Raw genomic sequence first — 57,671 nt, 5'->3', positions numbered from 1 at the left:
GCTCATGATGAGGACCAGCCGGTGCATCTGAAGGTGCGCGACACCTCGATCTGCGCCACGACCTGCGCCGAGGAATACGCCAACCCATGCACCCGCTTCTGCCCGGCCGGTGTCTACGAAATGGTCGACGATGGCAGCGGCGGCAAGCAGCTGCAGATCAATGCGGCCAACTGCCTGCATTGCAAAGTTTGCGACATCAAGGACCCCTACGAGATCATAGACTGGGTGCCGCCGGAGGGCGGCTCGGGGCCCAACTACCAGAACCTGTAGCAACAGAAAGAATTATTAATGAAGATACTTGTTTGCGTGAAACGCGTAATTGATTACAACGTGCGCGTACAGATCGACCGTGATGGCAATGGCGTAGTAACCGACGGCGTCAAGATGTCGGTCAATCCCTTTGACGAAATCGCCATCGAGCAGGCGCTGCAGCTGCGCGAGAGTGGCGCTGCCGAAGAGGTAATTGCGGTAAGCATAGGCAGTCAGGCATCGCAGCAGCAGTTGCGCACCGCCCTGGCAATGGGTGCAGACCGCGCCGTGCTGGTCGAAACCGACGATGAAATTCAGCCTTTGACGGCTGCCCGCGTATTCCACCAGCTGGCAGAAAAGGAGCAACCCGGTTTAATCCTGCTTGGCAAGCAGGCAATCGATGACGATTCAAACCAGACCGGGCAGATGCTGGCGGCGCTGTGGCAACGACCCCAGGCAACCTTTGTCTCGCAGCTGGAAATCAGCGACGGGACGGCAACCGCAACCCGCGAGGTCGATGCCGGGCTCGAGACTATAGCCGTGGAGTTGCCTGCTGTAGTCACCACCGACCTGCGCCTGAACGAACCACGCTTCGTCAAGATGCCTGACATTATGAAGGCAAAGCGCAAACCGCTGGAGACGATTCCACTGGCGGACACGGGTGTAGAACTGCCGCCGCAGCTGACAATGTCAAACTTCACGCCACCGCCACAGCGCCAAGCCGGTGTCCGGGTCGAAAGCGTCGATGAACTTATCGCCGCGCTGCGCGACCAGGGAGTACTGTGATGACAAAGGTCCTGCTGATTGCCGAACATGACGGCAAAACACTCAATCCCTCAACTGCCAAGGCGCTGACCTGTGCCGCTGCGATCGGCCCGACCGAAATCGCGGTGTTGGGCGATGGCGCCGATGCGGTTGCCAGCCAGGCTGCTGCACTGGCCGGCGTGCAAAAGGTCCTGCAGGTCTCGCGCGCCGAGAACGCCAGCCCGCTGGCTGCAGTGCTGGCACCACAGATCGCCGCGCTGGCCGGTGACTTCAGTCACCTGCTGGCACCGTCGACCACTTTCGGCAAGGACGTATTGCCGCGCGCCGCGGCCCTGCTCGGTGTGCCGCAGGTCAGCGATATCATGGAAGTACTGGGCGAGCGAAAATTCAGGCGGCCGATTTACGCCGGCAACGTTATTGTTGAGACCGAGGTTCCGGCAGGTTGCCTGGTGGTCGGCACGGTACGCACGGCTTCTTTCAAGGCGGCAGATGCAGGTGGTAACGCCAGCGTCGAAGCCGCAACAACCGACGCCGACCTGCCCACGCATACCCGCTATATAAAGCTGGAAGCGCAGGCCAGCGAACGGCCCGACCTGCAGTCCGCGGCACGGGTGGTTTCCGGCGGGCGTGGGGTCGGCAGCGCCGAAAATTTCGAGGTCATTTACAAACTGGCGGACAAACTCGGCGCCGCGGTCGGCGCCTCGCGTGCCGCCGTTGACGCCGGCTATGTGCCAAACGATATGCAGGTTGGCCAGACCGGCAAGATCATTGCGCCGGACCTGTACTTTGCCATCGGTATCTCCGGCGCAATCCAGCACCTGACTGGCATCAAGGATGCCGGCACCATAGTGGCAATCAACAAGGATGCTGAGGCGGCAATATTCGAGGTTGCCGACATAGGCCTGGTCGGCGACCTGTTCTCTATCGTGCCGGAGCTGGAACAGAAGCTCGGCTGACCCATGGCGGCGCCCGTTTACACGCCAACTGCGCAACGGGCTGCGGCCTCGCGCATGGCAGATTTTGCTACGCAGCTGTCGCGTGCCTGCGGCGAGGACCTGTCGCAATACGGCGATCTGTGGCAGTGGTCTGTCGGTAACCCGACGGAATTCTGGCCGGCGCTGTGGCGCTACTGCGACGTCAGGTCTTCCCGTAAATGGCAGCAGGTTTTACAGCACCCGCAGCGCATGCCGGGTGCGCGCTGGTTTACCGGTGCGCGACTGAACTTTGCCGAGAACCTGTTACAGCATCGCGGTCCACAGCCGGCGATTATTTTCCGCGATGAAAGCGGCAACCGCCGCGAACTGTCACGCGATGAACTGTGGCAACAGGCAGCCAGCGTAGCCGCAGGCCTGCGCGCGGCCGGCGTCCGCGAAGGCGATCGCGTCGCTGCCTACATGCCAAATATCCCGGAGACGGTCGTCGTCATGCTGGCTGCCAGCAGCATTGGCGCAACGTTTTCCTCCTGCTCGCCTGACTTTGGCGTCAATGGCGTCCTTGACCGGTTTGGCCAGATCGCGCCAAAAGTGCTGTTTAGCGTCGACGGCTATCGCTACAACGGCAAGCGCATCAGCCTGTTGCCGCGGCTGGCCGAACTGCTGTCGGCACTTCCGGCAGTCGAACAGGTCGTACTGGTGCCGTTCCTCGATCCTGACCCGGATGTGTCCGCGCTGCCGGTGACTTCCCTGCTGGCCGATTTTGTCACTCCTGCCAGCGACATCGATTTTGCACAGCTGCCGTTCGATCATCCGCTGTACATCATGTATTCGTCCGGCACTACCGGTACGCCGAAGTGCATCGTGCACGGAGCGGGCGGTACTTTGCTGCAGCACCTCAAGGAACTGGTGCTGCATACCGACGTCACACCCGCCGACCGGGTGTTTTACTTCACCACCTGCGGCTGGATGATGTGGAACTGGCTGGCAAGCACCCTGGCAGCCGGAGCAACCGTGGTGCTTTACGACGGTTCACCATTTGCGCCCGACCCCGAGGTCCTCTGGCGCATGGCGGACGAAGAACGTATCAGCGTCTTTGGTACCAGCGCAAAATACCTTGCGGCGCTGGAAAAAGCTGGCGTAAAGCCGGGTACCAGATTCGATCTGGCGTCATTGCGCTGCATTCTATCGACAGGATCGCCGCTGACCGAAGAAAGCTACGATTACGTCTACGCGGACATCAAACCCGACCTGCAGCTGTCATCGATTTCCGGCGGCACCGACATTATTTCGTGTTTCGCACTGGGCAACCCGCTGCTGCCGGTGTATCGCGGCGAACTGCAGTGCCGCGGACTCGGTATGGCGGTCGACATTTACGACGAAACGGGTGCACCGTTGCGCGGGGAAAAAGGCGAACTGGTCTGCACAAAACCTTTCCCATCGATGCCGCTGGGCTTCTGGAACGACATCGATGATGATCGTTACCGCGAAGCGTACTTTAACCGTTTCGACAATACGTGGTGCCATGGCGACTATGCATTGCTGACCGAACACGACGGACTGATCATCTACGGTCGCTCTGATGCAGTTTTAAACCCCGGTGGCGTACGTATCGGCACGGCGGAAATCTATCGCCAGGTGGAACAGCTTGACGAGGTCATTGAATCCATTGCTGCAGGCCAGGACTGGCACGGTGACCAGCGCATTATCCTGTTTGTACGCCTGCGCGACGGCGTCGAGCTGGACGACGAACTCCGTCAGCGCATTCGCAGCCAGATTCGCAATAACACGACGCCACGGCATGTTCCGGCCAAAATTATTGCCGTGGCGGATATTCCACGCACGATCAGCGGCAAGATCGTCGAACTGGCAGTGCGCAACGTGATCCACGGACGAGCCGTGCAAAACACCGACGCAATGGCAAACCCGGAAGCTCTGCAGTACTTTCGTGACCTGCCCGCGCTGGACGAGGACTGAACCATGCGTGGTATCGGGCTGGTCGCGCGCTACCAGCGTGATCTCGATGAACGGCACTTCACCGAAGATAGCGGGCAGCTGGGCGCGATCGCCACACTGGATGAGCTCGGTGCGCGGCTGGCGCAGCATCAGCCGACCAGCTTGCTGGAAAATATCCGGCGCCGCCTGTCCGGCCCGGCAGCCCCGGAAAGGGGCCTTTACCTGTGGGGCGGTGTCGGGCGCGGCAAGACCTACCTGATGGACCTCTTCTACGAGTTATTGCCGTTCGCGGCGAAACGCCGCAGCCACTTTCACCGTTTCATGCAGGACATACATGCGCAACTCGGCGCACTGGGCGAGACCCGCGATCCGCTGCCGCAAATTGCCGCGGGCATCGCAGCGAAAACCCGTATTCTTTGTTTTGACGAGTTCTATGTTGCCGACATAGGCGATGCGATGATCCTGGGCAATCTGCTGGCAGCCCTGTTTGACAACGGCGTCACGCTGGTTGCCACTTCAAACGTCGCCCCGCATGACCTCTACCATGACGGGCTGCAGCGGCAGCGCTTTATGCCCGCAATCGAGCTACTGCAAAAACATACCCAGGTGATGGAAATCGGCGATGGCGCCGACTACCGGCTGCGTGTGCTGCAGTCTGCCGAGATTTACCATTCTCCTCTGGACCGGCAGGCAGCAGCCAACCTGCAGCATTACATGACAGCCCTCGCGCCGGACCAGCCGCGAACCGAAGCCGTGATCGAAATAAACGGGCGCGACATCGCGACCCGGCAACGTGCTGACGGCGTGGCATGGTTCGACTTCGACGCAATTTGCACGGCGCCACGCAGCGCAGCCGATTACCTCGAAATAGCTCGCCTGTTCCATACCGTGCTGCTGTCGGACATCCCGATACTCGACGAGAGCCGCGACGACGACATGCGCCGTTTTATCGGGCTGGTAGATGTCTTTTACGACCACCGGGTCAAGCTGATACTCTCTGCTGCAGCGCCGCCGGATCAGTTGTATGTCGGCGAGCGGCTGGCATTTGAATGCCGCCGTACACGCAGCAGGCTGACCGAGATGCAGACTACGGACTATCTGGCACTGCCGCATCTGCCGTAATCCTGTCGGTTTAAACCTTTCTGCCCGCTGACAGCTCCAGGCTACATCGGAGACAAACCATACCAATGACATTGGCTCGCTTACCTGGCCTGCTGCTGATCGCCCTCCTCGTAGCGGTCAGCGCTCATGCGGAGCCGTCCTGCAACGTGCCGGATCATATGCCGGAGGACGCGGACGGTTTGCGCAGTATTCCCCGGCTGCCTGACGGCATCAGGGTGGATGGCGTCATCGACGAGAGCGCCTGGAACGGTGCCCTGCTGATGGAACTCGACGTGGAAACCCGTCCCGGCGAAAATATCAGGCCGCCGGTACGCACCGAAGTCCTGTTGGGCGAGACCGGTTCCGACCTGCTGTTGGCCTTTCGCGCCTACGACCCCGAGCCGGAAAAGATACGCGCCTATTTGCGCGACCGCGACAGCGCCTGGAAAGATGACATGGTCGGCGTGGTTGTCGACACCTTCAATGATGAGCGCTTTGCATTCGAATTCTTCGCCAACCCTTATGGCGTTCAGATGGACCTGACGAATGATGACGTCAATCGCGACGAGGATGACTCGTGGGATGCTATCTGGGATTCTGCCGGTCGCATAACCGACGAAGGATTTGAAGTGGAAATGTCGATTCCGCTGCAACAGCTGCGGTTTCCGAAGACGGCACAACTCCAGACCTGGGGGATTGATGTCCTGCGCTTTTATCCGCGCTCGCAGCGTCATCGCATATCCAACAACCCGCAGGATCGTGGGCGCCACTGTTACCTGTGTCAGCTGGAAAAGGTTCGTGGTTTCGCGTGCGCCCAACCCGGCCGAAACCTGGTTCTCGCCCCGACGCTTACCGTCAACCGGTCTGACACACGCGCCGAACCTTCCGAGCAACTGATTGCGGGGGATGCGGATTTCGAACCCGGCCTGGATATTCGCTGGGGCATTACGCCCGATCTGACGCTTGCCGCCACGCTTAACCCGGATTTTTCCCAGGTCGAAGCCGATGTCGCCCAGCTATCCGTGAATGAGCAGTTTGAGCTTTTCTTTCCGGAAAAACGCCCATTTTTTCTTGATGGTGCGGATTTTTTCAACACCCGTATCGATGCCGTGTTCACGCGTACCATCGCCGATCCCGACGCCGGTGCGAAGCTTGTAGGCAAACTGGGCAAACACAATTTTGGCGTGTTTGGCGCGCGGGACACCAAGACGAACCTCCTGTTTCCCGCGGCCGAAGGCTCAGACACCGCAACCCTGGACCGGGGTAACAACGCATTGGTCGCCCGCTATCGCCGCGACCTGGGTGACAACTCGACCATCGGCGCCTTGCTCACCGCGCGTGATGGCAGCGGCTATTCCAATTATGTCGGCGGCATCGACGGCAGATTTCGTTTCACCGAAAGCGATTCTCTGTCCTTCCAGTACCTGGCTTCAGATACCGAATACCCGGAGCAGGTGGCACGAGACTATGACCAGCGCCGGTCGGCAAGCGACAAGGCAGTGAGCATCGGCTATGACCATGTCTCACGAAACTGGCGCCAGTACACTCGTTACCGCGACTATGGTGAAAATTTCCGCGCCGACCTCGGTTTTGAGCCGAAGGTTGGATTCAGCCAGTGGATTCTTGGCGGACGACGCTATTTCTATCCGGGCGAACGCTGGTCGACGGTAGAGATCGGCGGCGACTGGGATATCGCCTACACCGCAGACGGCCAGGTGCTGGAACGCGAAATCGAAGGCAGCATCGAAGTAGAAGGCCCACTGCAATCGTTCCTGGAAACCGGCCTCGGCCAGCGCGACCGTCTGTTCGATGGCCGCCAGTACGATGAAAATTTCGCCTTCTTCTATGGCGAATTTGTACCCTTCGCAGGCAAGGAACTCGGCCTGCTTGTGCGCACCGGGGAGTCCATCGATTTTTCAAACAGCCGGCTGGCCGACAACCTGTTCGTGCGCCCATACCTCAACCTGAATCTCGGCAAGCACCTGCAGCTCAGGCTGCGTCACGCTTTCCAGGCGCTGGATATGCTCGACAGCGGCGCCAACATATTCACCGCAAACCTGAGCGATGCCCGACTCACCTGGCAGTTCGATGTCCGCAGCTTTGTCCGCCTGGTGGTGCAGCATCAGGATATAGAACGCGACCCTTCCCTTTACCTGGAGGAAACAGAGGGACGCTCACGATCGCTTTCCACGCAGCTGCTGTACTCCTACAAGGTCAACCCGCAAACCGTGCTGTTTTTGGGCTACTCTGATGCAGCCGAAGACGGCGACTTGCTCACCGGTTTCACCGCAATCAACAAGACCTGGTTCGCGAAAATCGGTTATGCCTGGCTGCCCTGAGCAATCGTGTTGACGGTGGCCGCCAGCCCGACTACATTTCTGATGAAACACGGCTACCGGGAGATCGCTGTGAGCGAAATCAGCAAAGACGAGCGCACCTGGGCCATGCTCACACACCTGAGCGCGCTAACTGCCTTTTTTACCGGCGGTTTTGGCGCGATTATCGGCCCGCTGGTGGTCTGGCTGATCAAAAAAGACGAAATGCCGTTTGTCGACGATCAGGGCAAAGAGGCGCTCAATTTCCAGATCACCATGCTGATTGCCACAATCGTTTCGGCGGTCCTGGTGCTGGTGCTGATAGGTTTCCTGATGCTGGTGGTGGTGGGAATTTTCGACCTGGTGATGGTGATTATCGCCGCGGTGAAGGCAAATGACGGGGAGCAGTTCCGCTACCCGCTCACCATCCGGTTCCTGAAATAGTCAGAAGCGGTCGTTTTCCGGCAGCTCGAGATTGTTTATGCGGCTGCGGCGGAGCAGCTTCAGCGCCAGGTTGCGGCCTGCCCGCAGCACCGGGTAAATCACCCTGGACAGCGCCTTTGAGCGAAACACCAGGAAATTGAGGCGGTTGAACAGGCCGGAGCGACTGCTCAGCAGCGACAGGGCGTGAATTGCGTCGCTACCGTAGTAAAGCTCATCGCCGGCGATAAGCACCATGCCTTCATCAACATCCAGCCCCAGCGCGGTAATCCGATCCATTTCCGGCCCGCCCTCACGCGCACTCAGCAGCTTCAGCGTTCCGGCTGCCGCGCGCACCCGCACCATCCGGACGTAGGCATCGCAGAAGGGGCACTGCTCGTCATAAACCAGCACGAGGTCGGGCTTGGCAGCATCGTTCACTGGTCGCAGTCAGGTTGCCGTTCGGGGACCGCGTCATCGAACGCCGGCAGCTGCAGGCATCTTTCCTCAATCCGGCGGATGCCCGGGTAGGGCTCCAGGTCGCAGTTAAAACGACGCGCGTTATAGACCTGTGGCACCAGGCAAATGTCCGCAAGCGTCGGCTTGTCACCATGGCAGAATTCGCCGCTGCGTGGATCGGCCAGCAACGCCTCAAAGGCCGCAAAGCCGCGCGCCACCCAGTGTTCATACCAGCCCTGGCGCTGTTCCTCGCTTATCCCGACTTCACCGGCCAGGTATTTGAGCACGCCAAAATTGTTCAGCGGCTGAGTCTCGGCCACCACTATCTGCGCCAGCGCAATAACGCGTGCACGGTCAGCCGCATCCTCCGGTAACAACGCTGGCTGCGGAAATGCGTGCTCGAGGTAGTCGATTATGGCCAGCGACTGGATCAGCAGCATGCCGTCATGCGCAAGCGCCGGCACCATTCCCTGCGGATTGAGCTGCCGGTAAACACCATGCTGCTCGCCGCGGGCCAGGTGCACTGGCACCTGCTCGTACTCCAGCCCTTTCAGGTTGAGCGCAATGCGCACACGATAGGACGAGCTGCTGCGCCAGTACGTATAGAGTCGCAAAGACATTAACTGCTAGAGCACACCACGCTTTTGCTGGTCGCGTTCGATCGAGTCGAACAACGCCTGGAAGTTGCCCTCACCGAAACCCTCGTTGCCCTTGCGCTGGATGATCTCGAAAAAGATCGGACCGATGCAGGTCTGGGTGAATATCTGCAGCAGCATTTGTTTTTTATCTTTCTGGTCTGCATCTATGAGGATGTAGTTGCGATGCATGCGCTGCAGGTCTTCGCCGTGCTCAGGGATACGCTCGGGGACTATCTCGTAATAGGTGTCAGGCACGTCAAGAAATTCGATTCCGTTCTCCCGCAGGCGCTCCACTGTTTCGTAGATGTTGTTGGTAAACAGCGCGATATGCTGGATGCCCTCACCCTTGTACTCCTCGAGATACTCGGCAATCTGTGATTTGTCATCAGCCGATTCGTTGATCGGGATACGCACCTTGCCATCCGGGGCCGTCATGGCGCGCGATTGCAGCCCGGTCTTGACACCCTTGATGTCGAAGTAGCGAATCTCTTCAAAGTTGAACAGGTTTTCGTAAAAGTCTGCCCACTTGTCCATGTTGCCCTGGTACACGTTGTGAGTCAGATGGTCGATGAATGAGAGCCCGAGCCCGCGCGGCTGCTGGTCAACCTGTGGAAACTCGACAAACTCCCCGGAATAGATCTGCGCGTCGTCATCCGGGACAAAATACAGGGCTGCACCGCCAATCCCCTCAATTACCGGCGCCTGCAGCGCCAGTGTCTCGGGCCGTGTGGTGAATTCCCTGCCGCCACGCTCGAGTGCGATACCCTGGGCTTTGACAGGATCGGCAAAACGCACTGCAAAGCCGCAGGCACATGGGCCGTGCACGGCAGCGAATTCAGCCGCGAAACTGTCCGGGTCCTCGTTGATCAGAAAGTTGACCGCATTCTGTCGCCACAGGGTGATCGGTCGCTGGTGATGACGGGCAACACGGGTAAAGCCCAGCCGGCTGAACAGGTCGATCAGCTGCGCCGGGTCGGGGGCGGCAAATTCGACAAATTCGAACCCGTGAATGCCGGTGGGATTTTCACGAATTTCAGGCATTACGAAGCTCCTGTAAACCGGCGACGCCCGCCAAGCATAGCTCGCGGGCGCCACGGCGTTGATGCGCAATAATACGGCTATTATAGCAGTCAGGCTTCGATTTCGGTGCGCACCTCGAGCAGCTCCGGGAAGAAGCGCATTTCCAGCGCCCGGCGCAGAAATGGCACGCCGGATGAGCCTCCGGTGCCTTTCTTGTAGCCAATAATGCGCTCGACGGTTTTCATGTGCCGAAAGCGCCACAGCTGGAAGTTCTCCTCCAGGTCCACCAGTTTTTCGCTGACATCGTAGGCATCCCAGTAACGCTGCGGGTTCTCGTAAATGCGTTTGAATACCTCCACGACACCGGGATGGGAGACATACGGCTCGCCCCAGTCGCGGTTAACGCGCTCGGCTGGCACATTGTGGCCTTTGCGGTGCAGGTGGCGAAGGAATTCGTCATAAATACTCGGCCGGTTGAGCCACTCGTTGAGAATTTCCCCGGCCGGCGTCCCGACACCGTGAATATCGAGCATCGCCCGGTTCTTGTTGCCAAGCGCGAACTCGAACTGGCGATACTGCAGCGACTGGAACCCCGAAGCGGTTCCAAGCACGTCGCGCATCTGTACGTATTCGATCGGCGTCAGCGTCTCGAGCACCGCCCACTGGCTGAACAGCTGCTGCTGCACTATTTTGATTCGCGCGATGATCTTGGTGCAGGGCTCCAGATGATCGTTTCGGATCATGTCGATTGCGGCACGCAGTTCGTGCAGGCTCAGCTTGAACCACAACTCGGCAATCTGGTGCTGAACGATGAACAACATCTCGTCGTGGTGCGGCGGATCTGCCAACGGGTGCTGCGCACTGAGTATGGCATCCAGGCCCAGATACTCGCTGTAGGTCAGTGACTGGTTTTCGACCTTGGCCAGGCCGCTTTCGATTGGCTTGTCCGGCATCGTCAAATCCGTGTGGTCAGGCGAATCAGCAGTATATACGCCGGTTGTGGCAGCGCACAAAATATCTTGGGTTATAATGCCGCGCGCTGCCGGCGGTGCACTCGCACCCGGCTGATTTTACCGGCGCCAGCCAGACATTAAGCAAGCGGCCACATTGGCCGGCAAGAGGTTACGTCTTGAAGAAAACAGTCGCTGAATACCGTGTCGATCACCTGCAGATCCTCGACCCGGAAGGAAAAGTGGTCAGCGAACTTCCGGCCTTCGCACGCGATACGGATGAACTGCTCACGATGTATCGCAGCATGTCTCTGGTTCGAACGTTCGATACCAAGGCCATCAACCTGCAGCGCACCGGCAAACTTGGCACATACGCCTCATGCCTGGGGCATGAAGCGACGCATGTAGGTGTAGGTGCCGCAATGGCGCCCGAAGACGTATTTGCGCCGATGTATCGGGAATATGGCGCGCAGATGTGGCGCGGCGTAAAAATGTCGGAAATTCTGCTTTACTGGGGCGGCGACGAGCGCGGCAATAATTTTGCCGGACCAAAACATGATTTTCCCTGGTGCGTGCCCATTGCAACGCAGTGCCTGCATGCCGCCGGTGCAGCAATGGCGTTCAAGCTGCGCGGCGAAAAGCGCTGTGCGGTCTCGTCGATCGGCGACGGCGGCACATCCGAAGGCGCATTTTACGAGGCCCTCAACCTGGCCGGCGCGCAGCAATTGCCGGCCGTATTCATGGTGGTTAACAACAAATGGGCGATATCCGTACCGCTGCATTTGCAGACGGCGGCCGAGACGCTGGCGCAGAAAGCCATTGCGGCAGGCATGCCCGGTATCCAGGTGGATGGCAACGATGTCATTGCTGTCCGGGCTGCGGTCAGTGCCGCGCTGGAGCGCGCCCGCAGCGGCGGCGGGCCGGCTCTTATCGAGGCCATGACGTATCGGCTGTCAGACCACACCACCGCAGACGACGCCACCCGCTATCGCCCGAAGGAAGAAGTGGAAGAAGCGTGGGGCTTCGAGCCGCTGATAAGAATTCGGCGGTACCTGATGAACGAGGGTCTGTGGGATGAGCAACGCGAGCAGCAAATGCTTGAAGAATGTGCCCGGGAAGTCGATGCGGCAGTTGATGAGTATCTCGCAACCCCGCGTATGCCGGTGAGCGCGATGTTTGAACATATGTACGCCACGCTGCCCGAAGCAATGCAGGAGCAACTGGAAACTGCTGTCCGTTACGAAGGCACCAACGGGAGTGGCCACTGATGCCCCGCATTGCACTGATTGAGGGCGTTACGATGGCGCTGGCGCATGAACTGGGTAATGACGAGCGCGTCGTGGTGCTGGGAGAAGACGTTGGCGTAAACGGCGGTGTATTTCGTGCCACGGCCGGTCTACAGCAGCAGTTCGGCAAGGAACGGGTGATGGACACGCCACTGGCGGAAAACATGATTGCCGGCATGTCGGTGGGCATGGCCGCGCAGGGCATGCTGCCGATTGCCGAAATCCAGTTCATGGGCTTTATCTATCCGGCTTTTGACCAGATGATCAGCCATGCCGGCCGGCTGCGACACCGCACCCGCGGACGACTGACCTGCCCGATGGTATTGCGCGCACCGTATGGCGGCGGCATTCATGCGCCGGAGCATCACTCGGAAAGCACCGAAGCGCTTTTTGCGCACATACCTGGCGTGCGCGTGGTTATCCCCTCCTCGCCGGCGCGCGCTTACGGCCTGCTGCTGGCGGCAATCCGCGACCCTGACCCGGTTGTGTTCCTCGAACCCAAACGGATCTATCGCCTGGCCAAGCAGGAAGTCGAGGACAACGGCGAGGCGCTGCCGCTGGATGTTTGTTACATCCTGCGCGAGGGTGATGACATCACCGTTGTGACATGGGGCGCCATGACCCATGAGACGACAAAGGCCGCGGCAGAACTGGCCAATGAAGGCGTCAGTTGTGAAGTAATCGACCTGGCGACGATCAGCCCGCTGGACATCGAGACTATTCTTGAATCGGTGGAGAAGACCGGTCGACTCGTTATCGTTCACGAAGCTGTCCAGACCTGCGGCGTGGGCGCTGAAATCGCCGCGCAGGTCGCGGAGAAAGGCATCTATGACCTGCAGGCGCCGATCCGGCGTGTCAGCGGTTACGATACGGTGATGCCGCTGTTCCGGCTGGAGATGGAATATCTGCCCAGCGTCGCCCGCATCAAAGATGCGATCACTGAAACGCTGGAAGCCTGACGGGGACTATTACATGAGCACGTTCAACCTGCCCGACCTTGGTGAAGGTCTGCCCGAAGCTGAAATTGTCACCTGGCACGTCAAGGAAGGCGATGAGGTCAAAGTCGACCAGCCGATGGTATCGGTGGAAACCGCGAAGGCAGTAGTAGAGGTACCCGCGCCACAGTCCGGTGTTATTGCCAGACTGCACGCTGGTGAGGGCGATATCGTCGAAACAGGGAAGCCGCTGGTGGAATTTGCCGGCGACGATGGCGTGGTGGCAGCGGCCGCGCCTGCTGCGGAAAAAGCCGACGCCGGTGACAGCGGCACCGTGGTTGGCAGCATGCCGACCAGCGATGAAGTAATGGTTGAAACCGCTATCATTGGCGGCCGTGGCCGGCGGCGCAAGGGCCGCGTCAAGGCTGCCCCGGCGGTACGTGCGCTGGCCAAAAAGATGCATGTCGATCTGCGCGATGTCACGCCCAGTGGCAAAAACGGCCTGGTCACTGCCAATGACGTTCGTGCCTTTGCACAAACCAGCAGCACCATCGGACCGGCAATGCCGCCGCCCGCACCGCGCACCGATATCAATTACGGCGCAGCAGAACCCCTGCGCGGCCCGCGTCGCGCAATGTCGCACAGCATGAGCCAGTCGCGCGACCAGGTTACCGCGTGCACCTTGTTCGACGACGCCGATATCCACGAATGGGCACGTGGCCAGGACATCACTACGCGAGTACTGCGCAGTATCGTCGCCGGTTGTCGCGCGGAACCGGCGCTGAACGCCTGGTACGACCCGGAATCGAACAGCCGCACGATGCATCAGCATATAGACCTTGCAATGGCGGTCGATACACCGGACGGGCTGATTGTCCCGGTACTGCGTGATATCGGCAGCCGCGACAGCAACCAGCTGCGCGCAGCGATCAATGACGTCAAAGTCGCAACCCGCAACCGCGCGGTTGCACCAGCCGACATGAAAGATCCGACTATTACGTTGTCAAACTTCGGCATGATGGCCGGTCGCTACGCCACACCGGTAATAGTCCCGCCTATGGTCACCATCGTCGGCACCGGCGGCATTCGCCACGACGTCGTCGCGGTGATGGGTGGCATCGAAGTGCATCGCCGCATCCCGCTGTCGCTCACCTTCGATCACCGCTGTATAACGGGCGGCGAAGCCTGCCGCTTCCTCGCTGCAATGATCGCCGACCTTGCCAAAGCTGACTGATCGAGGCCGGACTACAGCACCTGCTCTCTTTAACCGGCCGCATCGACAGCTTCAATCGCGATTTCAAACCCGACAATGCGATTCAAGCCGGCCGCATTAAAAGCAGGGTCACTCCTGGATTGTCTTTTGCTGCCTGATAGTTGGTCCGACCCCGCTTGTGACGACGCACCCGGTCGCACTGGGCCCGGGCGGCTGCAGGAACAGCGTTCTCATCAAAGCCAGATCCACAAGATCAACTCTGTCGTCACCGTTGTAATCGGCGTCCGGGTCGGCAGTCAGGAATACCAGGCGAAACAGGGCCAGATCCACCAGATCAACCTGACAGTCATTGTTGAGGTCAGGATCGCAGGCATTGCCGATGTTGTCAGCATCGGTGTCACGCTGGTCGGCGTTAATGACCTCGATACAGTTATCGGTGCTATCTGGAATACCGTCTGCATCCAGGTCGGGCTCCACCAGGTTGTCGATTGTGGCTCGCATCACAAAGTCGCCGCCAACGCCTAGTTGGCTTGCCGGAAACCAGAACAGAAGTCCGGCCCCGATATCGGCCAGGATGTAGTTGGCACCGGCATTGATCGTACCGTCCAGGTCGGTTGCAATGCTCGGCAGCCCGTTGTGTCCGAATTGCAGCCCGACCCGAAATGGCCCATTGATAATGATCGGTGTCAGAGTGAGATCGATTTGCTGCAGGAAAACGTTTGAACCGGTCAGCGTCACGTCGCCTGTGAACAGTAGCGAGCCAGGCTCAGATCCACCGCCCGCGTCGTCCCAGACAGAAATCCCCATTTCCCTGCTTACTGCGGCCCCGCCAAACAGCAGCGTAATACTGCTCAAAACACAGGGGCAGGCTATCTTAGGTTCGAAGCGGGCGGCTGCAATCTCGCCGGCGATAAACCCTGCCTGAAAATTGACCGGCGCGCCGTCTGCAAAACCATCGTTTTGCAGCGTTTCCTCGTCGGCGGCAGCGGAATGGCTCAGCACCGCACCAAAAATCAATGCGGCCAAAAGACGGGCTGGCATTAGCATGGCTCTCTCCCTTTCGCCCATGTGCGGCGGGCAGGTTTGCTTGTTGGACTTATACCTGCAGCCTAGACCAATAATCAGGGACAGACCACGGGTTCTGTCGCCGATACCTGTAATCAGGCTCAATGCTTCCTGCCGCAGGGCGCTGCAGATAACTATCTCAACGCGTACCTGCTTTGTGCTGGCGGCGGTAGGCGTGCAGTAATGGTTCGGTGTAGCCGCTGGGCTGCTCGCAACCTTTGAAAACCAGGTCACAGGCGGCGCGGAACGCAGTACTGCTGTCAAGATCCGGCGCCATGTTTACGTAGGCCGGGTCGCCGGCATTCTGCCCGTCTACCACTTCGGCCATGCTGCGAAACGCGGCGATTACCTGCTCTTCGCTGCAGATGCCGTGCCGCAACCAGTTGGCCATGTGCTGGCTGGAGATACGCAGCGTTGCACGGTCCTCCATCAGCCCGACGTTGTTGATGTCGGGCACCTTGGAACAACCGACGCCCTGGTCGATCCAGCGCACCACGTAGCCCAGAATCCCCTGGGCATTGTTCTTCAGCTCCATATCTATGGTGGTGGCATCCAGCGAAGCCGGGTCGCAGAACGGTGGGGTCAGGATATCCTCCAGGCTCGCCAGCGAGCGCTTTGCCAGCTCACGCTGCCGTGCAAAAACGTTAACCTGATGATAGTGCATGGCATGCAGGGTTGCCGCAGTCGGTGACGGTACCCAGGCGCAGTTCGCGCCGGCCTCGAGATGACCGATTTTAGTCTCCACCATCTGCTTCATCTCATCCGGTTTCGGCCACATACCCTTACCGATCTGCGCCCGACCGGGCAGCCCGCAGCGGATACCGATATCGACATTCCAGTCCTCGTAGGCATTGATCCACGGCTGCGTCTTGATGATCTCTTTTGGCAGCATCGGGCCGGCTTCCATGCTGGTGTGGATCTCATCACCCGTACGGTCGAGAAACCCCGTGTTGATAAACACCAGCCGTTCACGCACGGCATTGATGCAGGCGGCAAGGTTGACCGTTGTGCGGCGCTCCTCGTCCATCACGCCCACCTTGATTGTGTTGCGCGCTAACCCGTACATGTCTTCTACCGCAGCAAACAGCCGATTGGTAAATGCAGCCTCCTCCGGCCCGTGCATCTTCGGCTTGACGATGTAGACGCTGCCGCTGCGGCTGTTGCGATGTTCGCCGAGCTGGCGCAAGTCGTGCATGGCACAACCAACCGTGACCACGGCATCCAGAATTCCCTCAAAAATTTCATCGCCGTTTGCGTCGATTACCGCATCGGTCTGCATCAGGTGGCCGACATTGCGCACCAGCATCAGGCTGCGGCCATGCAGGGTCAGTTGCCCGCCGTCGCATGCCGTGTACTGCCGGTCAGCTTCCAGCGTGCGCGTCATCTCGCGGCCACCCTTCCTGAAAGTCGCCGCCAGCGTGCCACGCATCAGCCCCAGCCAGTTGCGGTAAACACCGACCTTGTCCCCGGCATCGACTGCGGCAACCGAGTCCTCGCAGTCCTGGATCGTCGTCACCGCCGACTCCATGATCACGTCAGCCAGATCAGACGCAGAATCACGGCCAATCACGTGGCCGGGGTCGAGCAGCAATTCGATGTGCAGCCCATTGTTGCGTAACAACACGCGACGTTGATCTGCTTCTTCGCTGAAACCGGCAAACTGCGACGGCGCAGCCAGGCCTGTTACCGCGCCATCAGCAAGTCGCACCTGCAGCGCTGTGTCGACGATGTCATAACCCGTGGCATCAGCATGGCTGCCGCGCGCCAATGGCACGACACGGTCCAGAAATCCGGCGGCATAAGCGATAACCGCGGCGCCGCGTTTTGGGTTGTACGAACTGCCCGGCTCGCGACCTTCGCTGGCAGGTATGACGTCGGTGCCGTAAAGGGCGTCATACAGGCTACCCCAGCGGGCATTGGCGGCATTGAGGGCAAAACGCGCGTTGCTTACCGGCACTACCAGCTGCGGTCCGGCGACAGTCGCGATCTCCGGATCGACATTTTCTGTCGCTATCGTCACCTCGCCGGGATCCGCGGCCAGATAGCCGATCTCCTCGAGAAAACTGCGGTAACGACCGGCATCCCGGCTGGCGGCGTTGTTTTCAGCGTGCCAGGCGTCAATACGGGCCTGCAGCTCGTCCCGGGTCTGCAGCAACTGCCGGTTCCGGGGCGTCAATTCTGCGACGACAGCGCCCAGCCCACGCCAGAAATCCGTCGCTTCGATCTCCAGCTCCGGCAGCAATTCGGACTCGATAAAGGCGCGAAATACCGGCGCCGCGGTCAGGTCATTTTGTTTCATGGGGCGGCATTGTACTCAAATATGCTGCGGTGCCGGACGGTCGCTTTATTCGGCTCCGCCGCCGCTCCGGCCGGGGGGGTGTCTGCGTCACAATTCCGCGCCTGCGGGCAGTGGCCCACAGCTGCTTTCGCTATACTGCGCCGGTGGAGATCAACAGTATTTAAGGCAGCCGGATGAGCAGCACTCCAGCGGATGCGCGCAAGAAACCCAGGCCGACCGGTTTTATGCGTCGAATTACCGATGCCACTGATCGACAGATCGACAAGGTCATCGCGGCATCAGCAATATTCCCGCAAGAACGATATGGCGTAGACATCGCCGCATTCCTGCGCAGCTACTACTCCGATGTGTCCGGAGAAGACCTGCGCGACCGCAAGCCGGCCGACCTCGCCGGCATGGCACTGTCACACCTGACTTTTGCCCGGCAGCGAAAACCTGGCGCGACGCTGGTGCGCGTTTTTAATCCCAACATCGAAAAAGACGGCTGGCAATCGCGCAACACGATCATACAAATCGTCAACGATGACATGCCTTTCATTGTCGATTCTGTGGCGCTGGTCCTCGCGCGGCAGAAACTGACAATGCACCTGACCATTCACCCGGTATTGCAACTGACACGCGATGCAAAAGGTGAGCTGACCAGCATCGAACAGGGCAAAACCGAATCGTTTGTTCAGATGGAGGTAGATCGCGAAACTGACAGCGGCATACTCGATGCATTGATGAACATGATCCGCGAGTCAATGCATGACGTTCGTGCCGCTACCGGCGACTGGCAGGCAATGCGCAGCAAAATGCTGCAGATTCGTGAAGAAGTTCAGCATCAGGCCATTCCTCTGAAACAACCGGTCGTCGAAGAAAGCCTGGCGATGATGGACTGGATGGTTGCCAACAATTTCACTTTCCTTGGCTACCGCGAATACAAGTTGCAGCGTGATGATGGCGATGATGTGCTGCGCTCAATTCCCGGCAGTGGTCTGGGCATACTGCGCGCCGACCGGCCCACCATCGAGCGCCAGCCCAATCGCGGCCTGCGACGCGCGATACAGCGCATGGCCAGCTCGCCAGACCTGCTTGTAATTACCAAGGCCAACTCGCTTTCGACGGTTCACCGCCCCACCTACCTGGACTATGTCGGCATCAAGACCTTTGACAGCGATGGGCAGGTCGATGGCGAAAAGCGCTTCCTTGGCTTGTTTACCTCCGGCGCCTACAGCCGCAGCCCGCGTGATATCCCAATACTGCGCCACAAGATCGAACAGGTTGCGGAGCGCTCGCGGTTATCGCAACGGAGCCACGCTGGCAAAGCGCTGATGCACATCCTGGAAAACTTCCCGCGCGACGAGCTGTTCCAGGCCAGCATCGATGATCTGGCGCGTATCAGCAGGGGCATACTCGGTCTGCAGGAGCGTCAGCGGGTCAAGCTTTTTGTACGACGCGATGCGTTCCAGCGATTTGTGTCCTGCCTCGTCTTCGTGCCACGTGACAAATACAACACGATGGTGCGGGAGCGCATCCAGGACCTGCTGCAAAACGGCTTTGGCGGCGTATCAGTGGAATCATCGGTATTCATGTCGGAGTCCAACCTGGCACGCCTTCACGTTATCGTCCGGACACCGCCCGACAGCAAGCCCGCAGCTGAGGTGCGCACAATCGAGCGGCGCATAGCGGATGTCGTGCGCACCTGGCGCGACCGGCTGCGTGACGTAATGGTGACGCGCTTTGGCGATGAGCAGGGACTGAGGTTGTTTCATCGCGCAGAAGAAAGTTTTCCGGTGTCGTACCAGGAAGCGATTTCGCCGCGCGCCGCTTCGTACGATATACAGTCGATGCTGGATCTGGACGAGCCCGACGACGCGCTGCAGATCAGCCTGTACCGGCCAAAAAACGAAGCGGACAACTCTCTCGAACTTAAGCTGTTTTGTCGCAACAACCCGATCCCGCTGTCCGACGCGCTGCCGATGCTGGAAAACATGGGCCTGCGGGTAATCAGTGAGCGGCCACACCAGATCGATTTCGGTGATGGCGATATCTGGATGCAGGATTTCACCATGGAATTCTTCGAATCCATTCCGCTGGAGCCGAAGAAAGTGAACGCGGTATTCCAGGATACGTTTTCACAGGTCTGGCGCGGGCTGGCAGAAAACGACAGTTTCAATCGCCTGGTTTTGCTGGAGCGCCTGACCTGCCGGCAGACGACGCTGTTACGCACGATCTGCAAGTACCTGCTGCAGACCGGCATACCCTTCAGCCAGAGCTATATCGAGGAAATACTTTGCCGCCATTCGGCCATTGCCACGCAGCTGGTACGGGCATTTGAGGGCCGCTTCGATCCGCACTGCGGCGCGCGCACCCGCCAGCGACGCGCCCTCAATGCTGCGCAGGCGCTGGACAACATGCTTGAACAGGTTAAAACGCAGGACGGCGATCGCATTCTGCGCGCCTATCTCAGCGTCATCCGCGCAACATTGCGCACCAACTATTACCAGGTCGACGCCGACGGACAGCCCAAGGCTTATATTTCCCTGAAACTCGAATCGAACAGGATTCCTGAATTGCCGCTGCCACGGCCGCGCTACGAAATATTTGTTTACGCGCCCTGGGTCGAAGGTGTCCATTTGCGTGCTGGCAAGATCGCCCGCGGCGGACTTCGCTGGTCAGACCGGCGCGAGGATTTCCGCACTGAAGTCCTCGGGCTGATGAAGGCACAGACCGTCAAGAACACGCTGATAGTACCGACCGGGGCCAAGGGCGGCTTCGTACTGAAACCAGCTCCGACCGGTGCCCCGGACGAGGTCCGCCAGAAAGTCGTTGCTGCCTACCGCGACTTCCTGCGTGGACTGCTCGACATCACCGACAATTTTGTTGGCGGCGACATCGTGGCGCCGGAGCAGGTAATCCGGCTAGACGAAGACGATCCGTACCTGGTAGTGGCTGCTGACAAAGGCACGGCAACTTTCTCCGATATCGCCAATGAGCTGGCGCACGAATACGATTTCTGGATGGGCGACGCTTTTGCCTCCGGTGGTTCGGTAGGCTATGACCACAAGGGCATGGGCATCACTGCGAAGGGCGCGTGGGAAGCGGTCAAGCGGCATTTTCGCGAATTCGGCCACGATACCCAGGTCCAGCCGTTCACGGTTGCCGGTATCGGCGACATGTCGGGCGATGTCTTTGGTAATGGCATGCTGCTGTCACCCTGCATCCGGCTGCAGGCGGCTTTCAATCACCTGCATATTTTTCTCGACCCGGATCCGGATCCGTCAGCCAGCTATGCCGAACGCCAGAGGCTGTTCGAATTGCCGCGATCGGGCTGGACCGACTACGACACCAGTCTCATTTCGGCCGGTGGCGGCGTTTATTCGCGACAGGAGAAGTCGATAGAGCTGAGTCCGCAGGTACAGGAGATGCTGGCAATCAGCGATCAGCGGCTAACGCCCCAGGAACTGATCGCAGCCATCCTGCGCGCCCCGGTAGACCTGCTGTGGAACGGCGGTATCGGCACATACGTCAAGGCAAGCCACGAAACCAACAACGACGTCGGCGACCGGGCCAACGATGCAGTGCGGGTAAACGGCAACGAGCTGCGTGCGAAAGTCGTTGGCGAAGGCGGCAACCTCGGCCTGACCCAGCTGGGACGCATCGAATACGCGCTGACCGGTGGCCGCCTCAATACCGACTTTATTGATAACTCCGCCGGCGTCGACTGCTCCGACCACGAAGTCAATATCAAGATTCTGCTCAATCTTGCCATGCAGCACAGCGGCCTCAACCGGACGCGGCGTAACGAAATGCTGGTTCAAATGACCGACGAGGTTGAACGGCTGGTGCTGCGCAATAACTACCTGCAGACTCAGGCTATCAGCGTCATCGAATCCACAGCTGTCGAACGGCTTAATGAATATGCACACCTGTTGCGGCGACTGGAGGAGCGCGACGAACTCAATCGCGAGATCGAATTCCTGCCCGACGAGGAAAGCATCCGCGACCGCCTCAAGTCCGGGCTCGGTTTCACGCGCCCGGAGCTGTCAACGATATTGTCGTACTCAAAAATCAGCTTTAACGGGCAATTGAGCAAATCCGACATTGCCACCGACCCGCACCTGCGCGAGGAGCTGTCACGTTACTTCCCGTCGCTGATGCGCGAGCAGTATGAAGCCCTGACCGGTGACCACCGCCTGGCGAAAGAAATAATCACTACCCAGATCACCAACAGCATCATCAATCGCATGGGGCCGGCGTTTACGAATCGCACCATGGAGGAAGCCGGTGTTGATGCGGGCACGCTGTCGCGCGCGTATGCCATTGCCCGCGAGTGTTTCGACATGCGCCTGGTATGGGCCGATATCGAAGCGCTCGACAACGAGATTCCCGCCACGGCGCAGTATGCAATGATGAACCAGACCAGCAGACTGCTGCGTCGGGTCACTCTCTGGCTGCTCAATCGCCGGCCGCAAGGCCTGCACATCGCCGATTCTGTTGCCCGCTACCATCCCGGAGTGACCGCAATCGGCGACAACCTGTCGTCGCTGCTGGTCAACCCCGACCTGCGTGGCTTCAAAGAGTCCTACCAGGCTTACACGGACATTGGCATGCCACACCGGCTGGCCAATCGCATGGCCGGGCTGACGTCGCTTTATTCTGCACTGGACATTATCGATGTTGCCAAAGCAGCAGATACCGAAGCAGGCCACGTTGCAACAATTTATTTTCGCCTGGCCGCAGGTCTCAAGCTCGACTGGCTGCGCGAACAGATCGAACACCTGAAAGTGGATGGCCGCTGGCAGGCCATGGCGCGTCACACGCTGCGCGAAAACCTCTACGAGCTGGTCCGCACGCTGACAGCTGAAATTATTGCTGAGTACCCGCAAAAAACGGCGGGTGAGTCAGTCAGTAGCTGGCTGGAGCAGCACGTCAGCCGCATCCAGCGCACCCAATCCATGCTGGTCGACATGAAAGTCGGGGGCAACCTCGACTTCGCCACGCTGTCAGTCGCCATCCAGGAATTTCGCAAACTCACCCACTCCGCCTGATTGGGCCCGCAGGAGAACCTATCCATGTCCGACGAAGCGTTGATCGCCGTATTCATCGATTACGAGAATCTCGCGCTCGGTGTGCGTGATATGAAGGCAAAATTCCAGATCGACCTGATCATGAAACGCCTGCTGGAAAAGGGGCGCGTCGTCTACAAGCGCGCGTACTGTGACTGGAGTCACTACCGTGGCGCCGAACGGGAAATGCACGTACTCGGCATCGAGCTGATGGATATTCCCCGTAGCAAGCTGAGCGGTAAAAACAGCGCTGACATACGCATGGTCGTCGATGCGCTCGACCTGTGCTATTCAAAGGATCATATCGACACGTTTGCCCTGATTTCCGGTGACAGCGATTTTTCGCCGCTGGTTTCCAAGCTCAAGGAGAACTACAAACGGGTAATTGGCTGTGGCGTAAAAAAATCGACTTCCGATCTGCTGATCGCCAATTGTGACGAATTTATCTACTACGATGATCTGGAGCGGCATGCGCGGAAGAAAAAGCGCGCAAGCAATAAGAAAAAAACCTCTACCAAGGACAAGAAAACAGATGCCGTCGAGCTGGTGGCAGAAACCGTGCAGGGCCTGGAGGGCGATTACGACCCGGTGTGGGGCTCGCAGATCAAGCAGACCCTGCGACGCGTGCACCCCGGCTTCAACGAGACCTACTACGGCTATCGCACCTTCAATGACCTGCTGGAGGATGCGGCGAAAAACAAGTTGATCGAACTGGACTACGACGAACGGCGCGGCAACTACAAGGTGCGGGCGCTCTAGCAGCGATCGAGACCACTACGCTTGCCTTCTGCGCCGTCGACAGCTACACCGCCAGGAGGAATGCAATGCAGCAGAATGATATTTTTTTGCCGTTTGTCGGTATGCTGTTGCTCAGTTTCATAGTCTGGATGTACATGTACGTACGCCGGCTGCACTTCTTTTACGTCAACCGGGTCGATCCACAAGACTTCGCTACCCGGGCGCAGGTTGCAGCAGCGGGACCTGCGCCGATACACAAGCCAGCCGACAACCTGCAGAACCTGCTCGAGCTGCCGATACTGTTTTATGCGCTGTGCCTGTACCTTTTTGTCACCGGGCAGGTTGACCCCGTACACCTGGCAAGCGCCTGGGTGTTCCTGGCATTCCGCGTGATTCACAGCGCAATACACTGCACTATCAACCGGGTTGTGCTGCGTTTCATCAGCTACGCCGCGGCCGCCGTTGCGCTGTGGATTATGGTCGTGCGCGTGGCGCTGGCGCAGCTCTAGCCGTTGTCCTTCCACACCGGCGGGCGTTTCTCGAAGTTTGCCTGAACCGCCTCGATCTGGTTCGGGCTGAACAACAGCTCACGCTGCAATGCTTCTTCGAGCTCGAGCCCTGACTGCGGATCGGCATGCCACGCCTCGTTGAAAAGACGCTTCGCCGCCCGCACGGCCTCAGGTGAACGACCGCAAATTTCGCGTGCCAGCTCCAGCGCCGCCGCGTGCGGGTCTTCTGCAATCCCTGCGCCAAGACCAACTCGAACTGCTTCGCCGGCATCGATGGTGCGGCCGGTAAAGGTAAGCTCCTTGGCAACATCCAATGACACCAGGTTGCGCAGTGTCTGGGTGATTCCCATGTCCGGGATAATGCCCCAGCGAATCTCCATGACCGATAACTCAGTGTCCGGTGCCAGCACCCGGATATCGGCGCCCAGCGCGATCTGCAGGCCGCCGCCATATGTTTTTCCATGCAGCGCCGCAATGACCGGAACCGGCAGTCGCTGCCAGCCGACGCATACGCGCTGCACCAGGTTGAGGCCATCAGCGCCGCGCTCCAGCAGCTCGGTAATGGCCTCCGGCCCGGCGGCGAAACTCTGCACGTCCAGGCCTGCACAAAAGCTGCTGCCGCTGCCACTGAGCACGACGACACGAATACTGCTGTCCGCAGCAACAGCAGCGATTGCCGCTTCGATCGCATCAAACATCTCGCGATCAATTGCGTTGTGCTTGTCAGCCCGCTCGAGACGAACATCTGCAATCCCGTCGGCGATTTCGATCCTGACTCGCTCTGTCATGGCCGCTTCCTGTAAAAAAAGAATGGATATGGTACTACGGCAACACGCTGATCGCGGCACTGCTGCGAATCTGGCACACTGGTCGTCCGCGAGTGCATTAAACGGGGGAAGTTGATGCCCGCACATTCCGAGACGATGACGGCTGCCTCGATTCTTCGCGAGGTCGCCGAGTTTGTTGACAAAGAAGTAATCCCGCTTGAACCAGCGTTTCTTGCCGGCGGCTACAGTGCGGTAGCGGAGCAACTGCACACGGTGCGTCGCAGCGCCCAGTCGCAGGGGTTATGGGCACCATTCATGCCGGTAGAGCACGGCGGCATGGGCCTGGCGCTGCGTCACTTCGCGCCAATCAGTGCGGCACTTGGCGCCAGCCCGCTCGGTCATTATGCCATGCAATGCCAGGCGCCTGATGCCGGGAACATGGAACTGCTGGCGTCCCATGGTGATGCCCGGCAGCATCAGGAGTATCTCGGGCCGCTGATGCGTGGCGAGACACGCGGCAGCTTCGCCATGACCGAACCGGAATTTGCCGGGTCTAACCCGGTGCACATGGCAACCACCGCCAGCCGCGATGGCGACGATTACATCATCAATGGCCACAAGTGGTTTACCACGGGTGCACACCAGTCGGCGTTCACTATCGTGATGGCAATCACCGACGTAGCTGCAGAAAAACCCCACGAGCGCGCCAGTCTCCTGATCGTGCCGGATGGTACGCCCGGTTACGAACACGTACGTCGCATTGCCATCATGGGCGAAAAAGGTGCCGGACCGTTTTCCCACTCCGAGCTGCGCTTTACAGACTGCCGTGTGCCGCGGGCCAACCGTATCGGCGCACAGGGCGCAGGCTTCCGCCTCGCACAGGAACGGCTCGGACCGGGACGCATACATCACTGCATGCGGTGGATCGGAATCTGCGAGCGCGCCTTCGAACTGATGTGCCGGCGGGCGGCCAGCCGTGAATTGTCTCCCGGCAAGATGCTGTCCAGCCGACAGACAGTACAGAACTGGATTGCAGAATGTCGTGCAGAGATCGATGCCGCCCGGTTGCTTACGCTGGATGCGGCACGACGCATCGATGCCGAAGGGGCGCGGGCGGCACGACGTCAGATCTCACAAATAAAGTTTCATGTTGCCGCGGTCCTGCAGAATGTTCTGGACCGGGCGATACAGGTGCACGGTGCAGCCGGCCTCTGTGACGACAGCCTGCTCGCATTCTGGTACCGGCACGAGCGTGCCGCCCGTATCTACGACGGCCCGGACGAGGTACACAAGTCGGTCGTTGCCCGCGCAGCCCTGGGCGATTACGCGTGAACCCGATCGACCAGCCGGCCGCGGTGCGTCGCGGCGAGGAGCTGGACACTGTCGCCTTGGGTGAATACCTGCGCGAGGTTGTACCCGATATCGGCGCGGATGTGACAATAGAGCAATTTCCCGGGGGTTATTCCAATCTCACCTACCTGCTGCGGATCGGGCAGCGTGAGCTGGTGCTGCGCCGGGCGCCGCACGGTGCCAATATCGCCGGTGGGCATGACATGAGCCGCGAATTTCGCGTAATCAGCGGTCTGCAGGGTCATTTCGACCGCGCCCCTGCCCCGTTGCACTATTGCGAGGACGCGACAGTGATCGGCGCGCCGTTCTACCTCATGGAGCGGCTGTGCGGAGTCATCCTGCGTGGTGGTAAACCTCCCGCAGGCGTCGCACCTGACCCGGAGGTCATGCGCGGGCTGTCACAATCGTTCGTTACCAGCCTGGCTGAGCTGCACGCCATCGACCCGCAACAGGCCAGCCTGGGTGATCTTGGCAAGCCGGCTGGATATATCGTACGCCAGGTCAGCGGCTGGATTGCCCGCTACGAAAAGGCGGCAACCGAAGTAATTCCCGACATGGACGCAACCGGCCGCTGGCTCAGCGATAACCAACCCACCGAGTCGGGCGCATCGCTGATACACAACGACTACAAATACGACAACCTGGTTCTGGATCCGGCTGACCTGACGAAAATTATTGGGGTGCTCGACTGGGAAATGACGACCATCGGTGACCCGCTGATGGACCTGGGCTCCTCGCTGGCCTATTGGGCGCAGCCCGATGACCCTGCACCGCTGCGCCAGTTCGGCCTGACCTGGCTGCCGGGAAACTTCAGCCGCGCGGAAGTTGTCTCAGCTTACTCCGATGCTTCGGGCCGGTCAGTCGATGATGCGCTGTTTTATTATCGCTACGGCTGCTACAAGCTGGCCGTGATCCTGCAGCAGATCTATGCCCGCTATGCAGCCGGCCACACTGCCGACAAACGCTTCGCCGGCCTGATCGAAATCGTCAAGATTTGCGCGCAGCTCGCACAGCGCGACGTGATTTAGTCGATACGAATTCGTTGCAGCCGCTGCTCTTTCTTGCGCTGTTCGCGCGCGCGTGTCTCGGTGGCTGGCTGGAAACTCATCGTCAGCTGCAATGGACCTTCACCACCGGTAAGAGGACCACTGACGGTCCATGACTCGGGATCCATCACACGCGAAATAAACTGCAGCAACCGGGTGGACAGCCGATTGCTCACCGGCAGCAACTGGCCATCGAACCAGTCGATCAATCGCCCGACATCATTGGAGCGTTCGCCGGGTCGTGCGTCAATAAAGGTCAGCTTGCCCTGAAAAGTCGCAAGCTCTGTCGACAGCACACCTGATGCGGTCAACATGCGCAGCGCTGACCAGTGCAGCTGGCGGTCATACTCGTTTTCAATGAAATCGTTGAGCTGGGCGACAATTTCCTCGCGCGCGTCGGTTACCCGGCTGAGCAGCGTGCGCCATTCGCCATCACCAACAACGACTGTCGCATCGCTGTCGGTATAGCCTAACCGGAACTTGCGCGGCACCAGGTCGAGGCTGGTCTGCAGACCGGCCAGGTCAGCGGTGATGCGCCGCACTTCGTTTATCAGCCACGGGTCGTGATCCATCGCGTTCCCCCTGCTATACCCGGCGCCAATCCTAGCCCAGCACGGCAGTGCCGGTCGCGACGCAGGACACATCCTGCCCATTGATTTTTACCGGCACTTGCTATATAAGTTTTTATATACTGATTCTCAAGAACGATCCCATGCCGATGATCATGCGTATCCTGTTGATAATACACGTAGTATTAGGCGGCGTTGGCCTGGTCGCTTTCTGGGTGCCCATTTTCAGCCGCAAGGGCGGACCCGCACACCGCTTGTTTGGCAAAGTCTACAAGGCCTGCGCCTATACCGTTTTTGCCACTGCCGGCCTGGCCGTGCTCCTGCGGGCGGGCTGGTACCTGGCGGAAGGGCATACCCTGGCCACACGGCCGGAAGCGTTTGGCTTCCTGTTATTCCTGGGCTACCTGGCACTGGTGACTTTTGTCGTCGTTCGTCATGGGGTCCTGGTCCTGCAACACAAACAGGACCCGCGTGAGCTCGGCACGCCGTTGTCGACGTGGCTGGCACGCTCGGCCATCGCCGCCTCGGCAGTTGTTGTTGCCTACGCCGTGCTCGTATCGCCGACTAACAAAATCATCCTGTACGCTCTGAGTCCGATCGGCATGCTGACCGGCATCGGCATCCTGCGTTACATCAGCAAGCCGCCACAGACGCCACGTGCCTGGATGTATGAACACCTGGGTTCAATGATTGGCGGCGGCATCGCGTTTCACACTGCTTTTGCGGTCTTCGGTTCTACACGCCTGTTCGATATCGGGCTGGACGGATGGATCGGAGTCATCCCCTGGATTGCACCCGCTGCCATCGGCATCCCCGGGACGATCCTGTGGACCCGCCATTACCGGCGCAAGTTTGGCGAGCTCGCCTGAATGGCGTTGCGTGACATTCTGCTTGGCATGCTGGCCAGGCCGGCCAGCGGTTATGACCTGAAGCGCCAGTTCAACCAGAGCCTGCGGCATTTCTGGGCTGCGGAACTTGCGCAGATCTATCCCACGCTGCAGCGACTCGAACGCGACGGCCTGCTGGAGGTTTCCGTTGAGCCATCGCCGCAGGGACCCGAGCGAAAAGTCTACCGGCGCCGAAAACCTGGCTCAAAGCAGGTGCGCCAGTGGCTGGCGCAGGGACCCGAGTTTCGTCGTGATCGCATCAGCTATCTTGCACAGGTCTATTTCCTGCACGAGCTTGACGATCGCTCCGACCAGCGCGAATTTCTGGTCGAGCTGCGTGATCGCATTGCCGAACAGCTGGGCGAGCTACGCGACGTCGAGCGTCACTGGCGCGAGAATGACCCGCGATATCCCGACGAACTCCCCGACGAGGATTTTTTTCCCCAGCTCACGCTACAGCTTGGGCTCGAGCGTCTTGCCGCATCGCTGCATTGGTGCGAACAGAGCATAGTCCGGCTGGACCGACGCAGTTAGAAGCGGATCCTGCCGGTCAGGATGTCGCGAAACATCACAAAATCAGCCGCCAGGCTGAACAGCGGATACCTGAAAGTTGCCGGACGGTTTTTTTCGAAGAAGAAATGCCCGGTCCAGGCGAAACCGTAACCGAACAGCGGCAGCAGCCACAGCAACCACCACTGCTGCAGCACCACGGCGACGATCGCGGTCGCAATCACCAGCCCGGTACCAAAAAAATGCAGTCGGCGGGACGTGCGGTTGGCATGCTCCGACAAGTAGAACGGGTAAAACGACTGAAAATCCCGGAAACGTTCCTCGCGCTGTTTCATCGGATCATTCTAGCGTGAAACTGCTGCAGCGAGGCACAACGCCGCGCGAGATTAAGCCGGACAAGAGTCGCGCTGATGGCCACACTCGCAACAGTCGCGGCAAGATGCCCTCCCACGAGCGCCGCTGCGCGCGGGATCAGGCCTCGGCGAGATCGGCTGGCTGGCGCTGCGTGGCCTGGTGTCCCAACCAGCGACACAGGTCAGCATGACTGAGCGGCTTCGCGTAGTGATAGCCCTGGGCACCGTCACAACCCATCGTCACCAGCGCCGCATGCGTATCTTCATTTTCAATGCCCTCGGCGACGACCTTCAGCCCGAAATTATGCGCCAGGTCGATAACGGTCTGCACGATGCGCCGGTCGCCGGGATTCTCCAGCATCTTGAAAACGAAACTGCGATCGATCTTAAGCTCGGTGGCCGGTATATTTTTGAAGTACGCCAGCGAACTGTAGCCAGTACCAAAATCGTCAATGGATATCCGCACGCCAGCATCTTTGAGGGCGGTCAAAGTGCGGAAGCTTTCCTCGGGATTTGTCATCAACGCAGTTTCAGTCACCTCGATCGTCAGTTCGTTCGGGCGCACGTCCCACACCTGCAGCGCGTTGAGCACCAGTTGGGCAAATTCAAATTTCTGCACGATTTGCGGGGTAACGTTTATCGAGACGTTGAATGGTGCTTCTGCCCGAGGCCATTCGCGCTTCTGACGCAGGCCGGTATTGAGCGCAAACCAGGTAAGGTCCTCGATCTTGCCAATGCGTTCGGCCATGCCGATAAAGATGTCGGGTCGTATCGGCCCGCGTTCCGGATGAAACCAGCGCATCAGGGCCTCAACCCCGGATGGCTTGCCGGTCTCCAGGCACAGCTTGGGCTGGTAATGCATCTCGAGCTCGCCCTCGGCCAGGGCACGATCGAGCTCTGCTGCTATGCCCACCATACCGGTCGCCTCGGCCGTAACAGCCGGTGTGAACAGGCACCAGTGCGAGGTGGCAGTCGCGGCTGATTGCGCTGCTTCGGCGGCCTGCATCAGCTTTTGCGCACTGTTACCGTGGCCGGGGTACATCGCTATACCCATTGAAATCTCTATTACCACCCGGCGGCCCACGATTTCGACATGGTTCTCGAACATGCGCCAGACCTTGTTCGCCGCCAGTTCCGCGTGACCTTCGTTACGCACGCCGGCCAGCAACAGCGCAAATCCCTGGTCGGAGTACTGGATTACACGGTCGCGGGTGCGACAGACACTCTGCAGCCGCTCGGCGGCCAGCGACAACATCTGTCGGCCGGATTCGTAACCCATGGTGGTGTTTACCTGGCGCAGGTTATCGAGTTCAACCAGCAGCAGTGCAAGGTGCTCGCCCTTGGCGCGGGATTCCTCAAGGTAGTGCTCCAGCACCTCCATGTAGGCGGTGAAACCGGTCTTGCTGGTTGTCGGTATGGCATCGATCACAGGAAAAATTCTCCGGGGTCGATGCCGTACGAACCGGGCGGCAGGCCACGCGTGATCCACAAGGAGGCTTCGCCACTGTCGCTGGTTATCTGCTCGCGCAGGTCGACTTTTCGAAACTCGCGTAACATCACTTTTTCCGCGCCTAGTACAACCATAACTCTTGGCCGCAGGCGTCGAATCCGGTTCTGTTCGGTAACGATCGCAACTTCGCCGGTGCTCAGCTCGACCAGCGAACCAGTGGGAAACATGCCGATTGCCTGCACGAACTGCTCCACCAGTTCAGCCTGGAACTCGACATCCGCCAGCTGGTGCAGGTGACGCATGACGTCGTAGCTCGCCATCGCATCAGCATGCGGGCGCTGGCTGGTCATCGCGACGAAGGTATCGAGGATGCCGGCGATCTTTCCCAGTGGCGGGATCTCGGTTCCCTTCAGCCCTTCCGGATAACCGGTACCGTTGAACCGCTCGTGGTGGGTACGCACCATTTCGATGACACAGTCATCAAAGTCACCGCTGCGAGCCAGCATCTTCACGCCATACTCGACATGCTGCCGCACCATCTCCATTTCTTCATCGCCAAGCGGCCCGTCTCGCATCAGCAACTCATCCGGAACCTTTACCTTGCCCAGGTCAAGCAACAGCGCACCGGTTGCAAGGTGTGTGAGCGTGTCCCGGTCGAGGCCGAGGTGACGGCCGAAAATCACGCTCCAAACGCTGCACGCCACAGAACGGGAAAAGACATACTCGTCTTTGCCACGCATGCTCTGCAGCCAGATCATCGCATCCTTGTTGCGCAGCACGCTGTCGATGATCGGGTCGACCGCCTGGCTAACCAGGGAAAATTCGATAGTCTCGCTGACTTTCAACTGCTGGGTTGCCTGGCGCACCATCTCCTGGGCACGCATCACGGACTCGTTGGCGCGCGGGATCTCGTCGGAAATGGTGGTTTCCTGATCTTTGTAAGAAGTGCGCGGCAGGCCGGCAAGCGACGTAAGCGGCTGGATCGGATTTGCCTGGCGGCCACCGCCGCGCAGGCGTCGCAGCAGGCCGCCGACCCGTTTTGACAACGACGGTCGTTGGCCCGGGTGACCGCTTTCGGTTGATGCTGCTTCCAACTCTACCTCGGAGCGCTCGCGGTCGACCATGACCCAGGCGCAATAGCGGCACAGTTCGTCTATTTCCTGCTGGCTGCGAATGGTAAACCCCTGGAACAGAAACGGGGTGTCCAGCCACGGGCGGTCCAGCCGGGCAACGTACATGCCTTCGCGCAGCTCGTGTACCGGAATTTTCAGACCTGCCATCATCCGTGAGTCAATCCTTGTGGGCTCGGGGCGCAAGGCGTCACAAAAGGGTATCGGCCGGTCGGGCTTGATCTTTAGCAGAAAGGCGCATCCTGCGTTATGCAGTGACCGCTGCTATCCCTTTAACGGCAGGTGTTGCCACCTGTGCAGCAGATGCATGCTGCAAAAGGTAAAACTTTGTCAAAGGCACCGGGGCCTGTCACGCACTGTCTATCGCTGGCGGGCCAGAATATCGGCAGCAGCGAGGGTGCCAGGCTGGGCCCAGGGTCCAACAAGCGTGCGCTGAACAGTCCATTCAAGCGCCGCTCGAGATACCTGCCAGGCCGGGTGGGCCGCGACGCATTCGTACATCAACGAAGCGGCATATACCCGGGCCAGGCCGAACGCCAGTTCGCGAGCGTCAGCTTCGCTGTCTGCGGGTAATACACGCAGGCGACCCATACCGTCATTGATATGGCGACGCGCCGGCGCCAGTTCCCTGTCATCGCCGGCAAGACGACCGTAAACGTCACTGACAAAAGCCTCCATCGCGGCCGGCTGTCGCTGCAACACACGGCTTGCGTCCAGGCTGAGCACGTTTGTCGTGCCTTCCCAGATCGGCAACACCTGTGCATCACGCAGCAACTTTGGCAGCCCGGTATCTTCGATGTAGCCCGCGCCGCCAAAGCACTCCAGCACTTCACTGGCTGATGCCACGGCCAGCCGGGCGGTATAAAGCTTTGTTACCGGTGTCATCAGCCGCAGCAGCAGCTGCTCGGCATCGCTGGCCACACCCGCCTCTGCTTTACCAAGCAGCAAGCCGAGATGGAACACCAGGTGAAATGCCGACTGGTAATGCGCCTCCAGGTTGGCAAGGGTCTCGCGATGAAGTACGTGCCCGATCAATGGTCGACCAAAAGCCGTACGCCGGTGAGCATAGTCACGTGCCAGGGCAAGCCCGCGACGCATGCTGGCTACCGCACAGACCGAATTATATAGACGCGTGATATTGAGCATGCCAGCTATATTGCGCACGCCATGACCAGGCTCACCCAGTAACCGGGCGCGCGTGCCTTGCAGCGCAAGTTCGGCAGTCGGCATTGCCCGCGTGCCAAGCTTGTCCTTCAGGCGCTCGATTGTTATGCCATTGAGCGAACCATCCTTGTTGCGAGTCTCCAGGTAGAACAGGCTCAGCCTACCGTCAAGCTGCGCCAGCGTCAGCGCAATCTCGGAGGTTGCTGCGGAACTGAACCACTTGTGACCGGCCAGCCGGTAACCGTCACCATCAGGGTGCGCTACGGTGCCGGTATTGCTGACATCCGACCCGCCAGCCGTCTCGGTCATCCACTGGCCCGAAGTCCAGAATTCTTCCGGGACCCGGCTGGTCAGGCGACGCACTACGCGTTGTGCCAGCTGCCTGCTGCCAAGTTGCAGCAAAACGCTGGCAGCCCCGTCAGTCATTGCCAGCGGGCACGAATACAATGCCGAGGACGGATGAAACAGGTACAGGCGGGCAAACTGATGGGCGCGTGAATATTCGCCCTGGCTCTGCTCGTAGGCCGTTGCAATAATTCCCTCGGTTGCAGCGGCCGCGTGCAGTTTTTGCCAGCCGTCTGCCATCACAATGGTGTCGGCGCGGTTTCCCCAGGCATCGAAATGCCGTAACTGTGGTGGGTTTGCCTCGGCGTCGGCGGCATACTGCGCGATATCACCAACTACCCTGCCGCCAAGCGCATGCAACCCCTCAACGATTTCGCCAAAAGCGTGGTCGGGCAGGCGCCAGCGCAGCCAGCGCTGCAGCAATGGATCGCCGGTAAACTGATTGCCCAGCCGCGGGGCATCCTGGATAAAGCTCATGGGGCGATTCTGCCCGCAGCAGCCCGGGCTGCAAAACCGTCCTGGCTGCCTGCTTCAGGTGTATGATTTAAAAGGAGATTATATGGCGCCGGGCGTGGCCGGCGCAGGCCTTTGCGAGGGAACGCGTTCTTCATCTTGAAGTCTTAATAAGGCACTATCAGGGAGGTCTTTGGGGGTATGCATGGCCTGGTCCGATTCATCGAGAACGCTGCGTCGCATCGACGCGATCGAACTGGCGTTGCTGGCGCAGGTCAACCGGCTGACTCACTACGTCACCGCCGCCCGGTTTTTTCGCCTGGTCAGCCTGCTGGGTGACGGCTGGTTCTGGTATGGCCTGATCCTCGCGCTACCGTTGCTGTTCGGACACCAGGGTGCCGTGATCAGCCTGCATGTAGGCCTGACGGCGCTGGTCAACGTGGCGCTGTACAAGTACCTCAAGGAACGCCTGGTGCGGCACCGACCGTTCAACCGGCGCACCGACATACATGCGGCCGCACCCATCCTGGATCAATACAGTTTCCCCTCCGGACATACACTTCACGCCGTCTGTTTCACCACGATGATGTTTCCGTACTTCCCGGAGTCGGTCTGGCTGCTACTGCCATTCGCCGTGCTGGTCGCCTTCTCGCGCATGATACTGGGCCTTCATTACCCTACTGACGTACTGGCTGGCGGCACGCTCGGCTTTGTCATGGCGCGACTGAGCCTTTACGCTTTTGGCAACTGCACCCTCACGGGCTGCTGAATCTCTGCGATCAGGATGAGACTGCTACTGCTGATGCTGCTGGCAAGCACGAGCGCGCATGCGCTCGACGCCTCCGAGGCCGGTCGCTTTGCGGGTCTGGCGCTTGATTGCGTTCACCTTGAATACCCCAACAAGATTGCGCACGTCATGCAAAGCGATGACGACGTTGCGCCCCCGCGCGAACTGACGCCGATTTTCTATGGCTGCTTCGACTGGCACTCAGCAGTACACGGTCACTGGCTGCTGGCACGCCTCGCCCGGCAGTTTCCCGACGCCGCATTCGCTGACGAGGCCATGGCTGCGCTGGCGCAGAGCTTTAACGCCGAAGCCGTTGCGGCAGAACTGAGCTACCTGAATGGTCGTGGCAGGGCCTCGTTCGAGCGTCCATACGGCCTGGCCTGGCTGCTGCAGCTCGGCGCCGAGCTGCGCGAATGGAACGACCCGCGGGCACAACGCTGGGCCGAACTGCTCATGCCGCTGGAGCAGGCAGCCGCTGCCCGGTTCAGCGACTGGGTGCCGAAACTCGACTACCCGATCCGCACCGGTGAACACTCGCAGACGGCCTTCGCATTCGGGCTGGCGATCGACTGGGCGCGCACTGCAGGAAATACGGCGCTGGAAAACCTGCTGCAGGCGCGCATTGTCGAACTGTACGGCGCTGACCGGCGCTGCCCGTTGCAGTACGAGCCGTCCGGGCAGGATTTCCTGTCACCCTGCCTGGCCGAGGCGGACCTGATGCGCCGGGTGATGGACGCAGCGCATTTTTCCGCCTGGCTGGAAAATTTCCTGCCGCAAATCCCTGGTTCATTTGTCAGCAACTGGCTGCCGGTTGCCAAAGTAAGCGACCGCAGCGACGGCAAGCTTGCACATCTGGATGGTCTCAACCTCAGCAGGGCATGGATGCTGGAGGGCATAGCCAGCGGGCTGGCCGGTACCGACAAGCGTTGCGCTGCCCTGCTCACCGCCGCCGCGCAGCATCGTCTGGCGGCACTGCCGGCAGTATCGTCAGCGCATTACGAAGGCAGCCACTGGCTGGGCAGTTTTGCCACGTACCTGGTTACCGGTCGCGGTCTGCACGAAACTTCTGCTTCCTGCAGCAACCAAACCAACTGATGAAGCAGGCCCTGATAGTCGTCGCCCTGATGCTGCTTGCAATGCAGCTGCCCGACCTGCTGGCGCTGCGTTTTGCCAGCGTCGACTACGACCCGGCCGTCGCCGGACCGGTAACCCTGTATGCAACACGATGGTGTGGCTATTGCGCCAAAACCCGCACATTACTGAACAAACACAACATCCCGTTTACGGAATATGATGTAGAACAATCGTCCGATGCTGCGCAGCAGATGATGACCATGAGTGCTTATGGCGTACCGGTTATCGTTGTCGGCGATACGGTCATCAAGGGCTATCGACCCAACGCCATTCTTGCCGCGCTCGACTCGGAATAAGCGGCACGCTTAATGATTCTGAACCGCAACCTGTGGATACTGTTTTCCTGTCAGCTAATCGCGGTAAGTTCTACCACCGTGACGGTTACCCTCGGCGGGATAATCGGCTCCGAGCTTTCAACCACACCGGCACTGGCAACACTTCCCGTGTCGCTGATGATTGTCGGTATCGCGCTCACAGCGATACCGGCTGCGATGCTGATGAAAGCAATCGGTCGCCGGCGTGGGTTCACGCTGGCCGCCCTGCTTGGTGCAGCAGGCGCTGCGCTGGGCACTCTGGCACTGATCGAGAGCAGTTTCGCCCTGTTTTGCGCGGCAACCCTGCTGCTGGGCGTTAACCTGGGTTTTGTCCAGCAGTATCGCTTTGCCGCTGCGGAAAGTGTTCCGGCACAGCGGGTTGGCCGGGCCATTTCCCTGGTGTTGCTCGGCTCCATTGGCGGTGCCATTGTCGGGCCGGCGATCGCAACGCACGGTCAGGACTGGATTGCGGCCGGTCGCTATGCCGGTTGTACCGCCGCCGTCACGGCCTTGCTGCTGGCTTCGGCCAGCCTGCTCCTGTTCCTTCGTGATGTGCAACCACACGACAGTGGACCGCAACAGCTGCTACCGCCGCGGTCGTTGCGCCAGGTCATCAGCCAACCGCTGTATATCGTTGCGCTGATGGGCGGACTGGTCGGTTACAGCGTGATGAATTTCATCATGACTGCCACGCCGGTAAGCATGCATGTAATCGATGGCCATTCGGTTGAGCACACCGCCGGCGTCATTCGCAGTCATGTCATCGCCATGTACGCACCGTCGCTGGTATCAGGTTTCCTGATTGAGAGACTGGGGACGCGGCGCATGATGGCCATTGGGGCTGTAATCATGCTTGCGACTGTAGTTGTGGGATTGCGCGGCCACCAGGTGCTGCACTACTGGCTGGCGCTGGTGCTGCTCGGCGTCGGCTGGAACTTTCTCTATATCGGCGGCACGACGCTGCTGACCCGTACCTATCGCACCAATGAACGCTTCAAATCGCAGGCGATCAACGATTTCTCGATCTTCACCATGTCGGCAACCGGTTCACTGATGGCCGGCACGGTAATTCACTACCTGGGCTGGACCACGCTGCTGTTGCTGGTGACAGCGCCATTGTTCCTGATGCTGCTGGCGCTGCTGTGGGTGCGAAATCAGCGCGTGGCTGTTCCCGTCAGCTGATTCAGCGCTGGTTTCCGGCGGGAAATTTTGTAACCCGTGCGGCCAGCTCTTCCTCGCTGTGCGGCTCTTCCCATTCCTCGATATACGACTGCACCGTCTTGAATCGCGCCACGGCAGCAAGACTGCCAACCAGCACCAGCGTTGTCATCACAACCGTAAAACGCAACTCCGAATCGATCAGGCGCAAATCATCTGTCGCATACAACATTATCACCATGCCGATCAGCGCCCAGATTACAAAGCGAGCCGCGGCGCGCCAGATCATTTCGGTTTTTGGCTCATCGTCGGCAATAAAGCTGTCCATCTGGTAAGCAATAAAACTGCACAACATGGCTGGCAGAATTCCCCATCGCATCGACGCGGCAAAGCTGTCGCTAAACACAAAATTTTCGGCATCGGAGCTGAGACCGAGAATAAGTGCTGACGAAGACGTGCTGACCAGGAAACCCATTACTGCCATGAGCGCATAAAAACCGTAAAACCGTTCATCGACATCGGGCCGAATTCTGTACGAGGTTATGCGGGCTGCGAAAACCAGCACGATGGGCAACAGGTAGATGCTGGCGGAGTAGATGATCCAGCGTGAGGTCTCGATACTGAAATGACGCAACTCTGCCGCCGGATCGACCAGCCCGGCGTAGATAAACACCGACAACTCGCGCCCGGCCATTACCCCTACAGCCAGGGCGGTGGCGAAGGTCATAATGTACTTCCACGAGTGCTTCAGCACTGCCTGGTGCGGCGCACCGCCCAGCCGGGCAACCGTGGTCCACAGGTCTTTTTCGCTGCCGGCCCCGAATATCACCAGACCGGCAAGCAACCGGCACAACCAGCGGTTCAGTTCGTCCAGATCCTGCAACAGGCTGATCGTCTTTGTGTAGTGAGTCGGCCCGCGCTTCCACACCGCCACTCGCTCGGACATACGGTTGAATGAGATACAGATATCGCCCCACTTCAACGACGGCTCGGCAAACAGGCGAGCATATGACGCCTGGTCGGCATAGGAACGTATCTTGTCGAACAACACGCAGTTACGCGCCCAGCGATACTCGACAGACGCACCGGCCTTGTCAAAATCGCCAAGATCCAGCGTCGGGATGAGCAGCCGCGACATTATTTTTTCGCGTTCGCCTCCGGTGATTGCTGCCAGTCGCGAGCGACGCAGCACCTCGTATACCTCTACCGCTCGCCGTGGAATAGCCGATACATCGTAAATTGCGTCGCGCACGGCCGGCAGCGGATTGACCCGGCTTTCCCACAGCAGCAAGGTTACAAAAACGCCGGTAGCTATGACCGGCAGCACATGGCTTTCGTCGAGGTTCACCAGCCAGGCGGCAAACGAGCCGCGTCCAAGTGCCGCGCTGGCCTCGACCAGCGGCAGCGTCGGCAGCCAGAAGGTGACCGTCAGAAAATAGACCAGCGCCACAATGACTATGTAGGCCGCGAGCCCGCTGCGATAGACGGCGCGACGCACGAAGTACTGCGGCAGGGTTGGCTCGTCACCAAGCTGGATCGAGCGGCGCTCAAACGAACGGTAGGCCAGCCAGGCAATCATCGCCACCAGCACCAGGCGAACGGCAAGGTCTGCAAGTTCCATGGCGGTCATTCAGCTTCCTCTTGCATGGCTGCGTGCCTGCATTATAAACAAGGCCTGCCGCCTTTACCTGAACGGCGAAACAGGTCAGTGCGTACGGTCGGGAATTGCAGATGCCCGCAGCGCTTCTGCGGTGGCCGCACAGACCGCCGAAATTGGCTGCGTGGCATCTAGCCGGATAGCGTCATCGGGTGGCTGCTGAAACCGCTCGGCAACCTTGCTGACCAACTCCGCACTGCGATCAGTGGCGGGATGTTGCCGGTCACCGGTTACCCGGCGTCTTGCCACAGGAACCGGGCAATCCAGCCAGACCGGCATCGTGCGAAAACCGTATTGCTCACCACAACGCCGCAGGCGGTCGAGAGAAGCACGATTGGAAAAAGTCATACCATCGACAATGGAATTCCTGCCTGACGCGCAGTTGGCCTGCACCGCCGACATTACCGCGTCCTCGGCAGCCAACTTTTCCTGATCGCTGTAATCGCAATCGGGAAACATGGCGGCGCGAATGTTGTCACGATTGACTTCGTTCAGGTCGAACCGCTGCAACAACGAGCGGGCCACAGTCGACTTGCCGGCCCCGGGCAGGCCTATCAGGGCGACGATGTAACCATTCATCACGCGCTCCCGGTGGTGTGATGGCGGAATTTTATCACGCGCCGGGCGTTAAGCTATTGCGTGCCCTGTTTTTTCAGAGCCCGGTAACGGGCGAGGTGCCGCAGGGCATGAGCGGAATGGCCATCGCGCTCGTGCAGCCGGGCCAGGTTGAAATGCGCGTCTGCAAAATCAGGCTCCACCTCGAGCGCCTGTTCATACGCTTCCCGTGCCTGTTGACCCAGCCCCTGGTCATCCAGCACAACTCCAAGGTTGAACAAGGCGAGCACATTTTTCGGATCTGACTGCAACACGCTGCGATACAGCTTTTCCGCCTCCGGCAGCTCCCCTTTATCGTGCTGCAGGCGTCCGAGGTTGATCATTGCCTCTGCGTGGCTGGCGTCGATTTGCAGCGCCCGGCTGTAGGCATCCGCGGCACGGCCGAATGCGCCGACTGTCTCCAGATCGACACCCATCTGGTACCAGTCATCGGCATCGTCTTTTGGCTCAGCGTTATCGCGTGCCTCGCGTGCAGCATGGCGCACCATGGGCTCGGCTTCCTGGGCCAGGTCAGCCACATCAAATTCCATCACAGCCTGGCCGGTGTAAGGCTCCCATGCATGACTGGAATCGCGCACCACCACATCGTCGCCGGCCGCGCTGATACGCACCGTCGCCAGCGAGCGGCCTGCCGGCAGCTGCTCCTGCAGGGACCGCAGCGCCTTCCACACCTTTTTCGACGGCACCCGGGCATCGTCCAGCGCCTTGGCGGCGCGTAGCAGAACTATGTCCTGGAAACTGAAGCGGTATTCGCTGCGTCGTCCACGATCCGGTTGCAGGATGCCGGCACGCGCGAAAGAACGCACGCGCCCCTCGGGCATGTGCAGCAGCTCGGCAACCTCACGGGTGGAATAGCCTTTCATCCCCTACAGGATACCAACTGGCCGGCGGCTGCGGCCAAGTCGCGGGAATCTTTCAGGAGGATTTCTTGCGGCTGGTCTTTTTTCGGGCCGTTTTCTTTGCCGCAGCGCGCTTTGCGGGTTTTTTGCCGTCGGCCAGGCTGGCCTTCAGCGCTTCCATGATATCGATGATCTTGGTCTCGGCCTGCTCTGTTGGCGCAACGCTTATATCTTCACCCTCGACCTTGCGGTCGATCATCTCCATGACGCGGCCGCGCACTTCGTCCTTGTATTTTGTCGCGTCGAAGTTGTCGCTGGCAGCCTGGTCGATCAGCTGCAGTGCAAGCTGCAGCTCTTCTTTTTTGACCTGTGCATCATCCATCGGCACGTCCGCGATACTGCGCAACTCGTCATGATAGTGCAGCTGCTCCATGGCAAGGCCATCCTCTTCGGGCCGCAGCATGACCAGGTGTTCCTTGCCGCGTGAAGAATACTTGGCTATCGCCGCGCGCCCGGTCTTGCGCAGCCCCTCGGCCAGTAACTTGTATGCGCGTGCCCCGCCCTTCTCGGCGCCGAGGAAATAAACCCTGTCGAGATATTTGCGGGCCACGTCCTCGGCCTTGACGAACTCCACGATATCGATGGTGTGCGTCGACACGCTTTCAATGGCCTTCAGCTCTTCCTTCGTGAACAGCACATATTGGCCCTTGGCAAACTCGTAGCCCTTGACGATCTCCTCGCGCGGGACCGGCTCGCCTGACTTCGAGGAAATCAGCTGCTGCTTTACGCGCGCACCGTCGCGCTTGTCGATCTGGTTGAAGCGCACCTGGCTGCCACTGTCGTAGGCCGAGTACAGCTTGACCGGGATGGAGACCAGGCCAAATGAAATAGTTGCTGAAGATATAGCGCGCATAGGCACGTATACTATAGGCAGCCAGCTATGCCCGCAAGAAATACAGATAAATTAGAGGCTTATCGCCAAAAGCGAAAAGCCGACTCAACTCCGGAGCCGTTCGGCGGCACTACATCTGGGGGCGGCGGGCTGTTTGTGGTGCAACATCATGCGGCTCGCGCCAATCATTACGACTTCCGCCTGGAGATTGACGGCACCCTGCGCAGCTGGGCGGTACCCAAGGGGCCGTCGCCCGATCCCGCCGACAAGCGCTTCGCCGTCCTGACCGAGGACCACCCGATGGAATATGCCGGCTTCGAGGGCAACATTCCGGCCGGCAACTACGGCGCCGGTGCGGTGATCGTATGGGATCGCGGCGAGTGGCGGCCCGACGGCGATCCGGAAACCGAACTGAAAAAGGGCAAGCTCGCTTTCGAGCTGCACGGCTACAAGCTGCGTGGCAAGTGGGCGCTGATAAAAACCCGCAAGGGTGCCAAGGACTGGCTGCTGATAAAGGAACTTGACGGATACGTGTCTGACGCAGGCACGGCGGGCTACCCGCAGGATTCGATTCTGTCCGGCCGCACCGTGGAGCAGGTGGCTGGCGGCGACAGCGTCGAGACCGCCGTAAAAGAGAAACTCAGGAAATTCAAGGCTCCCAGGAAAAAACTCGAATCCAGGCAGATAAAACCAATGCTCGCCGAGACGGCGGAGCCATTTACCCGCAAGGGCTGGCTGTTCGAAATCAAATACGACGGTTACCGACTGATCGTGGCGCACGAGCAGGACGAGGCAACTCTGCTTTCGCGTAATGGCAATGATTTGACCGCTACCTTTCCTGAAATAGCCGATGTGATCGCCGCCCTGCCCTACGACAATTTCATCATGGATGGCGAAGTTGTCGTGCATGATGAGAAGGGCCTGCCTTCCTTTTCCCTGCTGCAAAAACGCGGCCGGCTGAGCAACCGCCACGATGTCGCACGCGCTTCGGTGCGTCTGCCTGCCTCGCTGTATGTGTTCGACCTGCTGGCGTTTGACGGTTACGACCTGCGCCAGCTGCCGCTGAGCACGCGCAAGGAACTGCTGCGCGAACTGCTGCCCAGCGTCGGGCCGCTGAAATACTCCGATCACATTGCCGAACAGGGCGAGGCAATGTACGAACAGATGCGCGAGCTCGGCCTGGAAGGCGTGGTTGCCAAGAAGGCCGACTCGAAGTATGCCGGGCGACGCTCGGCCGACTGGGTCAAGATTGTGGCCGCCCGCCACGATGATTTCGCGGTAGCCGGATTCACCGACCCGAAGCGCGGCAACAAGGGTTTCGGCGCGCTGTTACTGGCACAGTCGGACGGCAGCGGTTTTCACTACATGGGGCGGGTCGGAACCGGGTTTAACCACGAACAGCTGGAGCAACTGGGCGAATTGTTGCGCAGCCTGCCGGCAGCCACGCCGCCAGCCGATGCGCCGGACACAGCCGGCTATCACTACGTGACGCCTGAGCTGGTGGCCGAAGTGCGCTTCAAGGAGATCACAGCCGACCGCCAGCTGCGCCAGCCGGTATTCGAGCGCCTGCGCGATGACAAGAAGCCGGCGGACTGCCTGCTGCGTGACGCCGACCCGCCGGCACCGAACCCTGGCGGTGATTCACCTGACCGCGAGGTCCCGCTGAGCAACCTCGACAAGATCTTCTGGCCTGAAGAGGGCTATACGAAGGGTGACCTCATCGGTTACTACCGTGACATAGCACCGTGGCTGCTGCCGTATCTCGCTGACCGCCCGGTGGTACTGACGCGTTATCCCGATGGTATCGAGGGCAAGTCTTTTTTCCAGAAAGATGCACCGACGTTCGTGCCTGACTGGATTCGCCGCGAGGTCATGTGGAGCGAACACGCTCAGCGCGAGCTGAATTACTTCGTCATCGACGACCTGGAGACGTTGCTGTATGTCATCAACATGGGCACGATCCCGCTGCATATCTGGTCAAGCCGCGTCGCGACGCTGGAAAAGCCGGACTGGTCCATTCTCGATCTGGATCCCAAGGAAGCCCCGTTTGCCGATGTCGTCAGGATTGCCAGGGCGATAAAGAAACTTTGCGACCAGATCGGGCTGCCGACATTTGCAAAAACCAGCGGCTCGACCGGCCTGCATGTGCTGATCCCGCTCGGTGGTCAATGTACTTACGAGCAATCGAAGTCGCTGGCCGAGCTGATAGCAATACTGATCACGCGGCAGCTTCCCGATATTGCAACGGTGACGCGCAATCCTGCCAAACGCGGCGGGAAGGTATATGTCGATTTCGTCCAGAATGGCCACGGCCGCACGCTCGTTTCGCCTTTCAGCGTCAGGCCCCGGCCGGGCGCGCCGGTCTCGATGCCGCTGCGCTGGAATGAAGTCAGGACAGCGCACGATAACTCGAAGTATCACATCATGAACGCCAAACGGCGGCTGCAACGGCTCAGGACCGAACCGATGATCGAGATTATCGACACCCGGCCCGACCTCGTTGCCGCACTGGCACGACTACAGGAATTGCAGCAATAAAAGATCGTCGAACCGGCCTTGCCGGTTCGACACCTTTTACCCTGCTACCCACCACCAGCCGTGACGTTGGTTGCCACACAGCACCAGCCAGATACCGCAGCTAACACTTCAGGACGGTATGAGTGCGGCGGGAAAGAAGACGGTGTTTGCCGGCGCCGACTTGTCGGAGGCGCCGGTGAATACAGTCTTGCAGGACCGCCGTAAACCCCTGTCGCAAGTAATCGCGGCTGGAAGCCGCTCCCACAGAACCGCTCCCACAGAACCGCTCCCGCAAGCCCATTGCACGCTGTCGCGGCTGAAGTTACCCCTGTTCGAGATCGAGAAAACGCCGCGCCAGCGCGGGACCGGCACCGTCATCCTCATGCTTGAAGAAAACAAAAACGCGTGACCAGTCCTGGCCAGCTATTCGATCGTGCCAGCCGCGCAACATGGCTGAGTCGTAATCCTCGCGACGCAGGCGCAGGTAGCCCCAGTCTGCAGTGGAAATCCGCTCCGGAGTTTCGCCATCGGCATTTTCCGATATGACCCACGCAAAATTGCGTTCTGCCAGCATGTCGCCGATCTCATCATCAAACCATGAGGCATGCCGAAATTCGAATGCGGCAGGCAGCCCATCAGGCAGGATGTCTATAAACTTTTGCAGCCGCTCGGCGCCCTTGCGCAGAAACGGGGGTAGTTGAAACAGCAGCGCACCAAACGTGTCGCCAAGCGACTCCAGGTTGCCGGTGAGAAACTCTACCTCGCCATCGGCGTCTGCCAGTTTCTTGTTATGCGTGATGCGCCGCGATGCCTTGATGGCAAAACGGAAGGATTCAGGCACCTGTGCGCGCCAGTTCTCCAGTACATTGGGTTTTGGCATTCGATAAAACGTATTGTTGATCTCGACTGCCGGCAGCTGCCCGGCATAAAAACCGAGCATTTTCGCTGCGGCCAGCTTGTCCGGGTAGAACACGCCCAGCCATTCCTTGTAGCTGTAGCCGCTGGTGCCGGCGTGGATATCCATAGGGCACAGACTAGCGCTGCAGTCGCGCAGCATGCAAAAAAGACAGGTTCTTGCCGCTTCGCTGCTAGGCGGCAGGCCGCGCTGAGTGCAGTGCGAAAGCACCACCCTGCGGATCGAGGCACTGGACGATGAAATCTCCCCCCGGGACCTCCATCGGTCCGTTCAGCACCTTGCCACCAAGCCCTGCAACCTGTTGCGCGCTCGCCTGCACATCACGAACCTTGAAGTACAGCAACCAGCGCGGCGGCGCCGGCATATCCGGCGTCTTGTTGTACATTCCGCCCAGTGAAACGCCGTGGCGACCAAACATCTGGTAGGCGCCCATATCGCCCATATCCATGGCCTCGGTCATCACCCAGCCAAACTGCTCACCATAGAAGTTCATTGCTGCGGCGTAGTTGGTAGTCACCAGCTCATGCCACGACACGTCGCCGAGCCCGGGCGCGAACGGCTTGTCCTGCGGCGGTTCGGTTGGCGCGTAAAGGGCGAATGCAGCTCCCTGCGGGTCGGCCAGGACGGCAAAACGACCAACATCCGGCAGATCGGCAGGTGGAACGTAAACGCTCGCACCGTTATCGACAGCCTGGGCTGCCGAACGCTCGACATCAGGAGTCGCAATGTACATCAGCCAATGCTGTGGCGCGCCGCCCGCCTGCGCTTCAGCCGGTATTGCCATTACGCCACCAACAGTACCGCTGTCAGTCGACAACAGTACGTAGGGGTCGTCACTCGCCGGCCATTCCGCGCTTTTCCATCCGTTGATAGCACAGTAGAATTCAACTGCGGCATCCATATCCGTCGCATTGAGCTGGTACCAGACGATGCGACCAAGTGGAATGTCCATACCGATTCCCCGGCAGTTCATTTGCAGGACACGCTAGCAAACCAGGCCCCAACATGCCCGCCGCTGCGCAACAACCTGACCTGTTTCCACGCTCTGCCAGACACATAGCACTGGCAGGCGCAAAAATAGACTATGTCCCGACTCTATATTCCGCAGAGCAGGCACGAGAACTGTTTGCAGCAGTCAGGAATGATGCGGGAATCAGCTGGCACAGCGACCCGATAAAGATGTTCGGCCGGCTGGTAAAACAGCCGCGAATGACTGCCTGGATGGCCGATACCGGCGTCGAGTATGGCTATTCCGGATTGCGGCTGGCCGCTGCACCGTGGACGCAGGTGGTCAGCCGTATCCGGCAAGCGGTCGAACAGGCCGCCGGTGCGGCTTTCAACAGCGTATTGATCAATTTGTACAGTGACGGCAATGACTACATGGGTTGGCACCGTGACGATGAACGTGAGCTGGGCATGCAGCCGGTCATCGCATCATTGAGCCTCGGAGCCACAAGGTTTTTCGACCTGCGCCACCGCGACTATCGCGAAAGCGGTATCGCTGTGCAGCGGCTCGAGCTGCAGTCGGGCGACCTGGTGGTGATGCGCGGCGACACGCAACGACACTGGCAACATCGGGTACCAAAGCAACGGCGCGTGACCGAAGCACGTATCAACCTCAGTTTTCGCTTCGTACAGGGGTCAGACCGAGATTGTTTGCCACAATTGCCTTGATAAAAAGCAATTTGCGGGACCTTGCCAGTCAATTGTGGCAAACAATCTCGGTCTGACCCCAATTACGCCAATTAGACAATTAATCGCCGGCGCAGTTGACCCACTCGGCGCTGCCGTCAGCGTAATATTCTTTTTTCCAGACCGGCAGGCGCTGTTTGATCTCGTCGATAATGTAACGACAGCCGCGAAACGCCGCGTCGCGATGCGGCGCACACACACCGACCCACACCGCCAGTTCACCGATGCCCAGGTTACCAGTCCGGTGTGCGCACCCGGCACCGGATATTTCGAATTTATCCAGCGCCTCGGCAAGTACCCGCTCACCCTCGGTCAGCGCCAGCGGCGCATAGGCCTCGTACTCCAGCCGCAAAACCTGCTGGCCTTCATTGTGATCACGCACCCAGCCCTCGAAGCTGGCGTAGCCGCCGCAGCCCCCATCGGCCAGCGCGCCCCTCAGTGCAGCTGTATCAAAGGGCTCTTTATACAAACTGAAAGACATCAGCCACCCGCTACCGGGGGAATAAATACCAGCCGGTCGCCGTCAGCCAGCGCCTGCGACCAGTCGGCAAAGGTATCGTTTATCGCCACCCGCAGACGTGCCGCCGGCAGCTCGAATCCGTAGCGGTCGACAAGCTCGGCGTACAGCTGCCGCGGCGTTGCGACTGCGGTTTCGATCACCTCACGGTCGCGTCCGGCCTGCTCGCGCAGTATCGCGAAATAGTCAACCGTGATTCGCATCAGCGTGAGTCAATGATCCTGGCAGCATCCTTGTGCTCGTCAGGCGTGTTGATATTGTCCAGCGCGGTGGCTGATACCGGATCCAGTAGCCTCGTATCAGCGCGGACCAGCGCCTTGCGCGGACACAGCAACCCGCCTTCGACCTGTTCGCGCAGCAGCTGAAGACCAGCCGGTTCCCAGATCGCGCACAGCGGCTCGGGCAATCGATTATTCACGCTGCGAAAAGCAGTAGCCATGGATTCGGGGTCGCGATGCTTCACCAGGTGATCGAGCGTTTTCTCATTCAAAAAAGGCAGGTCACAGGCAACGACCAGCCATGCCTGTTCGGGGGCACTTGCCGCGGCAGCCAGCAGACCCGCGGCCGGGCCGGAATCGGACAGTTCATCCTCGATTCGCGGCAGCGAATCACGCACTTCATCATGCTGGCGATTGCGTACCGAGATAAAAGTTTCTTCGCAAAACGGCGCGATCAACTGGTACGCCCAGCTCAGCTGCGGCTGGTCATGATAAGCGAGCAATGCCTTGTCGCGCTGCATGCGGGTACTGTCGCCGCCGGCGAGCACAAGGCCAAAGAGTGTCTCACTCATCGTCGCCAGCCAGTGCGTTGTAGTCACTCTTCCCACCACGCTTCATCAGCAGGCGCGTCGGGCCGATGCTGATTTCGTGCGACAGTGCTTTGCACATATCGTAGATCGTCAGCGCAGCAACGCTGGCACCGGTCAGCGCTTCCATTTCCACCCCGGTGCGATGCTCTACCGATACCTGGCACAGGATGACGACCTCGTCGCCCTCCAGGTCAATATGAATACGACAATCGTCAATCGTCATTGGGTGGCAGAACGGTATCAGCTCATGAGTGCGCTTGACCGCCATTACACCCGCCACCACGGCAGTGTCGAACACCGGCCCTTTGCGCGTTCGCGCGCCGCTGTCACGCAGGGCCGCAGCCGCGGCTGCCGGCAGTACAACACGACACTCCGCAACGGCAGTGCGGCGGGTGGCGTCTTTGCCGCTGACATCCACCATCGTTGGGCGCCCGGCTTCGTCTATATGCGATAACTTGTCAGCCACCGATGTAATACATCTCCACTTTTTTCTGCTCCGCATCGGTGCGCAGTTCTGCGCGCTGCTCGCTGTACCGGTCACGGCGGCGCTGCCAGGCGCCGGTAACCAGCGCAACCAGCTCGTCGTCGCCTGCGCCGTCGCGCAGTGGTGTACGCAAATCCAGGCCGGTACCCGCAAAAAGGCAGGTGTACAGACGCCCGTCAGACGACAATCTGGCCCGCGTGCACGCACCGCAAAATGGTGCCGTAACTGAAGAAATAAAACCGATTTCACCCGCCCCGTCATCGAACCGATAGCGGCTGGCCACTTCGCCGTGATAGCCAGGACTTACGGCGGTCAGCGGCCAGCGAGCAGAGACCTGCTCCAACAGTTCGGCGGATGGCACCATGTCGCTGCGCCGCCAGTGATTGATGTTGCCGACATCCATGTATTCAATAAAGCGCACGATAACCCCGGTGCCACGAAATCGCTCCACCATGTCGATAACACAATGATCGTTGACGCCTCGCTCGACCACGGCATTGACCTTTACCGGTGTCAGGCCCGCCTCGAGAGCAGCATCGATACCATCGAGCACACGAGCCACGCCGCCACGACCGCCGCTCATGCGGGCAAATACATCTTCGTCGAGCGCATCGAGACTGACGGTAACGCGCGACAAACCAGCACCGGCCAGCCCGGCCGCGCGCGCTGCCAGCAGCACGCCGTTGGTAGTCATTGCTATGTCGTTAACTTCGTCGATCTGCGACAGGTCTGCGACGAGGTCGGCCAGCCCCGTACGCAGTAGCGGTTCGCCACCGGTAATTCGCAGCTTGCGCGCACCGAGCTGCACAAACAGTCGGGTCAGCCGGCTGATCTCATCGAACGTCAGCCGCTCGCTGCGATCGAGAAATTTGAACCGCGGATGGTACTTGTCCTCCGGCATGCAGTAGGGACAGCGAAAATTGCAGCGGTCCATGACGGAAATACGCAGGTCGTGCAGTGGCCGGCCGAGCGCGTCGCGGGGCTGCGCTGCACTGCGCAACGGAACGATGCGGGCTGTTTTGTCGTTTTTGTCTATCATTGGGAAGACACAAGAATACCAGCACTGGCCGGCATTTACGTACTTTCACAGCAACGGGCGGGCATTCCCGGCTTGGGTTCCGCAGTGACGACGGCTAGAATCTGCTGCCGCCCGCCGATTGCGGCATCCGATTGGAGAGACTCTGTGAGCGAAGCGACCAAGAAACTGATTTCCGGCCACGCGCTGTTTGCGGACCTTGACCCGCAGCACATACACACGCTGGCAGAGTTCTCTGACGAGCGTGCAATACCGGCGGGCCAGAATATCTTTACCCAGGGCCAGCCGGCCAACACCTTTTATATGATCATCGAGGGCAAGGTGATCGTGGAGACCCCGGCGATTTCCGGCCCTACGCTGCAACTGCAGGAACTGGGCAAAGGCCGCATTCTCGGATGGTCGTGGATGATCCCGCCGTATCGCTGGCACTTCCAGGCACGCGCCGATGTTGACTCGACCGTGGTCGAGTTTGACGGAACACGGCTGCTTGAAATTGCAGAGAAAGACCCGGCCTTCGGCTATCAGTTGCTGAAGCGCTTCGCCACGCTGATGGGCGACCGGCTGGAATCGGCTCGACGCCGCATGATGGACGCCTGGAACCCCGTCGGATTCGCCTAAACCTGCAGCCGCTGCCAGCGCCCCGCGCGAAACGCCCACCACGCCAGCAAGGCAATCAGTGATTCTGCAATCGTAATTGCAGCAAATGCACCGCGCGCGCCAAAACCGGCTGTTTCAGCCAGGTACCAGGCCAGAGGCAGCTGGATCAGCCAGAAACACACCAGGTTTATCAGCATTGGCGTGAAGGTGTCTCCGGCACCGTTCAGTGCCTGCACCATCACCATGCCCAGGGCATAAAAACCATAACCGTAAGCGAGAAAACGCAGACACGCGGCACCGTATTCGATAACCAGCGGTTCGTCAGTGAATATACGAACAAACAAATGCGGAATGATTATGAACACGACGCCGATAGACGCCATGAAATAAAAGTTGTAACGCGCCGTGATGCCTACTGCGAGTTTTGCCCGGCTGGGTTTGCCCGCACCCAGCGACTGGCCGACCAGAGTGGCTGCTGCGTTACCCAGACCCCATGCAGGCAGAATGACAAACTCGACAATGCGCATGGCAATGGTATAGCCGGCTACCGCAGCAGTTCCGGAGCGGGCAACCAGGGCCATCAGCACGATCCAGGCCGAAGTGGCAAAGAAGAACTGCAGAATGCCATTGGCCGACAGCACCAGTAACCTGCGCATCACCTGCGGCACAATCCCCAGGTCACGCCAGCGCAGCGTAACGCGCTGGTTGCCACCGCCCAGCAACAACAGCTGGTAGAGCACGCCGATGCTGCGCCCGGTGGTGGTTGCTACGGCGGCGCCCGTAACGCCAAGCTCGGGAAACGGACCAATACCAAAAATAAGTAGCGGATCGAGCACAATATTGATGCCATTAGCCAGCATCAGCGAGCGCATCGCGATACTGGCATCGCCGGCACCGCGAAAAATCGCGTTGATCAGGAATATGTACGTGATGCTGGCTGAACCACCTAACAGGATCTTTGTATAGCTGGCGCTTTTTATTACTTCATCGTCCGCTCCCAGCCAGGCGAGAATCTGTTCTGCCAGGGTAACGCCGACAATGCCGATTACGCCCGAGACAAATGCACCGATCCACAACGCCTGCGCCGAGGCAATCGCTGCGCCATGCTCATCGCCTTCGCCTATGCGTCGCGCCACCATGGCCGTCGTGGCCGCCGAAAGACCAATCGCAACGGCATAAACCAGCGTCAGCACGGCCTCGGTCATGCCGACGGCGGCAACTGCCGCAGAGCCGAGTTTTGCCACAAAAAATATGTCGGTGACGGCAAACACGGCTTCCATTGCCATCTCCAGCATCATCGGCACCGCCAGCAGGATGATGCTGCGCCGGACCAGCCCGCGCGTATGATCCTCGTCGGTGCCACGCAGCGCGTCGCGTAAAAGCCCTGTCAAGCCACTTCCACTCATTGCCTGAGCATAGTGTCCGGGCGCCAGAACGGGTACTCTAGGCGCCGCTGAATTTTACGAATATGAGAGCCTGCAGATGAGCCCCAGGGTTACCGGCATCGACGCGATGGCCTTTCACGGCACCCAGTGCTACCTGGAGATGGCCGACCTTGCCGAAGCACGCGGAGTGGACCCCGACAAGTACATACTCGGCCTGGGCCAGCGGCAGATGGCTGTCGCCACGCCCTGCGAGGACACGGTGACCATGGCAACCGTCGCGGCGCACCGGGCGCTGGCGAATTTCGACATCGACCCGGGCGAGATCGGCACGCTGATCGTCGGCACCGAGACGGGGGTCGATCACAGCAAGCCCGTTGCAGTGTATGTGCACGACAAGCTCGGGCTGGCGCCGAACTGTCGTACTTTTGAGACCAAGCACGCCTGCTATGGCGCCATGGCGGGTCTCACTTCCGCGATGGACTGGATCAGCGCCGGACGGGCACGCGGCCGCAAAGCGTTGATTGTCGCTTCCGATATCGCCCGCTACGGACTGAACACCGCCGGCGAACCAACCCAGGGGGCCGGCGCGGTGGCTATGGTGGTCAGCGAAAATCCGCGTCTGCTCGAACTCGATCCGAGTTCGTTTGGCGACTACACGCGCCAGGTGATGGATTTCTGGCGCCCGCTGTATTCCAAGTATGCGTTTGCCGACGGTCACTACTCGATCGATTGCTACCTCGACGCGTTTACCGGTGCCTGGCGCGATGCCTGCGAAAATGCCGGCTCCTGGGAGCCGTTGCGGCTCGAAAAAACAGACGCCTGCTTCTACCACGTCCCGTTTACAAAGATGGCGCGCAAGGCACATCACAGGCACTGCGAAACTGAGTGGGGCACCAGCGTCGCCCGGGAAGACACGCAACAAATAGCGCGTATCCGCGAATCGTACGAACGCCAGGTGGCGCCGTGGCTTTATCTCAACAGCATTGTCGGCAATATCTACACCGGCTCGCTGTTCCTGGCACTGATGGACTACCTGCGCAAGGCGCACCCGTCCGGCGGCCAGCGCATCAGCCTGTTTTCCTACGGCAGCGGCTGCGGTGCTGCCTTCGGCACCGGCCTGGTAACCGATCGTGCTGCGCAGCTGGCCGGCAGACTCGACCCGGCTGATCACCTGGCACAGCGCACCCGCCTCGATATCGATCGCTATGAACAATTAATCAGGGCGTGCGAGACCGCCGATCATAACGAAGCGCCCTACCCCGACCCGGCCGACTGGGGGCTGCAGGAAGGGCTTTATTACGTAGGCACCCGCGACCATATTCGCCAGTACACCGGGAGCGCGGCGGCAACCCCGTGAGTGCAGCGCAAATCCCAGCGCAGGTACTGCGCCGCTGGCACCGGCTCGACGGTGCCACCGTGACACCCATCGAGTCGGGCCTGATCAACCGCACTTACCTGCTCGATACGGGCAAGCAACGCTACATCCTGCAGCGGCTGCACCCGGTGTTTGAAAGCACCGTGAATCGCGATATCGACGCCGTTACCCGACACCTGCAGACGAAGGGCCTGGTTACACCAAAGCTGATTCGCTGTGATGACGAAGCCCTGTCGTGCGAAGCGGCGGACGGCGTTTGGCGCCTGCTCGATTACATCCGCGGACAGACGGCGCACGCTATCAGCGGCAAAAAGATGGCCAGTGAAGCCGGCCGTATGGCAGCGCAGTATCACACCGCGCTGAGCGATTTCGACTATGAATATCGCTATAGCCGCGGGCACGTTCACGACACGCCGGCGCACCTGGAAAAACTGCGTGCAACACTCAAATCGCATAGCGATCACCGGCTGCACGCTGAAGTTGCGCCGCTGGCAGAAAACGTACTGCAAACCACTGAACGGTTTACCGATATCGACAAGCTGCCGCTGCGCCATTGCCATGGCGATCTAAAAGTTTCCAACGTGCTTTTCGACAATGACTGGCATGCCATCTGTCTGGTAGACCTCGATACCGTCAATCGCATGGCCTGGCCACTGGAAATGGGCGATGCGCTGCGCTCGTGGTGCAACCCGCGCACCGAGGACCAGCTTGCCGCCAGACTGGATCTTGGCATTCTCGAGGCGGTAATGAGCGGCTATGCCGGCGCAGCGCCCGAGTGGCTGACAGATGCCGAGAAGAACGCACTGGTCAGCGGACTGGCGCGCATCTGCCTGGAGTTGTCAGCCCGATTTCTTACCGATGCGCTGCGCGAGTGCTACTTTGGCTGGGATGCCGAAACTTACGCTACCTGCGGTGAACACAATCTCGCCCGCGGCCGCGCAATGGCGGCCCTTTACATCGACGTCATGCAGAAGAAACAGGCCGCCAACCGGATCGTCACAAGCTGCCTGGGCTGATCTGGTATCTGGTTCTGGCTCGCTCTCCGGACGGCGACATTGCTGATGGGCGTAAATCGGGCGGTCCTTAACCTGCAGTGTTGATATGGCGCAGTGCAGCGCCCTGATCCCGGCCCGCCAGACCAGCGAACTGGGATAGAATGTGCAACTTTCCGACCAGCCAGAGAATGCCGATGAAACTTGCGCCAGCCATTGCCTTGTTTGCCCTGTGCCTGCCGTCGATCGCAGCTGCCGATGAGGGCATGTGGACGATTGATAATTTCCCGGCCGGGACCGTTACGAAGAAGTACGGGGTGGATGTCGACGCTGATTGGCTGCGTGCCGCCCAGCTTGCAACGACGCGGCTGGAAAACGGCTGCACCGGGTCATTCGCCTCGGACGACGGCCTGGTACTGACAAACAATCACTGCATTTGGAGCTGCGTGCGCAACCTGAGCACCGCCGAGCGCAACCTGTCCGATGAAGGTTTCAATGCCGGCAGTCGCGCCGACGAGCTGGTATGTCCGGGCCAGCAGATCTCTGTGCTGCAGGATTTTGATGACGTCACCGACAAGATTGCCGCGGCAACACGCGGCATGAGCGATGCCGAAGCCAACAAGGCCCGCAAGGCGGCGCTGACCAGGCTGGAATCGGAATGCGAAGACGCGTCAGGCGGAAAGCTCAACTGCGAGGCCGTTACGTTGTACAACGGCGGGCAATATTTCATTTACCAGTACAAGCGCTATAACGATGTGCGCCTGGTGTTTGCACCCGAGCTCGACATAGCGGCGTTTGGTGGCGACCCGGATAACTTCAATTTTCCGCGCTGGTGCCTCGACATGTCGTTCCTGCGTGTCTATGAAGACGGCCAGCCTGCCAGCACGCCGAATTTCCTGCGCTGGAAACAGGGTGGCCCGGCCCCTGGCGACCCGGTCTTTGTCACCGGTCACCCCGGCTCCACTGATCGCTCGTTGACCATGTCGCAGCTGCGTTTCCTGCGCGACATCAGCTATCCGCTGTGGCTGTACCGCTATTCGGAAATGCGCGGCCGCATGCTGGCATGGCAGGACACCAGCCCTGAGGCGGCACGCACGGTCCAGCAGCGAATCCTCAGCCTGGAAAACGGCATCAAGGTACGGCGCAACCAGCTCAAGGCGCTGCAAAACGACGAAATGATGGCGATGAAGGCGGCCGAAGAAGCGGCACTTAAAAAAACTGTCATGCGCAAGCGCAAGCTGCGCAACAAGTACGGCGAAGGCTGGAAACTTATCGACCAGGCAATGGAAACCTATCGTAATTTCTACTACGAGCACTTGTTTATTGAGGACGCGGCAGCCTTCTACAGCGATCTTTACAACTACGCACAGGCTATCGTGCGCGGCACCGCCGAGCGTGCGAAACCCAACGAAGACCGCATCCGCGACTACACCGAAGCCGCGCTGCCGCAGCTCGAGCAGTGGCTGTTCGCCGCAACGCCGGTCGACAAGGAGTACGAGAAGCTGCGTCTGACTTTTTCACTGGAAAAACTGGTCGAGTGGCTCGGCCCGGACAGTCCGTACGTGAAACTGGTGCTGGACCGGCAGTCGCCAAAATCCCTGGCCGCTGAACTTATCAACGGCACACGGCTGGACGATGCGTCCTACCGCAAGCAGCTGTGGGAAGGTGATTTTGCAGCACTCGCCGCCAGCGATGACCCGTTGATACAGCTTGCCCTGAGCGTCGACCCGGCAGCGCGCAAACTGCGCAAGCGTTACGAGGACGAGGTGGAGGCGCCCCGTAGTCGCGGCGAAGAGATGATTGCCGACGCGCGTTTTGCCGTGTACGGCAAAGACACCTACCCGGATGCCACCTTCACGCTGCGCGTCACTTACGGCGCCGTCGAGGGCTGGAAAGAAAAAGGCGAAATGGTTGATCCATTAACACGCACTGCCCGACTGTACGAGCGCGCAACCGGTGAGCGGCCGTTCAAACTGCCGCAGTCATGGGTAGATGCACAAAGCAGCCTCGACCCGGCCACGCCATTCAACTTTGTTGCCACCACCGATATCACCGGTGGCAATTCCGGTAGCCCGATAGTCGCTGCCGATGGCACCCTGGTAGGGCTTGCCTTTGACGGCAATATTCATTCGATTGCCGGAAACTACTGGTTCGATGACAACATCAACCGCACGGTGGGTGTAAACACGGCCATCATGCTCGAGGCGCTAAAGAAAGTTTATAGCGCAGATCATCTGATTGAAGAGCTAAAGACGGTCAAGTAACCAAGGGGAAAAATCATGATCGCATTAACACAACTATGGCTGCCGATACTGCTGTCGGCTGTGCTGATGTTTGTTGCCAGCAGCCTCATCCACATGGTGCTGAAGTATCACAACGCCGATTACAAGGAATTACCCAACGAAGACGAAGTGAGCTCGGCTATACGCAACGGCTCGCCAGCCACCGGCATCTACACGATGCCGCACTGCAAGGACATGTCGGCAATGAACGACGAGGCCATGCAGAAAAAATTCGCCGACGGTCCGGTGGCAATGCTCACAGTGATGCCAAACGGCATGCCAAACATGGGCGTTATGCTGCCGCTGCAGTTTGTCTACTTCGTGCTGGCCTCAACAGCAATTGCCTACTGCGCAAAGCTGGCCCTGGTGCCTGGCGCCCAGTACATGGAGGTTTTCCGCTTTGTCGGTACTGTCGCGTTCCTTACTCACGGCTTTGCTCACCTGCCTTACAGCATCTGGTACGGCCACCCGTGGTCGAATGCCGGACGTTTTCTGCTGGACGCATTAATCTATGGCTCGCTGACAGCCGGCACCTTCGCCTGGCTATGGCCCGCTGCCTGAACATGTAGTCGAACCGCGCGGGCAGTCGCGGCTGGAAGCCGCTCTCACAGGAACCTGTCGCAAGTCGTCGCGGCTGGAAGCCGCTCCCACGAGAGCTTGTCGCTAGTTGTCGCGGCTGGAAGCCGCTCCCACAGGAACCTGTCGCAAGTAGTCGCGGCTGAAGCCGCTCCCACGAGACATGGTCGCAGGCAGTCGCGGCTGAAGCCGCTCCCACAGCCGCACCGATTCAGGTGAATTTGACGTTACGACGGGCGCGGGTGTCGACGGACAACTCGAAAACGTCGGGCCGCGAGTAGTGGCCATCGGTATCGAGCGCCAGCCGCGCCTCGGCCACGGCGCCCGGTTTGATATCGGCAATCAACGTGGTCCGGGTACCGTATGACGGCTCCAGTACATACTGTCCGTCGGGGCCAATCACCGCACTACCCCCTTCCAGCAACAGGCTGGCGTCGTCGCCGGGAATCTCTTCCAGCAGTCCGGCTGCCTCGGCACTGACCCCTGCCGACGCTGCCCCTTCGAGCAATTCGCCTCGCGACAGGATGCCGCCGGCTGCGACCACAAAGCAGGTCCCTTCAAACGCGTAGTGGCGGCACGCCACCTGGTGCATGTCTTTCACCCAAGGCCATTGCGCGATGTGCACGGTCTCGCCTCTGGCATGCATGGCGGCGCGCGCCAGCGGCATCCAGTGTTCCCAGCAGATCAGCCCGCCCAGCGTACCGACGGGGGTGTCGACTACCGTCAACGTGCTGCCGTCACCGCGGCCCCATACCAGTCGCTCGGTATAGGTCGGCATCAGCTTGCGATGAATACTCACCGCACCCTTGTCGGGCTCTATATAGACAATCGTGTTGTACAAGGTGCCACCATCGCGCTCCTGCATACCCATCACGACATAGGCGCCCGCCTCCACCGCGGCGGAACGCAACGCGACCACGGCCGCATCGTCTATGGCCGGGCTGTTTTCCTGCATCAGGCGAAACAGTGATTTTGCCGGCGGGTGGTCCCACAGGCTGGCGCCGGGCGCGATGTCGAGCCACACCGGGTAACCGGGCAGCCAGGTTTCGGGAAACACGATGAAATCGGCATCCTGCCCGGACGCTTCGTGAATCAGTGCGCAGGCACGCTCGACACTGGCGTTGAGATTGAGAAAAACCGGCGGCTGCTGAATTACCGCTATGCGGCAGTGCT

The 57,671-nt window shown here is 59.7% G+C and carries 52 protein-coding genes and 1 pseudogene (1 of these 53 running past the window's edge); 28 read left to right on the top strand and 25 right to left on the bottom strand.

Annotated elements, in window-relative coordinates:
- The 7 genes from HKN06_09840 to HKN06_09810 form a co-directional block, all read left to right on the top strand.
- On the top strand, nucleotides 1-270 hold the end of the coding sequence (locus tag HKN06_09840; GenBank protein NNF61613.1) for an electron transfer flavoprotein-ubiquinone oxidoreductase. 1,332 nt of this gene lie to the left of the window's left edge; the window shows 270 of its 1,602 coding nt (coding positions 1,333-1,602); its start codon lies off the left edge, out of view; the stop codon is at nucleotides 268-270.
- Between the two features lie 18 nt (nucleotides 271-288).
- Nucleotides 289-1,035, top strand: a complete 747-nt coding sequence (locus tag HKN06_09835) for an electron transfer flavoprotein subunit beta/FixA family protein (protein NNF61612.1) — start codon at nucleotides 289-291, stop codon at nucleotides 1,033-1,035.
- The gene (locus HKN06_09830) at nucleotides 1,035-1,970 is read left to right on the top strand and encodes an electron transfer flavoprotein subunit alpha/FixB family protein (protein ID NNF61611.1); all 936 of its coding nucleotides are present in this window, start codon (nucleotides 1,035-1,037) and stop codon (nucleotides 1,968-1,970) included. The genes HKN06_09835 and HKN06_09830 overlap by 1 nt, the downstream gene beginning before the upstream one ends.
- A gap of 3 nt (nucleotides 1,971-1,973) precedes the next feature.
- Nucleotides 1,974-3,923: an acetoacetate--CoA ligase gene (locus HKN06_09825; GenBank protein ID NNF61610.1), complete on the top strand. Its 1,950-nt coding sequence runs from the start codon at nucleotides 1,974-1,976 to the stop codon at nucleotides 3,921-3,923.
- A gap of 3 nt (nucleotides 3,924-3,926) precedes the next feature.
- Nucleotides 3,927-5,024, top strand: coding sequence for a cell division protein ZapE (locus HKN06_09820; protein NNF61609.1), 1,098 nt, complete (start codon nucleotides 3,927-3,929; stop codon nucleotides 5,022-5,024).
- A 65-nt stretch (nucleotides 5,025-5,089) separates the two neighbouring features.
- A complete protein-coding gene (locus tag HKN06_09815) occupies nucleotides 5,090-7,342 on the top strand; it encodes a carbohydrate binding family 9 domain-containing protein (GenBank protein NNF61608.1) in 2,253 nt (750 codons plus the stop codon).
- Between the two features lie 42 nt (nucleotides 7,343-7,384).
- Nucleotides 7,385-7,762 (top strand): DUF4870 domain-containing protein, encoded by a 378-nt coding sequence (locus HKN06_09810; protein NNF61607.1) that lies wholly within the window; start codon nucleotides 7,385-7,387, stop codon nucleotides 7,760-7,762.
- Here HKN06_09810 and HKN06_09805 read toward each other — a convergent pair whose 3' ends face one another.
- From HKN06_09805 to HKN06_09790, 4 genes are all read right to left on the bottom strand, one after another.
- Nucleotides 7,763-8,104: a hypothetical protein gene (locus tag HKN06_09805; protein ID NNF61606.1), complete on the bottom strand. Its 342-nt coding sequence runs from the start codon at nucleotides 8,102-8,104 to the stop codon at nucleotides 7,763-7,765.
- 71 nt (nucleotides 8,105-8,175) lie between these two features.
- Complete coding sequence (maiA, locus tag HKN06_09800) at nucleotides 8,176-8,817, bottom strand: maleylacetoacetate isomerase (protein NNF61605.1); 642 nt, start codon at nucleotides 8,815-8,817, stop codon at nucleotides 8,176-8,178.
- Between the two features lie 6 nt (nucleotides 8,818-8,823).
- Nucleotides 8,824-9,876 carry a 4-hydroxyphenylpyruvate dioxygenase gene (hppD, locus tag HKN06_09795; GenBank protein ID NNF61604.1) on the bottom strand — a complete coding sequence of 351 codons (1,053 nt, stop codon included), beginning with the start codon at nucleotides 9,874-9,876 and terminating at the stop codon, nucleotides 8,824-8,826.
- An 89-nt stretch (nucleotides 9,877-9,965) separates the two neighbouring features.
- Nucleotides 9,966-10,808 (bottom strand): tryptophan 2,3-dioxygenase, encoded by an 843-nt coding sequence (locus HKN06_09790; protein NNF61603.1) that lies wholly within the window; start codon nucleotides 10,806-10,808, stop codon nucleotides 9,966-9,968.
- A gap of 176 nt (nucleotides 10,809-10,984) precedes the next feature.
- Here HKN06_09790 and pdhA point away from each other — a divergent pair, with 176 nt between their 5' ends.
- Genes pdhA through HKN06_09775 form a run of 3 tightly spaced genes read left to right on the top strand, consistent with a single transcriptional unit; the run spans nucleotide 10,985 to nucleotide 14,260 of the window.
- On the top strand, nucleotides 10,985-12,073 hold the full coding sequence (gene pdhA / locus HKN06_09785) for a pyruvate dehydrogenase (acetyl-transferring) E1 component subunit alpha (protein ID NNF61602.1): 1,089 nt from the start codon (nucleotides 10,985-10,987) through the stop codon (nucleotides 12,071-12,073).
- On the top strand, nucleotides 12,073-13,050 hold the full coding sequence (locus HKN06_09780) for an alpha-ketoacid dehydrogenase subunit beta (protein NNF61601.1): 978 nt from the start codon (nucleotides 12,073-12,075) through the stop codon (nucleotides 13,048-13,050). Before pdhA ends, HKN06_09780 begins: the two co-directional genes overlap by 1 nt.
- A 13-nt stretch (nucleotides 13,051-13,063) precedes the next feature.
- Nucleotides 13,064-14,260 (top strand): 2-oxo acid dehydrogenase subunit E2, encoded by a 1,197-nt coding sequence (locus HKN06_09775; GenBank protein NNF61600.1) that lies wholly within the window; start codon nucleotides 13,064-13,066, stop codon nucleotides 14,258-14,260.
- 108 nt (nucleotides 14,261-14,368) lie between these two features.
- Here HKN06_09775 and HKN06_09770 read toward each other — a convergent pair whose 3' ends face one another.
- Nucleotides 14,369-15,286, bottom strand: a complete 918-nt coding sequence (locus tag HKN06_09770; protein NNF61599.1) for a hypothetical protein — start codon at nucleotides 15,284-15,286, stop codon at nucleotides 14,369-14,371.
- Between the two features lie 157 nt (nucleotides 15,287-15,443).
- Nucleotides 15,444-17,603, bottom strand: a complete 2,160-nt coding sequence (locus tag HKN06_09765; GenBank protein NNF61598.1) for a malate synthase G — start codon at nucleotides 17,601-17,603, stop codon at nucleotides 15,444-15,446.
- 173 nt (nucleotides 17,604-17,776) lie between these two features.
- Between HKN06_09765 and HKN06_09760 the strand changes: the two genes are divergently transcribed.
- From HKN06_09760 to HKN06_09750, 3 genes are all read left to right on the top strand, one after another.
- Nucleotides 17,777-22,636 carry an NAD-glutamate dehydrogenase gene (locus tag HKN06_09760; protein NNF61597.1) on the top strand — a complete coding sequence of 1,620 codons (4,860 nt, stop codon included), beginning with the start codon at nucleotides 17,777-17,779 and terminating at the stop codon, nucleotides 22,634-22,636.
- Nucleotides 22,637-22,660: 24 nt separating this feature from the next.
- On the top strand, nucleotides 22,661-23,413 hold the full coding sequence (locus tag HKN06_09755; protein NNF61596.1) for an NYN domain-containing protein: 753 nt from the start codon (nucleotides 22,661-22,663) through the stop codon (nucleotides 23,411-23,413).
- 65 nt (nucleotides 23,414-23,478) lie between these two features.
- Entirely contained in the window at nucleotides 23,479-23,901 is a 423-nt protein-coding gene (locus tag HKN06_09750; GenBank protein NNF61595.1) for a hypothetical protein, read from the top strand.
- On the opposite strand, the gene HKN06_09745 is transcribed toward HKN06_09750, so the two are convergent.
- A complete protein-coding gene (locus HKN06_09745) occupies nucleotides 23,898-24,689 on the bottom strand; it encodes a crotonase/enoyl-CoA hydratase family protein (protein NNF61594.1) in 792 nt (263 codons plus the stop codon). The two genes, HKN06_09750 and HKN06_09745, sit on opposite strands and share 4 nt — an antisense overlap.
- Before the next feature lie 135 nt (nucleotides 24,690-24,824).
- Between HKN06_09745 and HKN06_09740 the strand changes: the two genes are divergently transcribed.
- Nucleotides 24,825-26,000: an acyl-CoA dehydrogenase gene (locus tag HKN06_09740; protein ID NNF61593.1), complete on the top strand. Its 1,176-nt coding sequence runs from the start codon at nucleotides 24,825-24,827 to the stop codon at nucleotides 25,998-26,000.
- Nucleotides 25,997-27,046: a phosphotransferase family protein gene (locus HKN06_09735; GenBank protein ID NNF61592.1), complete on the top strand. Its 1,050-nt coding sequence runs from the start codon at nucleotides 25,997-25,999 to the stop codon at nucleotides 27,044-27,046. The genes HKN06_09740 and HKN06_09735 overlap by 4 nt, the downstream gene beginning before the upstream one ends.
- On the opposite strand, the gene HKN06_09730 is transcribed toward HKN06_09735, so the two are convergent.
- Complete coding sequence (locus HKN06_09730) at nucleotides 27,043-27,636, bottom strand: hypothetical protein (protein ID NNF61591.1); 594 nt, start codon at nucleotides 27,634-27,636, stop codon at nucleotides 27,043-27,045. The two genes, HKN06_09735 and HKN06_09730, sit on opposite strands and share 4 nt — an antisense overlap.
- A gap of 140 nt (nucleotides 27,637-27,776) precedes the next feature.
- On the opposite strand from HKN06_09730, the gene HKN06_09725 reads away from it, so the two are divergent.
- Both HKN06_09725 and HKN06_09720 read left to right on the top strand, forming a co-directional pair.
- Nucleotides 27,777-28,502: a hypothetical protein gene (locus tag HKN06_09725; protein ID NNF61590.1), complete on the top strand. Its 726-nt coding sequence runs from the start codon at nucleotides 27,777-27,779 to the stop codon at nucleotides 28,500-28,502.
- Entirely contained in the window at nucleotides 28,503-29,054 is a 552-nt protein-coding gene (locus tag HKN06_09720; protein NNF61589.1) for a PadR family transcriptional regulator, read from the top strand.
- On the opposite strand, the gene HKN06_09715 is transcribed toward HKN06_09720, so the two are convergent.
- The 4 genes from HKN06_09715 to HKN06_09700 all read right to left on the bottom strand — a co-directional run bounded on the left by HKN06_09715 (nucleotide 29,051) and on the right by HKN06_09700 (nucleotide 33,949).
- The gene (locus HKN06_09715; protein ID NNF61588.1) at nucleotides 29,051-29,365 is read right to left on the bottom strand and encodes a DUF962 domain-containing protein; all 315 of its coding nucleotides are present in this window, start codon (nucleotides 29,363-29,365) and stop codon (nucleotides 29,051-29,053) included. The genes HKN06_09720 and HKN06_09715 overlap by 4 nt on opposite strands.
- 136 nt (nucleotides 29,366-29,501) lie before the next feature.
- Nucleotides 29,502-30,812 carry a bifunctional diguanylate cyclase/phosphodiesterase gene (locus HKN06_09710; GenBank protein ID NNF61587.1) on the bottom strand — a complete coding sequence of 437 codons (1,311 nt, stop codon included), beginning with the start codon at nucleotides 30,810-30,812 and terminating at the stop codon, nucleotides 29,502-29,504.
- Nucleotides 30,809-32,116: an HD-GYP domain-containing protein gene (locus HKN06_09705; GenBank protein NNF61586.1), complete on the bottom strand. Its 1,308-nt coding sequence runs from the start codon at nucleotides 32,114-32,116 to the stop codon at nucleotides 30,809-30,811. Before HKN06_09705 ends, HKN06_09710 begins: the two co-directional genes overlap by 4 nt.
- A 207-nt stretch (nucleotides 32,117-32,323) precedes the next feature.
- Nucleotides 32,324-33,949, bottom strand: a complete 1,626-nt coding sequence (locus HKN06_09700; GenBank protein ID NNF61585.1) for an acyl-CoA dehydrogenase — start codon at nucleotides 33,947-33,949, stop codon at nucleotides 32,324-32,326.
- 181 nt (nucleotides 33,950-34,130) lie between these two features.
- Here HKN06_09700 and HKN06_09695 point away from each other — a divergent pair, with 181 nt between their 5' ends.
- From HKN06_09695 to HKN06_09680, 4 genes are read left to right on the top strand one after another with little or no spacing between them, the layout of a single operon-like run.
- On the top strand, nucleotides 34,131-34,694 hold the full coding sequence (locus HKN06_09695) for a phosphatase PAP2 family protein (protein NNF61584.1): 564 nt from the start codon (nucleotides 34,131-34,133) through the stop codon (nucleotides 34,692-34,694).
- 15 nt (nucleotides 34,695-34,709) lie between these two features.
- Complete coding sequence (locus tag HKN06_09690) at nucleotides 34,710-35,807, top strand: DUF2891 domain-containing protein (GenBank protein ID NNF61583.1); 1,098 nt, start codon at nucleotides 34,710-34,712, stop codon at nucleotides 35,805-35,807.
- Nucleotides 35,807-36,142, top strand: a complete 336-nt coding sequence (locus HKN06_09685) for a glutaredoxin family protein (protein ID NNF61582.1) — start codon at nucleotides 35,807-35,809, stop codon at nucleotides 36,140-36,142. Before HKN06_09690 ends, HKN06_09685 begins: the two co-directional genes overlap by 1 nt.
- 12 nt (nucleotides 36,143-36,154) lie before the next feature.
- Complete coding sequence (locus HKN06_09680; GenBank protein NNF61581.1) at nucleotides 36,155-37,342, top strand: MFS transporter; 1,188 nt, start codon at nucleotides 36,155-36,157, stop codon at nucleotides 37,340-37,342.
- Nucleotides 37,343-37,436: 94 nt separating this feature from the next.
- Here HKN06_09680 and HKN06_09675 read toward each other — a convergent pair.
- The 4 genes and pseudogenes from HKN06_09675 to HKN06_09660 form a co-directional block, all read right to left on the bottom strand.
- A pseudogene (locus HKN06_09675) lies at nucleotides 37,437-38,948 on the bottom strand (hypothetical protein).
- Between the two features lie 75 nt (nucleotides 38,949-39,023).
- Nucleotides 39,024-39,554 (bottom strand): ATP-binding protein, encoded by a 531-nt coding sequence (locus HKN06_09670; GenBank protein NNF61580.1) that lies wholly within the window; start codon nucleotides 39,552-39,554, stop codon nucleotides 39,024-39,026.
- Between the two features lie 53 nt (nucleotides 39,555-39,607).
- Entirely contained in the window at nucleotides 39,608-40,453 is an 846-nt protein-coding gene (locus HKN06_09665) for a tetratricopeptide repeat protein (GenBank protein NNF61579.1), read from the bottom strand.
- 52 nt (nucleotides 40,454-40,505) lie between these two features.
- Nucleotides 40,506-41,342 (bottom strand): Ku protein, encoded by an 837-nt coding sequence (locus HKN06_09660; GenBank protein ID NNF61578.1) that lies wholly within the window; start codon nucleotides 41,340-41,342, stop codon nucleotides 40,506-40,508.
- A gap of 27 nt (nucleotides 41,343-41,369) precedes the next feature.
- Here HKN06_09660 and ligD point away from each other — a divergent pair, with 27 nt between their 5' ends.
- A complete protein-coding gene (gene ligD, locus HKN06_09655) occupies nucleotides 41,370-43,859 on the top strand; it encodes a DNA ligase D (GenBank protein NNF61577.1) in 2,490 nt (829 codons plus the stop codon).
- A gap of 301 nt (nucleotides 43,860-44,160) precedes the next feature.
- Here the strand turns inward: ligD and HKN06_09650 are convergent, their stop codons facing one another.
- Complete coding sequence (locus HKN06_09650) at nucleotides 44,161-44,862, bottom strand: DUF72 domain-containing protein (protein NNF61576.1); 702 nt, start codon at nucleotides 44,860-44,862, stop codon at nucleotides 44,161-44,163.
- A gap of 64 nt (nucleotides 44,863-44,926) precedes the next feature.
- Nucleotides 44,927-45,706, bottom strand: a complete 780-nt coding sequence (locus tag HKN06_09645) for a VOC family protein (GenBank protein ID NNF61575.1) — start codon at nucleotides 45,704-45,706, stop codon at nucleotides 44,927-44,929.
- A 53-nt stretch (nucleotides 45,707-45,759) separates the two neighbouring features.
- Between HKN06_09645 and HKN06_09640 the strand changes: the two genes are divergently transcribed.
- The gene (locus HKN06_09640; protein ID NNF61574.1) at nucleotides 45,760-46,428 is read left to right on the top strand and encodes an alpha-ketoglutarate-dependent dioxygenase AlkB; all 669 of its coding nucleotides are present in this window, start codon (nucleotides 45,760-45,762) and stop codon (nucleotides 46,426-46,428) included.
- A gap of 79 nt (nucleotides 46,429-46,507) precedes the next feature.
- On the opposite strand, the gene HKN06_09635 is transcribed toward HKN06_09640, so the two are convergent.
- From HKN06_09635 to moaA, 5 genes are read right to left on the bottom strand one after another with little or no spacing between them, the layout of a single operon-like run.
- Complete coding sequence (locus HKN06_09635) at nucleotides 46,508-46,927, bottom strand: molybdenum cofactor biosynthesis protein MoaE (protein NNF61573.1); 420 nt, start codon at nucleotides 46,925-46,927, stop codon at nucleotides 46,508-46,510.
- Nucleotides 46,927-47,169, bottom strand: coding sequence for a MoaD/ThiS family protein (locus HKN06_09630; protein NNF61572.1), 243 nt, complete (start codon nucleotides 47,167-47,169; stop codon nucleotides 46,927-46,929). Before HKN06_09630 ends, HKN06_09635 begins: the two co-directional genes overlap by 1 nt.
- On the bottom strand, nucleotides 47,166-47,753 hold the full coding sequence (locus HKN06_09625; GenBank protein NNF61571.1) for an NTP transferase domain-containing protein: 588 nt from the start codon (nucleotides 47,751-47,753) through the stop codon (nucleotides 47,166-47,168). The genes HKN06_09630 and HKN06_09625 overlap by 4 nt, the downstream gene beginning before the upstream one ends.
- On the bottom strand, nucleotides 47,746-48,273 hold the full coding sequence (gene moaC, locus HKN06_09620) for a cyclic pyranopterin monophosphate synthase MoaC (GenBank protein ID NNF61570.1): 528 nt from the start codon (nucleotides 48,271-48,273) through the stop codon (nucleotides 47,746-47,748). The genes HKN06_09625 and moaC overlap by 8 nt, the downstream gene beginning before the upstream one ends.
- Nucleotides 48,230-49,294 (bottom strand): GTP 3',8-cyclase MoaA, encoded by a 1,065-nt coding sequence (gene moaA, locus HKN06_09615; protein ID NNF61569.1) that lies wholly within the window; start codon nucleotides 49,292-49,294, stop codon nucleotides 48,230-48,232. The genes moaC and moaA overlap by 44 nt, the downstream gene beginning before the upstream one ends.
- 144 nt (nucleotides 49,295-49,438) lie before the next feature.
- Here moaA and HKN06_09610 point away from each other — a divergent pair, with 144 nt between their 5' ends.
- On the top strand, nucleotides 49,439-49,909 hold the full coding sequence (locus HKN06_09610) for a cyclic nucleotide-binding domain-containing protein (GenBank protein NNF61568.1): 471 nt from the start codon (nucleotides 49,439-49,441) through the stop codon (nucleotides 49,907-49,909).
- Here HKN06_09610 and HKN06_09605 read toward each other — a convergent pair.
- Nucleotides 49,906-51,294 (bottom strand): MATE family efflux transporter, encoded by a 1,389-nt coding sequence (locus tag HKN06_09605; protein ID NNF61567.1) that lies wholly within the window; start codon nucleotides 51,292-51,294, stop codon nucleotides 49,906-49,908. The genes HKN06_09610 and HKN06_09605 overlap by 4 nt on opposite strands.
- Before the next feature lie 76 nt (nucleotides 51,295-51,370).
- Between HKN06_09605 and HKN06_09600 the strand changes: the two genes are divergently transcribed.
- The 4 genes from HKN06_09600 to HKN06_09585 all read left to right on the top strand — a co-directional run bounded on the left by HKN06_09600 (nucleotide 51,371) and on the right by HKN06_09585 (nucleotide 56,483).
- Nucleotides 51,371-52,630: a hydroxymethylglutaryl-CoA synthase family protein gene (locus HKN06_09600; protein NNF61566.1), complete on the top strand. Its 1,260-nt coding sequence runs from the start codon at nucleotides 51,371-51,373 to the stop codon at nucleotides 52,628-52,630.
- Nucleotides 52,627-53,664 (top strand): aminoglycoside phosphotransferase family protein, encoded by a 1,038-nt coding sequence (locus HKN06_09595; protein NNF61565.1) that lies wholly within the window; start codon nucleotides 52,627-52,629, stop codon nucleotides 53,662-53,664. The genes HKN06_09600 and HKN06_09595 overlap by 4 nt, the downstream gene beginning before the upstream one ends.
- 173 nt (nucleotides 53,665-53,837) lie before the next feature.
- Entirely contained in the window at nucleotides 53,838-55,904 is a 2,067-nt protein-coding gene (locus HKN06_09590; GenBank protein ID NNF61564.1) for a S46 family peptidase, read from the top strand.
- Between the two features lie 15 nt (nucleotides 55,905-55,919).
- Nucleotides 55,920-56,483, top strand: a complete 564-nt coding sequence (locus HKN06_09585) for a hypothetical protein (protein NNF61563.1) — start codon at nucleotides 55,920-55,922, stop codon at nucleotides 56,481-56,483.
- Between the two features lie 226 nt (nucleotides 56,484-56,709).
- Here HKN06_09585 and HKN06_09580 read toward each other — a convergent pair.
- A partial coding sequence (locus tag HKN06_09580; GenBank protein NNF61562.1) for a carbon-nitrogen hydrolase family protein occupies nucleotides 56,710-57,671 on the bottom strand: 962 nt, incomplete at its 5' end.

It is taken from the genome of Gammaproteobacteria bacterium (genome assembly GCA_013003425.1).
GTDB lineage: Bacteria > Pseudomonadota > Gammaproteobacteria > Steroidobacterales > JABDKV01 > JABDJB01.
Note: the sequence above shows the minus strand (reverse complement) of the source record. Positions and strands in the feature narration are given on the sequence as shown.

Bases quoted from the DNA above. Each gene is read 5' to 3' on its own strand.
- moaC (NNF61570.1), bottom strand. From the start codon at position 48,273: ATGCGGAGCAGAAAAAAGTGGAGATGTATTACATCGGTGGCTGACAAG.
- HKN06_09680 (NNF61581.1), top strand. From the start codon at position 36,155: ATGATTCTGAACCGCAACCTGTGGATACTGTTTTCCTGTCAGCTAATC.
- HKN06_09825 (NNF61610.1), top strand. From the start codon at position 1,974: ATGGCGGCGCCCGTTTACACGCCAACTGCGCAACGGGCTGCGGCCTCG.
- HKN06_09745 (NNF61594.1), bottom strand. From the start codon at position 24,689: ATGACAGAGCGAGTCAGGATCGAAATCGCCGACGGGATTGCAGATGTT.
- HKN06_09720 (NNF61589.1), top strand. From the start codon at position 28,503: ATGGCGTTGCGTGACATTCTGCTTGGCATGCTGGCCAGGCCGGCCAGC.
- HKN06_09770 (NNF61599.1), bottom strand. From the start codon at position 15,286: ATGCTAATGCCAGCCCGTCTTTTGGCCGCATTGATTTTTGGTGCGGTG.
- HKN06_09725 (NNF61590.1), top strand. From the start codon at position 27,777: ATGCCGATGATCATGCGTATCCTGTTGATAATACACGTAGTATTAGGC.
- HKN06_09830 (NNF61611.1), top strand. From the start codon at position 1,035: ATGACAAAGGTCCTGCTGATTGCCGAACATGACGGCAAAACACTCAAT.
- HKN06_09715 (NNF61588.1), bottom strand. From the start codon at position 29,365: ATGAAACAGCGCGAGGAACGTTTCCGGGATTTTCAGTCGTTTTACCCG.
- HKN06_09790 (NNF61603.1), bottom strand. From the start codon at position 10,808: ATGCCGGACAAGCCAATCGAAAGCGGCCTGGCCAAGGTCGAAAACCAG.
- HKN06_09810 (NNF61607.1), top strand. From the start codon at position 7,385: ATGAAACACGGCTACCGGGAGATCGCTGTGAGCGAAATCAGCAAAGAC.
- HKN06_09760 (NNF61597.1), top strand. From the start codon at position 17,777: ATGAGCAGCACTCCAGCGGATGCGCGCAAGAAACCCAGGCCGACCGGT.
- HKN06_09700 (NNF61585.1), bottom strand. From the start codon at position 33,949: ATGAGCTTTATCCAGGATGCCCCGCGGCTGGGCAATCAGTTTACCGGC.
- HKN06_09660 (NNF61578.1), bottom strand. From the start codon at position 41,342: ATGCGCGCTATATCTTCAGCAACTATTTCATTTGGCCTGGTCTCCATC.
- HKN06_09835 (NNF61612.1), top strand. From the start codon at position 289: ATGAAGATACTTGTTTGCGTGAAACGCGTAATTGATTACAACGTGCGC.
- HKN06_09585 (NNF61563.1), top strand. From the start codon at position 55,920: ATGATCGCATTAACACAACTATGGCTGCCGATACTGCTGTCGGCTGTG.
- HKN06_09625 (NNF61571.1), bottom strand. From the start codon at position 47,753: ATGAGTGAGACACTCTTTGGCCTTGTGCTCGCCGGCGGCGACAGTACC.
- HKN06_09750 (NNF61595.1), top strand. From the start codon at position 23,479: ATGCAGCAGAATGATATTTTTTTGCCGTTTGTCGGTATGCTGTTGCTC.
- HKN06_09690 (NNF61583.1), top strand. From the start codon at position 34,710: ATGAGACTGCTACTGCTGATGCTGCTGGCAAGCACGAGCGCGCATGCG.
- HKN06_09820 (NNF61609.1), top strand. From the start codon at position 3,927: ATGCGTGGTATCGGGCTGGTCGCGCGCTACCAGCGTGATCTCGATGAA.
- HKN06_09600 (NNF61566.1), top strand. From the start codon at position 51,371: ATGAGCCCCAGGGTTACCGGCATCGACGCGATGGCCTTTCACGGCACC.
- maiA (NNF61605.1), bottom strand. From the start codon at position 8,817: ATGTCTTTGCGACTCTATACGTACTGGCGCAGCAGCTCGTCCTATCGT.
- HKN06_09670 (NNF61580.1), bottom strand. From the start codon at position 39,554: ATGAATGGTTACATCGTCGCCCTGATAGGCCTGCCCGGGGCCGGCAAG.
- HKN06_09805 (NNF61606.1), bottom strand. From the start codon at position 8,104: ATGGTGCGGGTGCGCGCGGCAGCCGGAACGCTGAAGCTGCTGAGTGCG.
- HKN06_09740 (NNF61593.1), top strand. From the start codon at position 24,825: ATGACGGCTGCCTCGATTCTTCGCGAGGTCGCCGAGTTTGTTGACAAA.
- HKN06_09645 (NNF61575.1), bottom strand. From the start codon at position 45,706: ATGGACATTCCACTTGGTCGCATCGTCTGGTACCAGCTCAATGCGACG.
- HKN06_09695 (NNF61584.1), top strand. From the start codon at position 34,131: ATGGCCTGGTCCGATTCATCGAGAACGCTGCGTCGCATCGACGCGATC.
- HKN06_09705 (NNF61586.1), bottom strand. From the start codon at position 32,116: ATGATGGCAGGTCTGAAAATTCCGGTACACGAGCTGCGCGAAGGCATG.
- hppD (NNF61604.1), bottom strand. From the start codon at position 9,876: ATGCCTGAAATTCGTGAAAATCCCACCGGCATTCACGGGTTCGAATTT.
- HKN06_09780 (NNF61601.1), top strand. From the start codon at position 12,073: ATGCCCCGCATTGCACTGATTGAGGGCGTTACGATGGCGCTGGCGCAT.
- HKN06_09640 (NNF61574.1), top strand. From the start codon at position 45,760: ATGCCCGCCGCTGCGCAACAACCTGACCTGTTTCCACGCTCTGCCAGA.
- HKN06_09665 (NNF61579.1), bottom strand. From the start codon at position 40,453: ATGAAAGGCTATTCCACCCGTGAGGTTGCCGAGCTGCTGCACATGCCC.
- ligD (NNF61577.1), top strand. From the start codon at position 41,370: ATGCCCGCAAGAAATACAGATAAATTAGAGGCTTATCGCCAAAAGCGA.
- HKN06_09765 (NNF61598.1), bottom strand. From the start codon at position 17,603: ATGAAACAAAATGACCTGACCGCGGCGCCGGTATTTCGCGCCTTTATC.
- HKN06_09685 (NNF61582.1), top strand. From the start codon at position 35,807: ATGAAGCAGGCCCTGATAGTCGTCGCCCTGATGCTGCTTGCAATGCAG.
- HKN06_09635 (NNF61573.1), bottom strand. From the start codon at position 46,927: ATGTCTTTCAGTTTGTATAAAGAGCCCTTTGATACAGCTGCACTGAGG.
- HKN06_09775 (NNF61600.1), top strand. From the start codon at position 13,064: ATGAGCACGTTCAACCTGCCCGACCTTGGTGAAGGTCTGCCCGAAGCT.
- HKN06_09605 (NNF61567.1), bottom strand. From the start codon at position 51,294: ATGAGTGGAAGTGGCTTGACAGGGCTTTTACGCGACGCGCTGCGTGGC.
- HKN06_09730 (NNF61591.1), bottom strand. From the start codon at position 27,636: ATGGATCACGACCCGTGGCTGATAAACGAAGTGCGGCGCATCACCGCT.
- moaA (NNF61569.1), bottom strand. From the start codon at position 49,294: ATGATAGACAAAAACGACAAAACAGCCCGCATCGTTCCGTTGCGCAGT.
- HKN06_09650 (NNF61576.1), bottom strand. From the start codon at position 44,862: ATGGATATCCACGCCGGCACCAGCGGCTACAGCTACAAGGAATGGCTG.
- HKN06_09590 (NNF61564.1), top strand. From the start codon at position 53,838: ATGAAACTTGCGCCAGCCATTGCCTTGTTTGCCCTGTGCCTGCCGTCG.
- HKN06_09815 (NNF61608.1), top strand. From the start codon at position 5,090: ATGACATTGGCTCGCTTACCTGGCCTGCTGCTGATCGCCCTCCTCGTA.
- HKN06_09755 (NNF61596.1), top strand. From the start codon at position 22,661: ATGTCCGACGAAGCGTTGATCGCCGTATTCATCGATTACGAGAATCTC.